Annotated in this window: 40 protein-coding genes, 1 pseudogene and 1 riboswitch (1 of these 42 running past the window's edge); of the genes and pseudogenes, 21 read left to right on the top strand and 20 right to left on the bottom strand. The window is 67.2% G+C overall.

What is annotated here, in order from left to right; all coding sequences use genetic code 11:
• The 3 genes in view from AB839_RS12295 to AB839_RS12285 are tightly spaced (at most 28 nt apart) and all read left to right on the top strand, a layout consistent with a single transcriptional unit that may run on beyond the window.
• A protein-coding gene (locus AB839_RS12295) for a sensor histidine kinase (protein ID WP_061479580.1) crosses the window boundary here: on the top strand, positions 1-789 show its 3' portion. The gene continues 603 nt to the left of window position 1, outside the view; the window shows 789 of its 1392 coding nt (coding positions 604-1392); its start codon lies beyond the left edge, outside the window; the stop codon is at positions 787-789.
• Positions 786-1841: an ABC transporter substrate-binding protein gene (locus AB839_RS12290; RefSeq protein ID WP_061479579.1), complete on the top strand. Its 1056-nt coding sequence runs from the start codon at positions 786-788 to the stop codon at positions 1839-1841. Before AB839_RS12295 ends, AB839_RS12290 begins: the two co-directional genes overlap by 4 nt.
• Before the next feature lie 28 nt (positions 1842-1869).
• Entirely contained in the window at positions 1870-2520 is a 651-nt protein-coding gene (locus AB839_RS12285) for a response regulator transcription factor (RefSeq protein WP_061479578.1), read from the top strand.
• Between the two features lie 329 nt (positions 2521-2849).
• Here the strand turns inward: AB839_RS12285 and AB839_RS12280 are convergent, their stop codons facing one another.
• Positions 2850-5492 carry a PAS-domain containing protein gene (locus AB839_RS12280; RefSeq protein ID WP_061479577.1) on the bottom strand — a complete coding sequence of 881 codons (2643 nt, stop codon included), beginning with the start codon at positions 5490-5492 and terminating at the stop codon, positions 2850-2852.
• A 66-nt stretch (positions 5493-5558) separates the two neighbouring features.
• Positions 5559-6728 (bottom strand): porin, encoded by a 1170-nt coding sequence (locus AB839_RS12275; RefSeq protein WP_061479576.1) that lies wholly within the window; start codon positions 6726-6728, stop codon positions 5559-5561.
• 332 nt (positions 6729-7060) lie between these two features.
• Here AB839_RS12275 and AB839_RS12270 point away from each other — a divergent pair, with 332 nt between their 5' ends.
• Together AB839_RS12270 and AB839_RS12265 are read left to right on the top strand one after the other, a co-directional pair.
• Positions 7061-8404: a dicarboxylate/amino acid:cation symporter gene (locus AB839_RS12270; protein WP_061479575.1), complete on the top strand. Its 1344-nt coding sequence runs from the start codon at positions 7061-7063 to the stop codon at positions 8402-8404.
• A gap of 230 nt (positions 8405-8634) precedes the next feature.
• A complete protein-coding gene (locus tag AB839_RS12265) occupies positions 8635-10926 on the top strand; it encodes an NADP-dependent malic enzyme (protein ID WP_061479574.1) in 2292 nt (763 codons plus the stop codon).
• Positions 10927-11311: 385 nt separating this feature from the next.
• On the opposite strand, the gene AB839_RS12260 is transcribed toward AB839_RS12265, so the two are convergent.
• Positions 11312-12055, bottom strand: coding sequence for a basic secretory protein-like protein (locus AB839_RS12260; RefSeq protein ID WP_032954509.1), 744 nt, complete (start codon positions 12053-12055; stop codon positions 11312-11314).
• Positions 12052-15396, bottom strand: a complete 3345-nt coding sequence (locus tag AB839_RS12255) for a GH92 family glycosyl hydrolase (RefSeq protein WP_061479573.1) — start codon at positions 15394-15396, stop codon at positions 12052-12054. The genes AB839_RS12260 and AB839_RS12255 overlap by 4 nt, the downstream gene beginning before the upstream one ends.
• Before the next feature lie 418 nt (positions 15397-15814).
• Here AB839_RS12255 and AB839_RS12250 point away from each other — a divergent pair, with 418 nt between their 5' ends.
• From AB839_RS12250 to AB839_RS12235, 4 genes and pseudogenes are all read left to right on the top strand, one after another.
• Positions 15815-16012, top strand: a complete 198-nt coding sequence (locus AB839_RS12250) for a zinc-finger domain-containing protein (RefSeq protein WP_061479572.1) — start codon at positions 15815-15817, stop codon at positions 16010-16012.
• A 15-nt stretch (positions 16013-16027) separates the two neighbouring features.
• The gene (locus AB839_RS12245) at positions 16028-17143 is read left to right on the top strand and encodes a glycosyltransferase (RefSeq protein WP_061479571.1); all 1116 of its coding nucleotides are present in this window, start codon (positions 16028-16030) and stop codon (positions 17141-17143) included.
• Positions 17124-18455, top strand: coding sequence for an O-antigen ligase (locus AB839_RS12240; protein WP_061479570.1), 1332 nt, complete (start codon positions 17124-17126; stop codon positions 18453-18455). The genes AB839_RS12245 and AB839_RS12240 overlap by 20 nt, the downstream gene beginning before the upstream one ends.
• 150 nt (positions 18456-18605) lie before the next feature.
• A pseudogene (locus AB839_RS12235) lies at positions 18606-19056 on the top strand (transposase).
• A 38-nt stretch (positions 19057-19094) separates the two neighbouring features.
• Here AB839_RS12235 and AB839_RS12230 read toward each other — a convergent pair.
• The gene (locus AB839_RS12230) at positions 19095-20012 is read right to left on the bottom strand and encodes an LpxL/LpxP family Kdo(2)-lipid IV(A) lauroyl/palmitoleoyl acyltransferase (RefSeq protein ID WP_061479569.1); all 918 of its coding nucleotides are present in this window, start codon (positions 20010-20012) and stop codon (positions 19095-19097) included.
• 60 nt (positions 20013-20072) lie between these two features.
• Between AB839_RS12230 and waaA the strand changes: the two genes are divergently transcribed.
• Together waaA and AB839_RS12220 are read left to right on the top strand one after the other, a co-directional pair.
• Positions 20073-21371 (top strand): lipid IV(A) 3-deoxy-D-manno-octulosonic acid transferase, encoded by a 1299-nt coding sequence (gene waaA / locus AB839_RS12225; RefSeq protein WP_061479568.1) that lies wholly within the window; start codon positions 20073-20075, stop codon positions 21369-21371.
• Between the two features lie 223 nt (positions 21372-21594).
• Positions 21595-22845 (top strand): hypothetical protein, encoded by a 1251-nt coding sequence (locus AB839_RS12220; RefSeq protein WP_061479567.1) that lies wholly within the window; start codon positions 21595-21597, stop codon positions 22843-22845.
• Between the two features lie 97 nt (positions 22846-22942).
• Here the strand turns inward: AB839_RS12220 and AB839_RS12215 are convergent, their stop codons facing one another.
• From AB839_RS12215 to AB839_RS12205, 3 genes are all read right to left on the bottom strand, one after another.
• Positions 22943-24301 carry a TolC family outer membrane protein gene (locus AB839_RS12215; RefSeq protein ID WP_061479566.1) on the bottom strand — a complete coding sequence of 453 codons (1359 nt, stop codon included), beginning with the start codon at positions 24299-24301 and terminating at the stop codon, positions 22943-22945.
• 16 nt (positions 24302-24317) lie between these two features.
• Positions 24318-24965: a protein-L-isoaspartate O-methyltransferase gene (locus AB839_RS12210; RefSeq protein WP_049416694.1), complete on the bottom strand. Its 648-nt coding sequence runs from the start codon at positions 24963-24965 to the stop codon at positions 24318-24320.
• A 135-nt stretch (positions 24966-25100) separates the two neighbouring features.
• Positions 25101-25781: a TetR/AcrR family transcriptional regulator gene (locus AB839_RS12205; protein ID WP_061479565.1), complete on the bottom strand. Its 681-nt coding sequence runs from the start codon at positions 25779-25781 to the stop codon at positions 25101-25103.
• Positions 25782-25899: 118 nt separating this feature from the next.
• Here AB839_RS12205 and AB839_RS12200 point away from each other — a divergent pair, with 118 nt between their 5' ends.
• Together AB839_RS12200 and AB839_RS12195 are read left to right on the top strand one after the other, a co-directional pair.
• On the top strand, positions 25900-27030 hold the full coding sequence (locus AB839_RS12200; RefSeq protein WP_061479564.1) for an efflux RND transporter periplasmic adaptor subunit: 1131 nt from the start codon (positions 25900-25902) through the stop codon (positions 27028-27030).
• Positions 27031-27034: 4 nt separating this feature from the next.
• The gene (locus AB839_RS12195) at positions 27035-30196 is read left to right on the top strand and encodes an efflux RND transporter permease subunit (protein WP_061479563.1); all 3162 of its coding nucleotides are present in this window, start codon (positions 27035-27037) and stop codon (positions 30194-30196) included.
• Positions 30197-30363: 167 nt separating this feature from the next.
• On the opposite strand, the gene AB839_RS12190 is transcribed toward AB839_RS12195, so the two are convergent.
• Positions 30364-31269, bottom strand: a complete 906-nt coding sequence (locus tag AB839_RS12190) for a LysR family transcriptional regulator (protein ID WP_061479562.1) — start codon at positions 31267-31269, stop codon at positions 30364-30366.
• A gap of 117 nt (positions 31270-31386) precedes the next feature.
• On the opposite strand from AB839_RS12190, the gene AB839_RS12185 reads away from it, so the two are divergent.
• On the top strand, positions 31387-32160 hold the full coding sequence (locus tag AB839_RS12185) for an SDR family oxidoreductase (protein ID WP_061479561.1): 774 nt from the start codon (positions 31387-31389) through the stop codon (positions 32158-32160).
• Between the two features lie 102 nt (positions 32161-32262).
• Here the strand turns inward: AB839_RS12185 and leuB are convergent, their stop codons facing one another.
• The 9 genes from leuB to ilvC all read right to left on the bottom strand — a co-directional run bounded on the left by leuB (position 32263) and on the right by ilvC (position 41911).
• Positions 32263-33324 (bottom strand): 3-isopropylmalate dehydrogenase, encoded by a 1062-nt coding sequence (gene leuB, locus AB839_RS12180; protein ID WP_061479560.1) that lies wholly within the window; start codon positions 33322-33324, stop codon positions 32263-32265.
• On the bottom strand, positions 33314-33892 hold the full coding sequence (gene leuD / locus AB839_RS12175) for a 3-isopropylmalate dehydratase small subunit (RefSeq protein WP_061479559.1): 579 nt from the start codon (positions 33890-33892) through the stop codon (positions 33314-33316). The genes leuB and leuD overlap by 11 nt, the downstream gene beginning before the upstream one ends.
• A complete protein-coding gene (gene leuC / locus AB839_RS12170) occupies positions 33892-35310 on the bottom strand; it encodes a 3-isopropylmalate dehydratase large subunit (protein ID WP_061479558.1) in 1419 nt (472 codons plus the stop codon). The genes leuD and leuC overlap by 1 nt, the downstream gene beginning before the upstream one ends.
• 60 nt (positions 35311-35370) lie before the next feature.
• Positions 35371-36144, bottom strand: coding sequence for a class I SAM-dependent methyltransferase (locus AB839_RS12165; RefSeq protein ID WP_061479557.1), 774 nt, complete (start codon positions 36142-36144; stop codon positions 35371-35373).
• Positions 36145-36154: 10 nt separating this feature from the next.
• A complete protein-coding gene (locus AB839_RS12160) occupies positions 36155-37741 on the bottom strand; it encodes a 2-isopropylmalate synthase (RefSeq protein WP_061479556.1) in 1587 nt (528 codons plus the stop codon).
• Positions 37738-38829: a threonine dehydratase gene (locus tag AB839_RS12155; RefSeq protein ID WP_053499063.1), complete on the bottom strand. Its 1092-nt coding sequence runs from the start codon at positions 38827-38829 to the stop codon at positions 37738-37740. The genes AB839_RS12160 and AB839_RS12155 overlap by 4 nt, the downstream gene beginning before the upstream one ends.
• Before the next feature lie 96 nt (positions 38830-38925).
• Positions 38926-39177, bottom strand: coding sequence for an ACT domain-containing protein (locus AB839_RS12150; RefSeq protein ID WP_005419108.1), 252 nt, complete (start codon positions 39175-39177; stop codon positions 38926-38928).
• Positions 39161-40897: an acetolactate synthase 2 catalytic subunit gene (ilvG, locus tag AB839_RS12145; protein ID WP_061479555.1), complete on the bottom strand. Its 1737-nt coding sequence runs from the start codon at positions 40895-40897 to the stop codon at positions 39161-39163. Before ilvG ends, AB839_RS12150 begins: the two co-directional genes overlap by 17 nt.
• Positions 40898-40936: 39 nt before the next feature.
• Positions 40937-41911 carry a ketol-acid reductoisomerase gene (gene ilvC / locus AB839_RS12140; protein ID WP_061479554.1) on the bottom strand — a complete coding sequence of 325 codons (975 nt, stop codon included), beginning with the start codon at positions 41909-41911 and terminating at the stop codon, positions 40937-40939.
• 619 nt (positions 41912-42530) lie between these two features.
• Between ilvC and ggt the strand changes: the two genes are divergently transcribed.
• Entirely contained in the window at positions 42531-44324 is a 1794-nt protein-coding gene (gene ggt, locus AB839_RS12135; protein ID WP_241776777.1) for a gamma-glutamyltransferase, read from the top strand.
• A gap of 498 nt (positions 44325-44822) precedes the next feature.
• On the opposite strand, the gene AB839_RS12130 is transcribed toward ggt, so the two are convergent.
• Entirely contained in the window at positions 44823-46400 is a 1578-nt protein-coding gene (locus AB839_RS12130; RefSeq protein WP_061479553.1) for a BCCT family transporter, read from the bottom strand.
• A gap of 224 nt (positions 46401-46624) precedes the next feature.
• A riboswitch (TPP riboswitch) is annotated at positions 46625-46726 on the top strand.
• 82 nt (positions 46727-46808) lie between these two features.
• Here AB839_RS12130 and thiC point away from each other — a divergent pair.
• The 6 genes from thiC to AB839_RS12100 all read left to right on the top strand — a co-directional run bounded on the left by thiC (position 46809) and on the right by AB839_RS12100 (position 56330).
• Positions 46809-48653 (top strand): phosphomethylpyrimidine synthase ThiC, encoded by a 1845-nt coding sequence (thiC, locus tag AB839_RS12125; RefSeq protein ID WP_061479552.1) that lies wholly within the window; start codon positions 46809-46811, stop codon positions 48651-48653.
• Between the two features lie 136 nt (positions 48654-48789).
• Positions 48790-49461: an ion channel gene (locus AB839_RS12120; RefSeq protein ID WP_061479551.1), complete on the top strand. Its 672-nt coding sequence runs from the start codon at positions 48790-48792 to the stop codon at positions 49459-49461.
• A 259-nt stretch (positions 49462-49720) separates the two neighbouring features.
• A complete protein-coding gene (locus AB839_RS12115; protein ID WP_061479550.1) occupies positions 49721-52039 on the top strand; it encodes a winged helix-turn-helix domain-containing protein in 2319 nt (772 codons plus the stop codon).
• Positions 52040-52154: 115 nt separating this feature from the next.
• Positions 52155-53054, top strand: a complete 900-nt coding sequence (locus AB839_RS12110; protein WP_061479549.1) for a helix-turn-helix transcriptional regulator — start codon at positions 52155-52157, stop codon at positions 53052-53054.
• Between the two features lie 49 nt (positions 53055-53103).
• Entirely contained in the window at positions 53104-55950 is a 2847-nt protein-coding gene (locus AB839_RS12105; RefSeq protein ID WP_061479548.1) for a TonB-dependent receptor, read from the top strand.
• A gap of 170 nt (positions 55951-56120) precedes the next feature.
• Complete coding sequence (locus AB839_RS12100; protein WP_061479547.1) at positions 56121-56330, top strand: hypothetical protein; 210 nt, start codon at positions 56121-56123, stop codon at positions 56328-56330.
• Between the two features lie 59 nt (positions 56331-56389).
• Here AB839_RS12100 and AB839_RS12095 read toward each other — a convergent pair whose 3' ends face one another.
• Complete coding sequence (locus tag AB839_RS12095) at positions 56390-57511, bottom strand: HDOD domain-containing protein (RefSeq protein ID WP_049413685.1); 1122 nt, start codon at positions 57509-57511, stop codon at positions 56390-56392.
• Positions 57512-57671: the final 160 nt, after the last annotated feature.

Genomic DNA, 57671 nt, shown 5'->3' with positions numbered 1-57671 from the left:
GAGCGCGAGCTGTCGCGACGGGAGCCGTCCGACCTGAAGCCGCTGGATGCCCGCGTTCCGCGCGAGATGGACCAGATGGTGGCGGCGCTGAACCGCTTCATGGAACGCCTGTCCAGCAGCAACGAGACACTGCGCGCGTTCATGGCCGAGGCTGCGCACCAGATGCGCACGCCGCTGGCTGCATTGCGCGCACAGGCACAGCTGGCGCTGGATGATGACGATCCGGAGGACATGCGGCGCAGCCTGCAGGCGATCGAGCGCAACGCCACCCATATGAGCCGGCTGCTGAACCAGCTGCTCAGCGATGCCAGCGTGATCCATCGTTCACATCTGCAGCGCTTTGCAGCGGTGGACCTGGCCGAGACCGTGCACCAGGCCTTGCATGAAGCGCTGCCGCAGGCCGGTCCGGCGCCGCGCGTGCAGTTGGCGATGACCGCCGAACCGGCACTGGTGCACGGCGATGCGCTGCTGCTGCGCGAGGCGATCAAGAACCTGGTCGACAACGCACTGAAGTACGGCGGTGACGGCGACTTGCAGATTGCCCTTACCGTGGAAGGCGAGCAGGCCGTGCTGACCATCGCCGACCACGGCGCAGGCATCGCCCCGGCCGATGCCGAGCGCGTATTCGAGCGTTTCGCCCGTGGCGAAGGCGCGCCATCCGGCGGTGCCGGGCTGGGCCTGGCCATCGTCAAGCGCGTGGTCGACAGCCATGGCGGCCGCATTGACCTGAGCAACCGCCCGCAGGGCGGGCTGGTCGCCACCATCCGCCTGCCCCGGAGCAGTCCATGATCCGCTTGTTCGCGACGAGTGTTGCGCTGCTGCTGGCCCTGCCGGTGTTGGCCGCGCCCGGCGATGTGCGCCGTTTTCCCGCACAGGGAGCGGCCACCGCGCAGCTGCGCATCCACGGCACCACCGACATCGAAGTGTTCGCGGTGGTCATCGCCGACTACCAGCGCCTTCACCCCGGCACCGAAGTGGTGTACGAGGACATCATCACCCAGGACCTGTACGCGCGTTATCTGCACGACCGTGGCGGGCCGGCATCACCGGACCTGCTGATCTCCAGCGGCATGGACCTGCAGACCAAGCTGGTCAACGATGGCCATGCGCTGCCGCACCGCTCGGCGCAGACCGCGGCGCTGCCGGCGTGGGCGCAATGGCGCAACGAGGCATTCGGCATCAGCTACGAGCCGGTGGTGATGGTCTACAACACCCGCGCACTGCCGGCAGCGAAGGTGCCGCACACGCGCCGCCAGCTGCTGGACCGGCTGCGTGCTGAAGGTGCACCGCTGCGCGGCAAGGTCGGCACCTATGACATCGAGCGCAGCAGTGTCGGCTACCTGCTGGCGACCCAGGACGCGCAGCGCGGCAGCATTGCCGGCGCGCTGCTGGGCGCGCTCGGCGACAACGACGTGGTGCGCGAGGAGCGTACTGGCGTGCTGCTGGACCAGGTGGCCAGTGGCCAGCTGTCGCTGGTCTACAACGTGCTCGGCTCCTACGCGCAGGCACGTGTCGATGCCGGCGCGCCGCTGGCCATCGTCGAGCCCGAGGACTACACGCTGGTGGTACTGCGTACCGCGGTGATCCCGCGCACCGGCCCGCATCCGGAAGAAGCGCGGCGCTTCCTCGATTACCTGCTGTCGCCGCGTGGCCAGCAGGTGCTGTCGCGCGAAGCGCGGCTGATGCCGATCGTGACCGGCAACGCACGGGGTGACGATGCGCCCGGCCGCAGCCGCCGTCCGATCCAGCTCGGCCCGGGCCTGCTGGTGTACCTGGACGCGCTCAAGCGTCGCCAGTTCCTCGATGCCTGGCGCAGCAGCGTCGAGCCGGCCGGGCGCTGAGGCGGCGACCTGCCCGTACAATGGCGGTATGAGCGAATACACCATCCTGATCGCCGATGACCACCCGCTGCTGCGTTCGGCGGTGGTGCAGTCCTTGCGGCAGAGCCTGCCGCTGGCACAGGTGCGCGAGGTTGCGAGCGCCGAGGCGCTGGCCGAGGCACTCGACGCGCATCCCGATGTGGACCTGGTGCTGCTCGACCTGACCATGCCCGGCGCACACGGTTTTTCCGCGCTGCTGCACGTGCGCGGCTCGCATCCGGACATTCCGGTGGTGATCCTCTCGTCCAACGACCATCCGCGGGTGATCCGCCGTGCCCAGCAGTTCGGCGCGGCTGGTTTCATCCCGAAGTCGGCCCCGGCCGAGACCATCGGCGAGGCCGTGCAGACGGTGCTCGACGGCGGCCTGTGGTTCCCGGCGATGGCCGCCGAGCGCTCGGAGGCCGATGCGCTGCTGGCCAGCCGCCTGGCCCAGCTGACCCCGCAGCAGTTCCGCGTGCTGCTCTGCCTGGCCGATGGCCTGCTCAACAAGCAGATCGCCTACACGCTGGGGCTGGCTGAGAACACGGTGAAGGTGCATGTCACCGCCATCCTGAAAAAACTCGAGTGCCATAGCCGCACCCAGGCCGCGGTGCTGGTGAAGGCGCTGGAGCCTGAAGGCGACGCCGGCATCGGGCTGTAGTTTCCAGCCAACGGCATAGCCCCTCGTGGGTGGACACGTAGAGCAGTTCATGGGGGAGGCCGGGCAGGTTCCGTGCGCGTCCACCCACGGAAGAGAAAAGAGGATCAAAAGCAAAGGCAGCCTGGCAGGCCGCTTTTTGTAGAGCCGAGCCCACGCTCGGCTGCTTTCTGGCCGGTCGGTGAAGCCGAGCATGGGCTCGGCTCTACACGAGCATCTACACGAGCAAGCGCAGCGCGCGACTCGCTTTTGAACTTATTTTCTTCTCCGCGGGTGGACGCGCACGGCACGTGTCCGTGGCCGGGTAGATGGGCTGCGCCGTTGGCTGGAAACTACCCGCGATGCCGGATCAACAACTGACTCATCAGCGCCCGCAGCGCAGGCGGCTTTACCGGCTTGGCCATCATTCCCCAGCCGCGCTCGGCGGCCATCTCACGCAATCCCGCATCGCGCTCTGCAGTGACCAGCACCACCGGCGGGCGTGCCTGCCACAACTCCGCCAGCGTCTCGTACAGCACCGGCCCGTGGTGATCACCCATGCGCACATCCAGCAGCACCAGCTCCGGAACCGTCTCGGCACTGGCCAACTGCAGCGCCGCCTGTGGCCCATCGGCCAGCGCCACCTCGCAGCCCCAGCGCTCCAGCAGCGCACGGCTGGCCGCACACACGTGCGGATCGTCGTCGATCACCCACACCCGACGCCCACGCAGCGGGTTGTCCGCGCCCGGTTCCTGCGCCAGTACCGGCGCAGGCGCGGTGGCCGGAATCGCGCTGGCTTCGCCGAACGGTACGCCTACCGCGAACACGCTGCCCCGGCCCAGCTGCGAGCGCAGCCGGATCGGATGGCCGAGGAGGCGGCCGATGCGGTCGACAATGGCCAGGCCAAGGCCGGCGCCGCGCTGCTGGCCGTCGTGCAGGCGACGGAACTCCTCGAAGATCTCGCCCTGCAACGCGTCGGGAATACCCGGGCCCTGGTCGTGCACTTCGATCCACAGCAGTCCTTCACGGCGGCGGCAGCCAAGCAGCACGCGGCCGCGCTCGCTGTAGCGCAGTGCATTGGACAGGAAATTCTGCAGGATGCGGCGCAGCAGCGCTTCATCGCTGACCACCACGGCATGGGTATCGACCCAGTCCACCACCAGCCCGCGTGACTGCGCGGCGATGCCGAACTCGCGCGCCAGCGTCTGCAGCAGGGGGCCCAGCCGGAACGCCTGTACGCGGGTGGGCAGGCTGCCTGATTCCAGCCGCGCGATATCCAGCAGGCTGTTGAGGATCGCGTCCTGCGCCGCCAGCGCGGCATCGATATGATCGGCAGTCTGCTGCTGCGCCGGGTCGCCCAGCTTGCCGCGCAGCACTGAGACGAACATGCGCGCAGCGTTGAGCGGCTGCAGCAGGTCGTGCACCGCCGAGGCGACGAAGCGGGTCTTGTAGCGGTTGGCCTGCTCGGCCTCGCGCCGCGCCTCGTCCAGGTCGCGGGTGCGTTCGGCGATGCGGTGTTCCAGCGCATCGGCCAGCGAGCGTAGTTCGCGCGCAGCGTTCTTGTAGCTGGTGATGTCCGCATAGCTGGTGACGAAGCCGCCGTCGGGCAGCGGATTGCCGCGGATCTCCAGCACCGTGCCGTCGTCCTTTTCGCTCTCGCGCATGTGCGGGCGGCCACTGCGCAGGTGGTTCAGGCGGCGCTCGATGGCCTCGTCCACCGGGCCGGGACCGAGCAGGCCACGACGGGCATTGAAACGGAACAGTTCCTCGATCGGCCGGCCCACGCGCACCAGGTCTGCCGGGAACCGGAACAGTTCCAGATAGCGCGAATTCCACGCGACCAGGCGCAGGTCGCGGTCGATCACCACCACACCCTGCGGCAGGTGTTCGAGGCTGCGGCTGAGACCACTGTCGGCGTCGGTGGCGGCCTGCAGCAGGCCATCCTGTGCGGTGCGCAGCTCCTGTGCGTGCTGCTTGAGCAGGGTTTCCAGTTCGCGGCGGCTGCGCAGGCGATGCTTGGCCAGGCGCCTGCGCTGCTGCACGAACAGCACCAGGAAGCCCAAGGCCAGCCACGCGGCACCGCCGGTCAGGGCGGCCGCGCGACCTGCTGCAGTAGCGGCGCCGGCGTCGTGCAGCAGGTGCAGGTTCCAGCCTTCGGCGGGCAGCGCCAGGCTTTGCCACAGCATCGGCTGCGGCAGCGCAGGATCCAGCAGCCGCACCATGCGGCCGCCATCGGACAGCACGTCTTCGGTACGTGCACGCAAGGGCTGCAGGGCACGGTCGGCGTACTGACGGGCATCGAGCATTTCGCGGCGCTCACCGGCACGCAGCGGACGCAGCAGCCGGTAGCGCCAGCTGTCCCGGTTGGCCAGGAACACGACGTCATGGTCGTCGCTGGCCAGCACCACGTCCGGGCTGCTCAACCATTCCTGTTCCAGCGCGGACAGCTCGACCTTGATCACCACCACGCCGAGCCGCTTGCCGTCATCCTCGATGGCCTGCGAAAGGTAATAGCCGGGCACGCCGGTGGTCATGCCGATGCCGTAGAAGCGACCACAGCCCTGCGCCAGCGCCTGGCGGTAGTAGGGGCGGTAGCTGTAGTTCTCGCCGACGTTGCTGGTCGGTTGGTCCCAGTTGCTGGCCGCCACCGCCACACCATCGTGGCCGACCAGGGTCAGGGTCGAGGCCCGGGTGACTTCATTGGCACGTTGCAGCTTGAGGTTCAGTCGCTGCCGTTCGCCGGGCGAGGGCGGCACACGCAGTGCGTGCAGCAGATCCGGATCCAGCGCCATGACCTGCGGCAAGGTGCCGAAGCGGTCGATGCGCTGTTGCAGGCCCTGGCCATACAGTTGCAGCTGGCGTTGCACCTGGCTGCTTTCGTCGCCGAGCGCGCGCCGCCAGGCGTAATGGCCAGCGGCGACCGCGCACAGCACGGTGCCACCGACCATCACCAGGATGGTCAGCAACAGCATCCGGTGGCGGCTGAGCCAATACATGGCGGCAGTCTACGCAGGGCCGGCGGGCATGGCGTGCACGCCCGCCGGGGTCTGACGTGGAAGGGGTCAGAAGTGCATCTGCGCGCGCAGTTCGAAGATCTCCGGCGTGCTGTGCACGCCACGACGGCTGGCGTCGACCTTCACGTAGTTGGCCTGGAACTTGAAGTGGCTGGTCAGGTACCAGTTCGCACCCAACGTCAGGTCGTGCTGGCGGCCACCCAGGATGTCACCATCGTCGAGGTCCAGGCGGCTGTAACGCGCCACCAGTTCGACCGCACCGTAGTTGTGCGCCGGCTTGATGTTGGCCACCGCGCCGGCGTTGTACGGCCGCGATTCGCCGGTCAGCACCCAGCTGGCCATCGCGTACTGGCCGCTGCCGGTGAAGTCGGGCTTGCCGTCATGGCGGGTGACCGTGGCACGCAGCGCTTCGGCCTGCAGCGAGAACGGGCCGCGGATCCAGATGCCTTCCAGGCCGGTGCGGCGGATCTGGTCGGCGGTGACCAGCGCGCCGGAATCGACGTAGCGGATGTCGGTCAGGCCGGCTTCCGGGCGCGCGCGCAGGCGGGCGCTGGCCTCGTGGTGCACGTCGCGGCCATCGCTGTAGCCGCGTGGGTTCTCCTGCGAGTAGGCCAGGCCCAGGTGGATCACGTCACCCGGTGCCTTCACCGGCGTCCACACCGCACGCACCGCCTGGGTGGTTCCGGGGTTGTCGCCCTGCAGGTCCTTGCCGCCATAGGCGCCTGCCTGCAGCAGGTACTGCGGGCGCTCCAGCACCCATTCCACACCCGTGCGGCGGCCGGCGTAGAAGGCCTGCACGGGCAGTGCGGTTTCCAGGAAGCTGCCGGCGCGCGAAGACGTGTTCGCGTCCAGGCCAACCGGGGTCTTCATGTAGCCGAAGCGGAAGCGGCCGATGTCGCGGCCGAAGAAGGCCTTGCTCTCGAAGCGCACGAACACGTCCAGCCAGGTGTCGGACTGGAAGTCGTAGTAGACCATCGCGTCGTAGACGCCCTTCTTCTTCAGCGTCGCGCCGAACTCCTTGCGGCGCACGGCGTCATCGTCCTCGAGGCCGCTGGCCGAGGAAAAATCGTTGTAGTCGTAGGCGATGTTGGCGGTAGCGGCCAACTCGGTGCCATCGCCGAAGGTGTACCTGGTCGGCCAGTTGTCGAAATCCGCAGCCGAAGCGAAGGCGGGAAGGGCGGCCAGCGACAGGGCCAGCAAGGTGGGATTCGGGCGCATGTAGGGTGCGGCTCTCTCAGATTGCGTGTGGACAGGACATCAACGGCCGCAGGGGCCGAAACTTTCGCAGGGACATGCCCAGCCGTTCAGCCCGGGCCACCGGCCTTCCCGTTTCCGGGCGGTGCGGCGCCAGTGTAGGCACCTGTGCCACCTGAACCGGGGGGCTAGTACCAATAGGTTATCTGCGCCGGCGTGCCTGGCGCGTACAAAGGCGTCCATTGGTCGCACCCCCTGTGCGTGCAGTACAGGGCCTGCGATCAGTTTCCACGGTAACGGCTCCCGTGCAGTCCCGGGGCCGTACGTGCCTGAAAACGCCCCTTCCGGAGTCCGCCATGCACATCCCGACCGCAGCACCGGTGCCTGCAAAGCCGTTGCCGATCTATCGCCAGCTGTACTTCCAGGTGATCGTGGCGATCGTCCTGGGTGCCATCCTCGGCCATTACGAGCCACTGGTCGGCGAGAAGATGAAGCCGCTCGGCGATGCCTTCATCAACCTGGTGAAGATGATCATCGCGCCGGTGATCTTCCTCACCATCGTCACCGGCATCGCCAGCATGACCCACCTGCGCACGGTGGGCCGGGTGTTCGCCAAGGCGATGGCGTACTTCCTGTTCTTCTCCACGCTGGCGCTGATTGTCGGCATGATCGTGGCGCACGTGGTACAGCCCGGCGCGGGCATGAACATCAACCCGGCCGAGCTGGACCAGACCGCAGTGCACAGCTACGTCGAGAAGTCGCATGACCTGACCCTGGTCGGCTTCCTGATGGACATCATCCCGAAGACACTGATCAGCGCGTTCGTCGATGGCAACATCCTGCAGGTGCTGTTCGTGGCCGTGCTGTTCGGCATCGCGCTGGCATCAGTGGGCGAGAAGGGCAAGCCGATCGTGAACTTCTTGGAGGCGCTGGTCGCCCCGGTGTTCAAGCTGGTGCACATCCTGATGAAGGCCGCCCCGATCGGTGCCTTCGGTGCGATCGCCTTCACCATCGGCAAGTACGGCGTCGGCTCGCTGATCAACCTGGCCTGGCTGGTGGGCTCGTTCTACCTCACCGCGTTCCTGTTCGTGGCGGTGATCCTCGGTGTGGTCTGCCGCCTGTGCGGCTTCTCGGTGTTCAAGCTGGCGCGCTACCTGAAGGCCGAACTGCTGCTGGTACTCGGCACCTCCTCGTCGGAGTCGGCGCTGCCGTCGCTGATGGAGAAGATGGAACGCGCCGGCTGCAGCAAGTCGGTGGTGGGCCTGGTGGTCCCGACCGGCTACTCGTTCAACCTGGACGGCACCAACATCTACATGACCCTGGCGGCACTGTTCATCGCCCAGGCCACCAACACCGAACTGACCCTGGGCCACCAGATCGCCCTGCTGCTGGTCGCCATGCTCAGCTCCAAGGGCGCGGCCGGTGTCACCGGCGCCGGTTTCATCACCCTGGCCGCCACCCTGGCCGTGGTGCCGGAGGTGCCGGTGGCTGGCATGGCGCTGATCCTGGGCGTGGACCGCTTCATGAGCGAATGCCGCTCGCTGACCAATTTCATCGGCAATGCGGTGGCCACCGTGGTGGTCTCGCGCTGGGAAGGCGCGCTGGACCGCAACCGCCTGCAGCTGGCGCTGGATGGCCGCGAGAGCGAACTGCCGCCGCCGGTCGATGCGCTGCCCGAGGCGCTGCCGGCCAAGGGCTGATCCAGGTGTGTGGTACCGCGGGGCCGATCACGTCAGTGGTACGGCCCCGCGGCGTTTCAGGGCGTCCCATGGCTGTCATGGGCAGCGCCGAAGCTGGTATCGCGGTACCGTCGCATACGGCACGGAATTGTGCGGTCGCAGCATGCTTGCGACAGGATAGCGACAGGTCCGGACGCTCCAACGGGGGTATCATCCCCTGTCCCTTCTGCCCATTCATGTAACCCACATCGATGTCCAACGAAGATTTCAAACAGGCCGCCCTCGATTACCACCGGATGTCCCCGCCGGGAAAGATCAAGGTTTCCGCTACCAAGCCCATGCTGACCCAGCGCGACCTGTCGCTGGCGTATTCGCCGGGCGTGGCGTACGCCTGTGAAGCGATCAAGGCCGACCCGCAGCAGGCCAGCGAGCTGACCGCCCGCGGCAACCTGGTGGCGGTGATCTCCAACGGCACCGCGGTGCTGGGCCTGGGCAACATCGGCGCGCTGGCCGGCAAGCCGGTGATGGAAGGCAAGGGCGTGCTGTTCCAGAAGTTCGCCGGCATCGATGTGTTCGACATCGAAGTGGATGAGACCGACCCGGACAAGCTGGTCGACATCATCGCCTCGCTGGAACCGACCTTCGGCGGCATCAACCTGGAGGACATCAAGGCGCCGGAATGCTTCGTGGTCGAGCGCAAGCTGCGCGAGCGCATGAAGATCCCGGTGTTCCATGACGACCAGCACGGCACGGCGATCATCGTCGGCGCGGCCGTGCTCAACGCGATGGCGATCACCGGCAAGAAGATCGAGGAAGTGAAGCTGGCGACCACGGGCATGGGCGCGGCCGGCATTTCCTGCGTGAACATGCTGGTGCAGCTGGGCCTGAAGCCGGAGAACATCCTGGCCTTCGATCGCGAGGGCGTGATCCATACCGGTCGTACCGACCTGGACCCGGAAAAGCAGCGCTATGCGCGTGACACCGACAAGCGCACCCTGGCCGAGATCGTCGACGGCGCGGACATCTTCCTGGGCCTGTCGGCACCGGGCATCCTGACCGCCGACATGGTCAAGACCATGGCGCCGGATCCGGTGATCTTCGCGCTGGCCAACCCGACCCCGGAAATCATGCCGGAGGTGGCGCGCGCTGCGCGTCCGGACGCGATCATCGGCACCGGCCGTTCGGACTACCCGAACCAGGTCAACAACGTGCTGTGCTTCCCGTATCTGTTCCGTGGTGCGCTGGACGTGGGTGCGACCGCGATCAACGAGGAAATGAAGATCGCCTGCGTGCGTGCCATCGCTGCACTGGCACGCCGTGCAGCCACCGACATGGGCTCGGCCTACGGCGGCGAGACCCCGAGCTTCGGCCGTGAATACCTGATCCCGCGTCCGTTCGACCGCCGCCTGCTGGTGGAACTGTCGGCCGCCGTGGCCCAGGCCGCGATGGATTCGGGCGTGGCCTCGCGCCCGATCGAGGACATGGGCGCCTACCGCGACAAGCTGGCCCAGTTCGTCTACCGCACCAGCCTGATGATGAAGCCGGTGTACGACCGCGCGCGCAGCGACAAGCAGCGCGTGGTGTACGCCGAGGGCGAAGAGGAAGTGGTGCTGCAGGCGGTGCAGAACGTGGTCGATGACGGCCTGGCGCATCCGATCCTGATCGGCCGCCCGGAAGTGATCGAGTCGCGCATCGAGCGCCTCGGCCTGCGCCTGAAGATCGGCGAGAACGTTGAAGTCACCAACATCAACGACGACCCGCGCTTCAACGAATACTGGCAGTACTACCACGGCCTGACCGGCCGTCGTGGCGTGACCGTGGCCGCGGCGAAGAACCTGATGCGTTCGCGCCCGACCCTGATCGCAGCGGTGATGGTCGCCCGTGGCGAAGCCGATGCGATGCTGACCGGCATCGTCGGCCGCTTCCACAAGAAGCTGGGCTACGTGCGCAGCGTGCTGCCGCTGGAGCCGAAGGTCACCTCGACCTCGGCGATGACCGGCGTGATCAACCAGCAGGGCGTGTTCTTCTTCGTCGATACCCACGTGCAGGAAGATCCGACCGCCGAGCAGCTGTGCGAGGCGACCCTGCAGGCGGCCTATCGCATGAAGCTGTTCGGCATCGAGCCGAAGGTGGCGCTGCTGTCGCACTCCAACTTCGGCAGCCATGATTCGAAGGATGCGCTGAAGATGCGCCAGGTGCGCGAGCTGCTGCTCAAGCGCAACCCGCGCCTGAACGTGGATGGCGAAATGCAGGGCGACACCGCATGGGATGAAGCGCTGCGCCAGAAGCTGCTGCCGGGCTCGACCCTGCAGGGCCGCGCCAACCTGTTCGTGCTGCCGAACCTGGAAGCGGCCAACATCGCCTACAACCTGGTGCGCGTGTTCACCGACGGCGTGGCGATCGGCCCGATCCTGATGGGCGTGAACAAGCCGGTGCACATCCTGACCACCAGCGCGACCTCGCGCCGGATCCTGAACATGACCGCCATTGCGGCGGTCGATGCGCAGATCCGCAAGCAGATCGAAGCGGAAAAGAAGGCGTAAGCCTTCGTTCCGCTGCGATCTGCAGAAACGCGCCCTTCGGGGCGCGTTTCGTTTCCGCCCAGCGGAAACCGGATCGGGTAGCGCCGGGCCATGCCCGGCGAGCGCGCAGCGCGGCGCTTCTCGCATTCCGCCGGGCATGGCCCGGCGCTACCCGATGAATTGCAGTCCGGCGGTCATTTCCCTGCAACGCCGCTGCGGCCCAATATGCCCACGCGGCCCGGCCGTGGGAAGGGACCGGACCGGCCTTCCCACCCTGGGCCCGACCAACTTTCCATGGGCGAGGGTGTCATGCGCAATCGAGTGACGCGGCGGTACTTCCAGCAGCTGTTCGCGCTGTACGCCGGTTTCGTGCAGTCGCGCTGAGGCGCCGGCGACAGCGTGGGCGTCAGCGCCGCTTGCCGCGGCGTGCAGGGGCCGGCGGCGGAGCGTCGGAACGCGGCTTGGCGTACTGCGCCCACAGCGCCGGCAGTGCCTTGCCGGTGTGCTTCTGCCACAGCGCCGGTGCATAGCGGCCGTCGCGCAGGGCCTTGTCCAGTGCCAGCACCAGGCCTGGATGTTCGGCGTCGGCCCATTTCAGGAACGCACCGGTGACACGGTAGCCGCTGTCGAAGTTCTGCCCCTTCTCGACCTTGCCCGGCAGTGCCCAGCCCGCAGCGGCATTGTCCATGCCGTAGCGGTCGCGTGCGTAGTCGGCGATGCCCTCCACCAGCCAACCCGGCACCCGTGCGTCGCCATAGCCCGGATAGCCCTGCACGATGTGCATGGCCTCATGGGTGACCAGGTCGATGTCGTTGGGGTGCTGCGCCAGCCAACCCGGATTGATGGTGATCGTTGCGGCCTGGTCCTTGTCACCGACGAAGGCGATCCCGGTGTAGGCCGGGTCGATCACGATGCGCACCATCGACGGCGCGGCCGGGTGGAAGTCCGCACGTTCGCGCAGGTAGGCGAAGTAGAACGTATCGATCACCCGCTTGCGCTGCGGCGCGGCCAGCGCGCCACGGGCGTCCTGGTAGTTCAGCGTCACGCCGTCGCGGGTCAGCTGCGCATCAAAGGCCTGGGTCTGGCCGAAGCTGGAGAAGGAAAGGGCAACAAGGGCCAGAGGCAGCAGACGGTAGCGCATGGGGCTCATTGTACGGCGCTGGGCGCCAACAGTTCGATCTCCGCCAGCGGCAGCCGGCCCGGTGCGGCCAGGCGCAGCCGATACTCGCTGTAACGACCGGGTTTGGCGATGCGGAACGGTCGGGTCTGGCGGGCAGACTCGAAGGCTTCGCCGCTGCGCTGGTCGAGCACGATCCAGCGGCCGTTGCCACTGCGCGCTTCCAGCGTCCATTCGCCGCCCTGGATGCGGCCGTCACCGCTGGTGAGCGTGTACATGGTCGGCACGCCGTCGCCCAGGCCGGTCAGTGCGATGGTTGCGCCGCCGCCCAGGCCGACGGTCGTGGCGGCATCGTCGTCGACCAGCGCTGGCAGGGCGCGACCATCGGCCAGCGTCGCCTTGGCGCCACTGCCGAGCAGGTCGTGCAGCAGCTGCGGGCGCTGGCCCCGCGCGGTCAGCGAGCGCGGCACATCGTCCACGCCGCTGCCCCAGCGCGACGGCTGCGGCCCCATCACGAAGTCCAGCGTCGCGCCCTTGGCGATCAGCTCGTGCGGCACCCAGGTCTTCGTCCACGGCTTGCCATTGATCTTCAGCGACTGCACGTAGACGTTCTCGCGTGAGTTGTTGGCCGCGTTCACGGTCAGCACCGCACCGCCCTGCAGTTCCACCCTCGCATGTTCGAACGCCGGTGAACCGATCACGTACTCCGGGGCGCCCATGCGCAGCGGATACAGGCCCAGCGAGGCCAGCACGTACCACGCGGAGGTCTCGCCGTTGTCCTCGTCGCCCGGATAGCCCTGGCCGATCTCGCTGCCCACATACAGCCGCGACAGGATCTCGCGCACGTGCTGCTGGGTCTTCCACGGCTGCCCGGCGTACAGGTACATCCATGGGATGTGGTGCGCCGGCTGGTTGCTGTGCGCGTACATGCCCATGCGCACATCGCGCGCTTCGGTCATCTCGTGGATGGTGCCGCCGTAGGATCCGGCAAACGCGGGGTCGGCGGTTTCCGGGGTGGAGAAGAAGGCATCCAGCTTCGCTGCCAGCTTGTCACGGCCACCATAGAGCGCGGCGAGTCCTTCGCCATCGTGGGCGGCGGTGAAGGCGAAGGTCCAGCCATTGGATTCGGTGTAGTCGTGGCCCCACACGCGCGGGTCGTAGGCCTTGGCGTCCACGCGCCACTGGCCATCGGCCTTGCGGCCCTGGAAGAAGCCGGCGGCCGGATCGAACATCGTCGCGTAGCTGGCGGCGCGATGGCGGAAGTAGTCGGCCTCGGTGCTGTAGCGGTCGCGTGCGGCCGGCGTGGTCGCGCGCTTGGCCAGGGCCTCGGCCATGTTGGCGATGCCGAAGTCATTCAGTGCGCCTTCCATCGTCCACGACATGCCTTCGTGCACGTCCGCGCTGGCGTAGCCACGGAAGGTCGAGCGGTCCATGCCCTTGCGGCCGACATGGCGGTCGGGGGGGACCACGGTCGCGTTCTTCAGCGCGGCCGCGTAGGCCTCTGCCGGATCGAAGCCACCGACGCCTTTCAGCCACGCATCTGCAAATGCCACGTCCGAGCTGGTACCGACCATCAGGTCGGCGTAGCCCGGCGACGACCAGCGTGCGATCCAGCCACCGGCACGGTACTGCTCGATGAAACCCTGCACCATCTGCCCGGCATCGTCGGGCGTGAACAGCGCATAGGCTGGCCAGGTAGTGCGGAAGGTGTCCCAGAAGCCGTTGTTGACGAATACCTTGCCATCGCGCACGCCGGTGAAGCTGCGGTTCGCGCTGCCCTCGGTGTTGTCGTCGCTGGCGCTGGCCTGGTTGGCGTAGCGCCAGTCAGGCGCGGCCGCGCTGCCGGCATTCTCGTGGCCGGAGTTGGGATACAGGTACAGCCGGTACAGGCTGGAATACAAGGTGGTCTTCTGGTCGTCACTGGCATTGCCGATGTCGAAGCGGGCCAGGCGCGCGTCCCATGCATCCTGCGCACGGCCGGCCACGCTTTCCAGCGTGTCGGCGGCGGCGATTTCCAGCGCCAGGTTGTGACGCGCCTGTTCCACCGAGATCAGCGAGGTGGCGATACGCATCGTCACCTGCCGGTCGCTGCCGGCATTGAACTTGATGTAACCGGTCGGGCGGCCGGTGTCGAGGCGGCCGCTGCTGCGCCACGGCTTGTCGAAGCTGGCCACCACGTACATGCGGCTGGCGCCGTTGGACAGGCCACTGCGCGTATCGGTGTAGCCGCTGAGGGTCTGCGTGGCCGTGTCCAGTGTCAGGCCGCCACGCGCATCGACATTGTCGAACAGCAGGTTGGCGTCGCCGCCCTCGGGGAACTCGAAGCGGAACAGCGCGGCATGGTCGGTCGGTGCGATGGCAGCAGCGATGCCATTGTCGAAGCGCACGTCGTAGCGGTAGGGGCGCGCGCTTTCATGACGGCGGTCGAACGACAGCGCGCGCTTGCGGCGGTCGGCGTCCGGCACGCCACGGCTGGCCGAGGGCATCACCTGGAAGGTCTGGCGGTCGCCCATCCACGGGCTGGGCTGGTGGCTCAGTGCCAGCGCCTGCAGCTGCGGGCGGTTCTGCGCATCGTTCTGTTCGTTCCAGCGGTACAGCCAGTTCAGTGCGCCGGCGTCGGTCACCGGGGTCCAGAAGTTGAACCCGTGCGGCACCGCCGTGGCCGGGAAATTGTTGCCGCGCGAGAAGGTGCCGTTGGCCTGGGTGCCGCGGGTGGTCAGCACCCAGTCGGAGACGCGCTGCGGCCGCTGCCGCGGTTGGGCATCCAGGCGCACGTCATCAATCCAGCCAGAGACCGGCGCGCCCTCGGCGCTGGCCACCTCCAGCTCGATCGCCACCACGCGGCGGCCCTTCAGCGTGGGCACGTCGCCCAGCCGCACCGCCTTGCGGGCCCACTGTTGCGGGTACAGCGTCTTCGATTCGCCCTGCGCGCGCGCGCCGATCGCCACGCCATGCTGGTCGCGTGCCGCACCGGCCGAAACGCGGCTGCCATCGTCCAGCAGCAGGTCCAGCGATACATAGGTCGAGGCGACGGTGTCCTTGCCGACGATTTCCGGCAGCACCAGCCACGACAGCGTGGTATCGGCCTCGATGGGCAGGTCGGCCTTGAACAGTTCGCGCCGCGCGCTGCCGCCTTCGCTGCTGTAGCGCAGCGCATGCAGGCCGCTGTAGCCGGCATTGCGCTTGGCGGCGTAGGGCGCGGCCGGTCCATTGCCGATCGTGACCTGAAGCGCACCGGTGGCCTGCGCCGGGACAGGTTCGCCCGGTTCGAACGAGGTCTGCAGCCCCTGCGCCAGCACCGGCATCGCAGGGGTCGCACAGGCCAGGGCCAGGGCGAGCGGAAGCAGGGCGCGGCGCGGATCGGACAGGGTCATGCAAGGGTCTCCCGGAAGGGCTGGCGGCGGGCGAACCCGCATCGGCGGACACCACGGACAGCATCGCTCCGCCCGCCAGGCTGGCAGTGGAAGAGGCGATGCCGGTCCGGTGGGGGCGGGCCATGCGATCGGGTTGGATTGGGTGGGTCGGGGTGCGACCTGGCCCGATCCTGCAACAGCCGCCGCGCGCTGGCAAGTGCCATTTAGTTCGATCCAAATGCGGGAAATATCGCTGGAGTCGATTCTGGCGAGCGAACCTGCCGGAACGACCGCGAAATCCCCGGAATCACCGCCGCCCGGCGTGCGGCGGGGAGATGCGAGGCATCGGCGGCGGCGTGCAAAGGCCCGTTGCGGGGCAATGTCGTTGCGGCCCAGATGCTAGAATCACAGGCCTCGCAACCCGTTCACCGAATCCGCCATGAGCCATACCGCCACCGCGCCCGCCAACGCCGAGAAGCGCTACACCGTGCACCGCAGCGATCTGCCGTTGAGCTGCCCGACCCCGGAAATGGCGCTGTGGAACTCGCATCCGCGCGTGTACCTGCCGATCGAGGACGAGCCCAACGGCGAAGCGCAGTGCCCGTACTGCGGGTCCATGTTCGTGCTGGCCGACTAAACGGCGGCCCCTTCGATGCGCCGATTGACCGTGGTGCAGTTGCTGCCGGCGCTGCACTCCGGTGGTGTCGAGCGCTCGACCCTGGAAATCGCTGCGGCCCTGGTTGCCGCCGGCCATCGCGCGCTGGTGGTGTCTGCCGGCGGCCGCCTGGTGCAGCCGCTGCTGGACAGCGGTGCCGAGCACCTCACCCTGGATATCGGCCGCAAGTCGCTGCTGACCCTGCGCCATCTGCCGACCCTGCGCCGGCTGTTTGCCGAAGTTGGTGCGGACATCGTGCATGCCCGTTCGCGGCTGCCGGCCTGGTTGGGCCTGTACGCGATCCGCGCCATGCCCGCCGCACAGCGCCCGCATTGGGTGACCACCGTGCACGGGTTGAACTCGCCCAGCCGCTACAGCGCGGTGATGACCAGTGGCGAACGCGTGATCTGCGTGTCCAACACCGTGCGTGCCTACGTGCAACGCCATTACCCGACGGTGCCGGAAGAAAAACTGCGGGTCGTACCGAGAGGTGTCGACGTCAACCAGTTCCCGCGCGTGGCGCGCGCCGACCGCCGTCCGCGGCTGGCCCTGGCGGCCGACTACCCGTGGCTGGCGCAGGTTGAGGGCCCGCTGCTGCTGCTGCCGGGGCGCGGCACCCGACTGAAGGGCCACGCCCACGCGCTGCAGCTGCTGGCCGACGTGCGTGCCGCCGGCGTGCCTGCCCAGCTGTGGATGCTGGGCACCGACGAACCCGGGCGCGAGGCCTATGTGGCTGGCCTGCGCCGCCAGGCCGCGGCGCTGGGCGTGGCCGAGGCCGTACAGATCAGCACGCCTACCGTCCGCATCGCCCAGGCCTACGCCGCCAGCGATCTGGTGCTGCAGCTGTCGGACAAGCCGGAAGCCTTTGGCCGCACCGTGCTCGAGGCGCTGTCGGTCGGCCGCCCGGTGCTGGGCTGGGACCACGGTGGCGTCGGCGAACTGCTGCAGCAGCTGCAGCCCAGCGGTGCGGTGCCGCTGGGCGACGCGCACGCGCTGGGTGAACGTGCGCTGGCCCTGCTGGCGCAGCCGCCGTCCCTGCCGACCCGCATCCCGTTTACCCTGCAGGCCATGCAGCGCGACACCCTCCGCCTCTATGCCGATCTCGCCGGCTGACCCCGCTGCCATCGTGCGCGACGACCGTGCCGGGCGCTGGGCGCCCTGGTGGGTGCTGGCGTACGTGGCGATGTGGCCGCTGCCGGGCATTGCCGAAACCGTGCTGGGCCTTGGCGCGGTCTATGCTGCCGCGCGCATGGTGATGCGCCGGCTGCAGCGCCGCCCGCACCTGTTGAGCACGGCGGCGTGGGCGCTGACCTCGATCCTGTTCCTCGGCTACTGGCTGCCGCAGGCGTTTTCGGCCATCGATGCGATCGACCCTTCGGCCTCGTGGACCAAGGCGGCCGCCGGACTGCGCTACCTGCCCTTCATGTGGCTGGTGGCGATCGCGGTGGCCACGCCGGAACGGCGGCGCTTGACCTTCGGTGGCCTGGCGCTGATCACCGGCGTGTGGACGCTGGACGCGCTGGTGCAGGCGCTGGCTGGCACCAGCCCGTGGTTCTGGTCGCTGGAACACCTGAAGCTGGCCGTGAGTGGCCAGGCGCTGTGCCCGGCCGACGAAGCCGCACTGGCCGACCGCCTCAGTGGCGCGCTTGGGCCCTGCAATCTGAAATTCGGCCAGGTGCTCGCCAGCCTGTCACCGTTCCTGCTGCTGCCGATGGCGCGGCGTTTCGGCAATGCAGGGTGGTTGCTCGCCGCTGCGACACTGGGGTGCGTGCTGCTGCTGGCAGGTTCGCGCGCCTCGTGGATCACCTTTGTGCTGGTGCTGGCCTACAGCGGCGTGCGCCAGTTCGGCTGGAAGCGGCTGTTCCTGCTGGCCCTGGTGGCAACGCTGGGCACGGCTGGACTGGCAGCGGGCGTGCCGCAGCTGCGCGAGCGTGTCGCGCGCACGGCGCAGGCATGGAACGAAGACGGGCAGGGCGTTGACGAGGCGCTTTCGGGGCGCGCGCGCATCTGGACCGCGGCGGTGTGCATGATCGAGGAGCATCCGGTCAACGGTGTCGGTGCGCGCGGCTTCCGCGATGCGTATCCGGCCTGCGTGTCAGATGAGGGCCCCGCCGTGTGGGGCAACCAACCGGCGTTGCACGCCCACCAGATCGTGCTGGAAATCCTTGCCGAGACCGGCGTTCTGGGCCTGCTGCTGTGGTTGGCGGCGGTGGCGCAGGCCTGGCGGGCCTGGCGCTATGCCCCGGCGGCTGCACGTGATCGCGCCCGGCCGGCGATGCTGGCGCTGGCGGTCACGGTGTTCCCGCTCAATACGCACCTGGCGTTCTATTCCGCTTTCTGGGGTGGCCTGACGGTGCTGCTGGCTGCGTTGTTCGCCGGCAGCCTGCTGGCGCGGGACGCGGGCGACACGCCGACGGTGGTCTGATCGTCCATCCACCCATGGCGCGGCTCTACTGCATGTACCGAACGGAGCGTGCTTTGGTAGATCCACGCCATGCGTGGATGGAGCATTCCCGACGCAAATACCGGTCAACCACCACTACCGGTGTTTCCATGCGTATCGCACGCTGGAGGCATGGCCAGTCCCAGACTTCGCTACGGTCGGTATTCCCGATCCGGCAACGTGTACTCATTGACCACAGCAACCTTCGGCCGCGAACCGTTGTTCGCCGCTGCGGCAAACGTGGCGATCCTTATCGACACACTGCGCTTCGTAGAGCGCAAGGGCTTCAGCCATAGCCTCGCCTGGGTGGTTCATGCCCGACCATCTGCACTGGCTGATGGAGCTGCGCGGAGGAACCCTGGCCGAGTGCGTGGCCCTGCTCAAATCACGCAGCAGCCGACTGCTGAACCGACGATTGGAGCGACAAGGGCCGCTGTGGCAGCGCGGTTACCACGATCACGCCGTACGCAGCGATGAATCCCTTCATGAGAAGGCGATGTACATCATGGCCAACCCGGTCCGTGCGGGCCTGGCCAGCACGTTGGGTGAGTGCCCGCACGCATGGTGCCGTTGGCCGTTGTAGGTGCCGCCATGCGTGGATGAAACCCTCCCGCCGCACCGCTATTTGTAGAAATCACTCCGGCCGCCGGGCTGGCGCTTGAAGCGGCGGTGGATCCACAGGTACTGGTCGGGAGCCTCTCGCACCATCGCTTCGATGGCCTGGTTGACCCGGGTGGTATCGGCTTCCACATCCTCGCTGGGGAAGTTCTCCAGCGGCGCGCCGATCTTCAGGAAGTACTTTCCGCCTTCGCGCCGGTGGAAGTACGGAATCACCGCACAGCCGGTCATGCGCGCCAGCTGATGGGTGGCGGTGATGGTCGAAGCGGTGTGGCCGAAGAACGGCACGAATACGGTGTCTTTGCCCCGCATGTCCTGGTCTGGCGCGTACCAGAGGAAGCCGCCCTTCTTCAGGTGGCGCACGGTCGCGCGGATGTCCTCGTTGGCGAACATCGCCTTGGCATAGCGCAGGCGGCCGAACTTGACCGCCCACTCGTACACCGGGTTCTTGTGCTTGCGGTACATGCCGGAAAGATCGACGTAGTCGCACAGCAGGCGGCCGCACATCTCCAGGGTCATGAAGTGGCCGGAGACCAGCAGGACGCCGCGGCCTTCGGCCTGCATCTGCCGCAGGTGTTCCAGGCCTTCGACCCGTACCTGCGGGCGGATGCTGTCGATGCTGCCCCACCAGGCGCGGATGCACTCGAACACGCCGACGCCCAGCGCATCGAAACTGTCGCGCACCAAGCGCTGCCGCCACGCTTCGTCCTTCTCGGGGAAGCACAGCTGCAGGTTGACCTCGGCGGCGCGGCGGCGGCTGCCGAGCAGGCGCCAGGTGATCCAGCCGACGCCCCGGCCCAGCGCGCGCTGCAGCATCCACGGCAGGCGGGCGATGGCGAAGGCGCCGAACATGGCGGCGAACATCGGCCAGTTGCGCGGATCGCGCAGCGACGGGCGGACGGCGGTGGAGGCATCTGACATGGGGCCATTCTACCAAGGCGGCCGCGTGTCTTTCCCGGGGGGCTCCCGTATCCTTGCCGCATGCGTAAAGACCCTGTCGAATGGATCCTGCGCGGCCTGTACTCGGTCGTGCTCTATATCCTGCTGCCGATCACCGTGTACCACCTGGTCTGGCGCGGTTTCCGGGTCCGTGAGTACTTCCGGCGCTGGGACGAACGCTACGCCTCCTATCCGCAGCCGACCGGCCAGCCACGGGTGTGGCTGCACGCGGTCTCGGTGGGCGAGGTCAATGCCGCCGCGCCGCTGGTCAATGCCCTGCGCCAGCAGCGCCCGGACATCCGCTGGGTCATCACCACCATCACTCCGACCGGCTCCGAGCGCGTGCGTGCGCTCTGGGGCGACGCGCTGGACCATGTCTACCTGCCGTACGACGTGCCGGGCAGCGTCAACCGCTTCCTCGGCCATTTCCAGCCCAGCCTGGCGCTGATCCTGGAAACCGAGTTGTGGCCGAACATGCTGTTCGGCTGCCGTGACCGTGGTGTTCCGGTCTACATCCTCAATGCCCGGTTGTCGGCGCGTTCGCTGCGCGGCTACCGGCTGCTGGCCGCATTGATCCGCCGCGCCCTGCGCACCGTCACCTGCGTGGCCGCGCAGTCGCAGGACGATGCCGAGCGCTTCGTGCAGCTGGGGGCGGAGCCCGGCCAGGTGCAGGCACTGGGCAACCTGAAGTTCGACATCACCACGCCGGACGTGCAGGGCTTCGTCGAACAGTTCCATGCACGGGTGCCGGGCGCGCGCCCGGTATGGATCGCCGCCAGTACCCATGACGGCGAAGAGCAGACGGTGATCGACCTGCACCGCCGCCTGCGCCAGCAGCATCCGGATCTGCTGCTGCTGTGGGCACCGCGCCATCCCGAACGTTTCCCCAAGGTGGAAGCGCTGGCGCGCGAACAGGGCTGGAGCGTGGCGACCCGCCGCGTGGACCAGTGGCCGCACGCCGCCACAGACGTGTTCGTCATCGATACCCTCGGCGAGCTGATGCCGTTCTACGCCTGCGCCCAGGTCGCCTTCGTCGGCGGCAGCCTGCAGGCCATCGGTGGCCACAACCTGCTGGAGCCCGCTGCGATGGGAACCGCGGCGGTGACCGGCCCGCACCTGCACAACTTCGCGGAAATCTCCCGGCGCATGCGCGAGGCCGGTGCGCTGCTGATCGGCGAAGATGCGCAGGCGGTGGGCGACCTGCTGCAGCATCTGCTTGAAGATGCGCAGGCCCGCGAGGACATGGCGCGTGCGGGCTGCACGTTGGTCAGCAATGGCCGTGGCGCGCTGCAGCGCACGCTTGCGCTGGTCGCACCGCACCTGCCACCGGCACGCGATTGATCCCGGCAGCGCGGCGTCGGCGGCGCTGCGCTGCGTTGTCGTGATCAACTTCATCAATTCTGCTTAGCGACGATTTTTCTGTCGTTGCTGGACCGACCCTGCCGATGGCAGCGTGCCTGCCATCACATCGTGGCGCACGCAGCACCGATTCTGATTCCGCAGGACGACGCAGGCTGCCAGCCTGCTGTCGACCGCGCTTGGGCGGATATCAAGGGAACTTGCGATGGACGGCGACAGGGGCAGGGACGGCACCGGTGGGGCGCGCTTGGGGATGGACCACCTGGCTGTGGTGGCACTGACGTTGCTGGTGGGCGGCAGCGTGATCGCGCTGGTGGGCCAGCACACGGCGGCACAGGCTGGCCCCGCCATCGTACTGAGCCTGTTGCTGGCCGCACTGGGGGCTGGCCTGGTGCTGTGCTGCCTGCAGGATCTGGTGCTGCGACTGCCGGCGGCCGATGGCCTGTACGGGCTGCTGGCCGCCAGCTGGGGGCCACGGGTGGCCGTCGTTCTGGGCACGATCCTGTTGCTTGAGCTGACGGCGACCACGGCGGGCGCGGCACAGTCCATGGCCCGCCATGTACATGCGGTGCTGGCTACCGGAGGCCTCCATGCCAATGACTGGCTGCCCGTGCAGATAGCGGCGGCCGTGGGCCTGCTGACGTTGAGCGCGCTCGCGTTGCTGCCGCCGCGGGGTGTGGCCCTTGCGGCCTGTGCGCTGCTGACGGTGAAGATCGGTGTGGGGGTGTTGCTGCTGGCGCTGGCGGCACGTCACGTGCACTACGGGCATTGGATTCCCTGGCTGCCTCCGGCGACCGCGCCGTATCGCTTCGGGCTGGGGGGCGTGCTGGCGGCTGCGGTGCCGCTGCTGGGCATATTTGCCAGCGTGGGCCTGGCACTGGGCTTTCCTGCGCTGCGCCGCCAGGGTGCGATGTGGCAGCCGGCGGTGCTGGCGCTGGTCTCGTTGCTGGCGATGCTGCTGCTGATCGTGCTGGCAGCATTGCAGGCCGGGCTGGTCGAGTTTTCCGCGCTCGCCAGTACCCGGCCACTGGCCGTGGCGCTGCAGGTGCACCCCCAGCTGCAGTGGATGCTGCCATTGTTGCCCCTGGCCGGGGCAGCGGGCCTGGCCGCCCTGCAGTTGGTGCTGCTGATGCTGGCCGTCCGGTTGGCCACATCGTTGTGGCTCCGCGCAGCTGACGCGGCGGGACGATCCCGCACGCGCCTGAGCGCAATGGTGGTTGCGCTGCCGGCGGTGATGCTGGTGTTGTGGCTGCCGCAGGGCACCTTGCCGGCGCTGCCGGGTCCGGCAACGCTGGTGGTGATGGCGGCGCTGTGCCTGGGGGTGCTGCGGCGGCGTCGGGATGACACCCGGCAAGGCGCAGCCGGCTGCGGGCTGATGATGTCGATGCTGGCCCCCTTGGCAGCCGCGCTGTGCGTGCTTGCGGCGTTGGAACGCCTGCGCGCATGGCCGGGCTGACGGTTCGTGGGGCCACGCCGGGGGGGCGCGCGTGTGGATGCAGCACCTGCAAAAAAGCCACCCTCGCGGGTGGCTTTTTCGTTGCAGGGGCGGCGACTCAGTGCGTGGTCGTGGCCGGGTTGCCCGCGTCCTGGGTCAGCAGTCGATTGACGTCCTGCAGTTCGGCCACGTCCAGCGCACCCAGCGACTGGCTCAGCAGCAGGCGGTTCTGCAGGAAGGTGTAACGGGCCTGGGCATAGTCCAGCTGCGCCGAGAACAGGATGCGCTGGTTCTGGATCACATCCAGCACGGTACGGGTACCGACTTCCAGGCCCACCTGCGAGGCGTCGTACGCGCTCTGTGCCGAAACCACCGCCAGGCGGCGGGCTTCCACTTCGCTGATGCCCTGCACCAGGGTCTGGTAGGCATTGCGGGTATTGCGATCCAGGGCACGCTTCTGCTGCTCGTAGCCGTCCTGGGCGATGTCACGCTGCGCCAGAGCCTGGCGCACGCCGGACTGGGTGGCGCCACCGGAGAAGATCGGCACGCTCAGGGTCAGGCCGATGCTGTTGGTGCGCGCATCCGGCGACAGCGAACCGGCACCGGTGCTGTCGCCCCAGGTGGCGCTCTTGCCCCAGCTGCCGCCCAGCGACAGGGTCGGGTAATGGCCACCACGGGCAGCCTGCACGCCGGCTTCAGCGGCACTGACCTTCAGCTCCTGCGCCTTCAGCGCCGGATTCTGGGTGGTAGCCTGCTGCACCAGCTCGTCGATGTTGCCGCGGTTGGCCGGCACTTCCGGCCGGAAGTCCGCCGGCAGGCCACGCAGGTTGGTCACCGGCTGGCCGGTCAGTTCGGTCAGGGCCTGGTAGTTATCGGCCAGGGTGTTCTGCGCAATGATGGTGTTGGCGCGCGCCTGGTCGTACTGGGCGCGTGCTTCGTGCACGTCGGTGATCGGCGCCAGACCCACTTCCAGGCGCTTGTCGGCGAAGTCGAACTGCTTCTTCGCGGCCGCTTCATTGGTCTGTGCGGCGTTCAGCGATTCGATCGCCACCAGCACATTGAAGTAGGCCGCCGAGGTGCGCACGATCAGGCTGTCGTTGGCCGACTCGAGGGTGAAGTCCGCTGCCTTGCTCAGCTCACGCTGCGAACGCAGATTGTTGATCTGGGTCCAGTTGAACAGCGTCTGGCTGCCGTCGATCGCGTAGGTGCGGCGCTTGTTGGTGAACGAGCCGGAATTGGCGTCGGCGTTCGGCTCGCTGCGCGTGCGGTTCAGCGTGGCCTGGCCGTTGATCTGCGGCAGCAGGGCGGCACGCGCCTGCACGGCGCCTTCCTTGTCGTACAGCCGGGTCGATTCGGCGGCCGACAGCTGCGGATCGCCGTTGCGGGCCATTTCGTAGACCTGCAGCAGGTCGGCGGCATGGGCGGACAACGGCAGCAGGGCAGTGGCCAGCGCAACAGCGAGGGATCGGCGGATCATTGCGGCTTCCTTGGACTCAGAGGTGGAACTGGGGGGCCGGGGCGGCACCACGCAGGTAATCGATATCGGTCTCGAACAGGGACTCGGAGCTGCCGTCGGCCTTGACCAGCAGGGCCTCCATCGCCGGCGAGCGGCCGTGGATCACGAACAGGCGGCCACCCGGACGCAGCCACGAGGCGAACTGTGACGGCACCACGTCGACCGCACCAGTGACACAGATCACGTCAAAGCGGCGTTCGGTCTGCCAGGACAGGGCATCGGCCACTTCCACGCGGACGTTGCTGCCCAGGCCGGAGGCGTCCAGGCGGGCACGCGCAGCGGCGGCCAGCTCCGGGTCGATTTCCAGGCTCAGCACATCGCGCGCCAGCGCGCCGATGCAGGCCGACAGGAAGCCGCTGCCCGTGCCGATTTCCAGTACTTCGTCACCCGGCTGCAGGTCCAGTGCCTGCAGGGTACGGCCCTCGATGACCGGCTTCATCATCTTCTGGCCGTGGCCGATCGGCAGTTCGACATCGGCGTAGGCCAGTGCCCGGTGCGCGTCGGCGACAAAGGCCTCGCGCGGCAGGCGGGCCAGGACGTCGAGCACCTTGATGTCCAGCACGTCCCAGGGACGGATCTGCTGTTCCACCATCAGTTCGCGGGCGTGGGCGTAATCAATCGTCATGAGGTTCAAATCCAGCGCAGTGGGCCGGCCATTTTACCGGTGCCGGAGGCCGGCGGCGCGCCCAGAGCATCAGCTGCCGGGGGCCGGGGTCGCAGTGCCGGAAGTCATCGCGACCTCCGGTTCGTTCAGTTTTGGTTATTCAGCCGGTCCGGCCCCTCGCGGCGCGTAGGCGCGCAGGAAGAAGTCGATGCTGGCGGTCACGTGGGCAACAGGGTCGCATTCCACGGGTGACAGTGGCATGCCGCACATCATATGCATGTGCACTTCGCCCTTGACGAGGGTCAGGAACTGCTCGCCGGCCAGAGCACAGTCGGTGATCTCCAGTTCGCCACGTTCGGCGCGGGCGCGCAGGAAATCGGCCAGCGCCTCGCAGGTACGCTCGGGGCCGGCTTTCCAGAACAGCGCGCGCAGGCGTTCGTCGGTCTCCGGCGCCATCATCATGCGCTGGATCGAGATCGCCGCGTCGGAGGTGATCAGCTCGAAGAAGGCCAGGCCAATACCTATCAGCTGGTCGCGCAGCGGGCCGTCCGCGTCGGCTACGAACAACGCGTCGGGCAGCATTTCAATGCACTTTGACTGCACCGCCTCGGAGAACAGCGTCTCCTTGTCGCCAAAGTGGCTGTACACAGTCAGCTTCGAGACGCCGGCCTGAGCGGCGATGGTGTCCATGCTCACGCCGGTATACCCCTGTTCGATGAACAGTGCCTTGGCTGCTTCAAGGATCGCCGCGCGCTTGCCGAGGTCCTTGGGGCGCCCGGGTCCGGCGGCCTTGGCAGCGGGCTTGGCCGACGGCTTGCGGGAAATGTGGGAACTCATCGCGACAATACTAGACCAAGCGGTTCGATATTTATACTATACCGGCCGGTTTATTAAATTGGGCCGGCAGTCGCGGCTCCCTCCTTAGTTGCAACCCTGCGTTTCAGGACGTTGACCGATGAAGATCGTGCGCTGGATGGGCGGTATGGTGTGGATGGCTGCGCTGGCAGCCTGTTCGGGGCAGGAACAGGCGCCACCGGCGGCCGTACCGGTGCTGGTGGTTCACCCCGGCGAGCAGGCCGGGCAGGCGCCGGCGGCGTTCCCGGGCACGGTGCGTGCCCGGCAGGAAAGCCCGCTGTCGTTCCGCGTTGGCGGCAATCTGGTCAAGCGCCACGTCGATGCCGGGCAACGGGTGAAGAAGGGCGACGTGCTGGCCGAGCTGGACGTGGCTGACTTCGCGCTGCAGGCCCGCGCCTCGCAGGCGCAGCTGGCGGCAGCCGAAGCCGATCTGGTGCGCGCCCGCGATGACCTCAAGCGTTACCAGGTGCTGGCCGACCAGCAGCTGGTCAGCCGCTCGCAGCTGGACCAGCAGTCCGCCGCGTTCAAGGCCGCGCAGGGCCAGGCCAACGCCGCCCGCGCCAACCTCGATGTGTTGCGCAACCAGGCCGGCTACGCACAGCTGCGCGCGCCGGCTGACGGTGTGATCGCCAGCCGCGAGGCCGAGGCCGGGCAGGTAGTGTCCGCCGGGCAGACCATCTTCAACCTGGCCGCCGACGGTGGCCGCGAAGTGCTGATCGACCTGCCCGAGGCCACCATCCGCGACTATGCGGTGGGCCAGCCGGTTGAGGTGGAGTTGTGGAACCGCCCCGGCCAGCGCCTGCCGGGCACGATCCGGGAGATCGCCGCCGCTGCCGATCCGCAGGCACGTACCTATGCGACCCGGGTCAGTCTGCCCGCCGATGCGCTGGCCGACGTCGAACTGGGCCAGAGTGCCCGCGTCTACAGCAGCGCCGGTCGCCACGGCACCCTGCAGCTGCCGCTGGGCGCGCTGCAGCGCGGTGCCAACGGTGCCGCCAGCGTATGGGTGGTCGATCCGGCCAACAGCACGCTGAGGGCCGCAACGGTTACCACCGGTGCGTTTGGCAGCGAGACGGTACCGGTGCTGTCCGGCGTGAACGCGGGTGACTGGGTGGTTGCTGCGGGTGGCCACCTGCTGCGGGCCGGTCAACCGGTGATCGCCGTGGACCGGCAGAACCGTCCCGTGCTGAAGCCGGCTACGCCGGCCGCTGCCGCCAAGGCCAGGGAGTAAGCCGGTGCGCCGCTTCAATCTTTCCGAGTGGGCGTTGTCCAACCGCCCGCTGGTGCTGTTTGCGATGCTGGCCTTCGCGCTGATCGGCGCATGGTCGTACAAGCATCTGGGCCAGTCCGAGGACCCGCCGTTCACCTTCAAGGCGATGGTGGTGCGCACGTTGTGGCCCGGGGCCACTGCCGAGCAGGTCTCGCGGCAGGTGACCGAGCCGCTCGAGAAGGCGCTGATGAATACCGGCGAGTACGAGTTCATCCGCTCGTACTCGCGTCCGGGCGAATCGCAGATCATCTTCATGGCGCGCGACAGCCTGCGCTCCAGGCAGATCCCGGACCTGTGGTACCAGGTGCGCAAGCGCGTGGGCGACATCCGCCCGACGCTGCCACGCGAGATCGTCGGTCCGTTCTTCAACGATGAGTTCGGCGACACCTACGGCAACATCTATGCGTTGACCGGCAAGGGCTTCGACTATGCGGTGATGCGCGACTACGCCGACCGCATCCAGCTGGAACTGCAGCGGGTGCCCGACGTCGGCAAGATCGACCTGGTCGGCCTGCAGGACGAGAAGGTGTGGATCGAACTGTCCAACACTCGGCTGGCCACGCTGGGCGTGTCGATGCAGCAGGTGCAGCAGGCGCTGGCCGACCAGAATGCAGTGACCGGCACCAGCTTCTTCGAGACCGCCACCGATCGCGTGCAGCTGCGGGTGACCGGCCAGTTCAACGACATCGAAGCGATCCGCCAGTTCCCGATCCGCGCCGGTGACCGCACCGTGCACCTGGGCGACATCGCCGAGGTCAAGCGTGGCTTCGCCGATCCGGCGTCGCCGAAGATGCGCTTCATGGGTGAAGAGGCGATTGGGCTGGCGGTGGCGATGAAGGATGGCGGTGACATCCTCAAGCTCGGCGCCAACCTCGATGCCGAGTTCGAACGCCTGCAGAAGACCCTGCCGGCCGGTATGCAGCTGCGCAAAGTGTCCGACCAGCCGCAGTCGGTGGAAGAGTCGGTCGGCGAGTTCGTGCAGGTACTGACCGAGGCGGTGGTGATCGTGCTGCTGGTCAGCTTCTTCTCGCTGGGCCTGCGCACCGGTCTGGTGGTGGGCGTGACCATCCCGCTGGTGCTGGCGATGACCTTCTTCGTCATGCACTACTTCGACATCGGCCTGCACAAGATCTCGCTGGGTGCATTGGTGCTGGCGCTGGGCCTGCTGGTGGACGATGCGATCATCGCGGTGGAGATGATGGCCACCAAGATGGAGCAGGGCTATGACCGCCTGCGCGCCGCCAGTTTCGCCTGGGAGTCGACCGCGTTCCCGATGCTGACCGGCACCCTGATCACCGCGGCCGGCTTCCTGCCCATTGCCACTGCGGCATCGAGTACCGGTGAATACACCCGCTCGCTGTTCCAGGTGGTGACCATCGCGCTGGTGGTGTCGTGGATCGCAGCGGTGCTGTTCATCCCTTACCTGGGCGACAAGATGCTGCCGGACCTGTTCAATCCGCAGCCGCCCAAGCCGGGCAGCCTGTCCGCGCGCTGGCACGCCAAGCGCCAGCAGTGGGCCGACCGCTATCCGGCGCTGGCCAACCTGATCGCGCCGCCGCAGCACGGGCACGACCACGATCCGTACCAGCGCCCGTTCTATCGTAGTTTCCGTCGCTTCCTCGATACCTGCCTGCGGCATCGCTGGTGGGTGATCGCGGCGACCATCGGCCTGTTCGTGTTCTCGCTGATGATGTTCCGCTTCGTGCCGCAGCAGTTCTTCCCGGACTCGACCCGGCCCGAACTGATGGTGGACATCGAGCTGGCCGAGGGCGCCTCGCTGCGCTCGACCCAGGCCCAGGCCGAGAAGCTGGAGAAGCTGCTGTCCAGCCGCGAGGGCATTGCCAACTACGTGTCCTATGTGGGCACCGGTTCGCCGCGCTTCTACCTGCCGCTGGACCAGCAGCTGCCGGCGACCAACTTCGCCCAGTTCGTGGTGCTGGCCAAGGACATCAGGTCACGCGAAAGCACCCGCGACTGGCTGCTGCACGAGGTGATCCCGAAGTTCCCGGACGTGCAGATGCGCGTGACCCGCCTGGAGAACGGCCCGCCGGTCGGCTATCCGGTGCAGATGCGCATCTCCGGCGAGCACATCGAGAAGGTGCAGGCGATCGCGCGCCAGGTCGAGGCCAAGGTGCGGGAGAACCCGCACGTGATGAACGTCAACCTGGACTGGAGCGAGCCGAGCAAGGTGGTGCGCCTGGTAGTCGACCAGGAGCGCGCCCGCGCGCTGGGCGTGAGCAGCGCCCAGGTCAGCCAGTTCCTGTCCAGTTCGTTGGCCGGGCAATCGGTCAGCGTGTATCGCGAGGGCAATCGCCAGATCGAGATGCTGCTGCGCGGGCCGGCCGATGAGCGCAACCAGCTGGAGCTGCTGTCCAGCCTGTCGATGCCCACCGCCAACGGTGGCAGCATCACGCTGTCGCAGGTGGCGACGATGGAGTACGGCTTCGAGGACGGCATCATCTGGCACCGTAACCGGTTGCCGACGGTGACTGTGCGCGCTGACATCAGTGATGGCATGCAGGCGCTGGACGTGGTGCATCAGATCCTGCCCACACTGGACGGCATCCGTGCCGAGCTGCCAAGTGGTTACCTGCTGGAAACCGGCGGTACCGTGGAGGATTCGGCGCGTGGCCAGAACTCGATCAAGGCCGGCATGCCGCTGTTCCTGGTGGTGGTGGCCACGCTGCTGATGCTGCAGCTGCGCAGCTTCTCGCGTGCAGCGATGGTGCTGGTGACCGCGCCGCTGGGCATCATCGGCGCGACCCTGTTCCTGCTGCTGTTCCGGGCGCCGTTCGGCTTCGTGGCGCTGCTGGGCACGATCGCACTGGCCGGCATGATCATGCGCAACTCGGTGATCCTGATCGACCAGATCCAGCAGGACATCGATGCCGGGCATGACCGTTGGCATTCGATCATCGACGCCACGGTGCGCCGCTTCCGCCCGATCGTGCTGACCGCACTGGCAGCCGTGTTGGCGATGATTCCGCTGTCGCGCAGCGCGTTCTACGGATCGATGGCGATCTCGATCATGGGCGGCCTGATCGTCGGTACGGTGCTGACCCTGGTGTTCCTGCCGGCGTTGTACGCGGCGTGGTTCCGGGTGAAGCCCGATGAATCCGGGGCGTGATGCCCCGGCGTCCACGGCCAGCGCCTCTGGCAGGTGCCAACCTTGGTTGGCACTGCTCGCGGTACCTGCTTTCTGTAGAGCCGAGCCACGCTCGGCTGCTCTTCGCGCGTTGATGGGATGAGTCGAGCATGGCTCGACTCTACACAAGCATCACGCAGGGCATGGATCTACCGCAGCTGCAGGCCGGTCCGTAGCACCGGCAGCAGCCATTCGATGAACACCTGCACGCGCAGCGCACGGTGCTGCCGATGCGGCTGCAGCAGGGTGACCGGCAATGGCTGTGCGACGTGCTGTGGCATCACTTCCACCAGCGCGCCGGATTGCAGCTCGGCCTGTACGTCGTAGCGCGGAATCTGTAAAAGACCCAACCCCGCCACACAGCACGCAATCGATGCCTCGGCGCTGTTCACACGCACCCAGCCAGGCATCGGCAGCGTGCGCAGTTGGCCGCCGTCCTGCCACTCCCACGGTTCCACCCGTGCCGTGGTCGGCGACGCGTAGTTCACCGCGCGATGCTGCGGCAGGTCGGCAGGATGCTGCGGCACGCCGTGTTCGCGCAGGTAGGCCGGCGCCGCAACGTTGACAAAATCCAGTTGGCCCAGCGTGCGCGCCACCAGGCTGGAATCGCCCAGTTGGCCGACCCGCAGCACCGCATCGCAACCGTCTTCGATCAGGTTCACCGCGCGGTCGGTCATGCCCAGGTCCACTTCCACCAGCGGATACTGCGCGAAGAACCCGGGCAGCGCCGGTGCGATGATGCGGCGGCCGATGCGGCTGGGTACGTCGATCTTCAGCAGGCCCGACGGCTGGGCGTCGACCTGGAGGAACAGCGATTCGGCGTCTTCGACCTCGGCGATCAGGCGCAGGCAGCGGGCATGGAACACGTCGCCGTCGTGGGTGGTGGACACCCGGCGGGTCGAGCGCTGCAGCAGGCGGGTGCCGAGCCGCTGCTCCAGCTCCGCAATGGCTGCCGAGACAGTGGAGCGGGGCAGGCCGAGCTGGTCGGCGGCGCGGGTGAAGCTCGCGCACTCCACGACCCGGGTGAAGATGCGGAAGCGATCGATCCGGTCCATTGTTCGCTGGCTCTGGAAAGTTAAGTCAATGTGGCGGGCTTTATCCGCTTTTTCTGCACGATATCGTCGTCAGGGCAGGGTTGCCACCCCGGGCAGCCCCCTCTCGAGACCGAAGCCATGACCGAGCATTCCCTCAAGGGCAAGACCGTGCTGATCGCCGGTGGCGCCAAGAACCTGGGCGGCCTGATCGCCCGCGACTTCGCCGCACAGGGCGCCAAAGCCATCGTCATCCACTACAACAGTGCCGCTACCCAGGCCGATGCAGAAGCGACGGTAGCCGCGGTGCAGGCCGCCGGCAGCAAGGCGGTGGCCCTGCAGGGCGACCTGACGTCGGCGGCAGCGATGGAGCGCTTGTTCGCCGATGCCGTGGCCGCAGTCGGCCGTCCTGACATCGCCATCAACACGGTGGGAAAGGTACTCAAGAAGCCGCTGCTGGACATCAGCGAGGCGGAGTACGACGAGATGAGCGCGGTCAATGCCAAGGCCGCGTTCTTCTTCCTGAAGGAGGCAGGTCGCCACGTCAATGACGGTGGCCGCATCTGCACCCTGGTCACCTCGCTGCTGGGTGCGTTCACGCCGTTCTATTCCAGCTACGCCGGCACCAAGGCGCCGGTCGAGCATTTCACCCGTGCGGCGTCGAAGGAATTTGGTGAGCGCGGCATTTCGGTGACCGCGATCGGTCCCGGTCCGATGGACACGCCGTTCTTCTATCCGGCCGAGAGCGCCGATGCGCAGGCGTATCACAAGACTGCGGCGGCATTGTCGGCGTTCACCCGCACCGGGCTGACCGACATCGTCGATATCGTGCCGTGGATCCGCTTCCTGGTGACGGATGGCTGGTGGATGACCGGGCAGACGATTCTGGTCAATGGTGGGTACACCACCAAGTAACGCAGCCACGCACGGCGTGGGTCTACCAGTAGAGCCACCCCATGGGTGGCTGCGCACGATATCCGACGGGAAGCGCGCCACGCATGGCGTGGCGCTACCGGATCAGCCCAGCTTCGCCAGCACCGCGTCGGTCGCTGCCGCGGTGCTCACCACCTTGCCCTTCGCAGCCAGATCAGCAGTGAACACGCCGTCATCCAGCACCGCATGCACGGCGGCTTCCACCGCGGCCGCTTCGGCTTCCAGCCCCAGCGAATGGCGCAGCAGCATCGCGGCGCTGAAGATTGTCGCGTACGGATTGGCGATGCCCTTGCCGGCGATGTCCGGGGCCGAACCGTGGATGGGCTCGTAAATGCCCACCGCACCCGGCTCGCCCAGCGAAGCCGACGGCAGCAGGCCCAGCGAACCGGCCAGCATCGAGGCCTCATCGGTGAGGATGTCGCCGAACATGTTCTCGGTGACGATCACGTCGTACTCGCGTGGCTTGGCCAGCAGGTGCATGGCCATCGAATCGACCAACTGGTGCTCCAGCGCCACGTCCGGGAACTCCTCGCGGCCGATGCGTGCGGCCACGTCGCGCCACAGGCGCGAGGTTTCCAGCACATTGGCCTTGTCCACCGAAGTGACCTTGCCGCGACGCTGCTGGGCCAGGCGGAAGGCACTGCGCAGCACGCGTTCGATCTCGACCACAGTGTAGCGGCACAGGTCGCTGGCGCTGTCGGCGTCGCGGGTCTTGTCGCCGAAGTAGATGCCGCCGGTCAGTTCACGCACCACCACGAAGTCCACGCCCTGCAGCAGCTCGGCCTTGATCGGTGATGCGTGCAGCGCGGCTTCGTGGGTACGTACCGGGCGCAGATTCGCGTACAGGCCCAGCGCCTTGCGGATCGCCAGCAGGCCCTGCTCGGGACGCACCTTGGCGTTCGGGTCGGACCACTTCGGGCCACCGACCGCGCCCAGCAGTACCGCATTGGCGGCCTGGCAGGCGGCGAGGGTCGACGCCGGCAGCGGTTCACCGTGGCGGTCGATGGCGATGCCACCGATGTCGTGCTCGCTGAAGGTGAAGGTGTGGTTGAAGCGTCCGGCGACCGCCTTCAGGACGGCAACTGCCGCGGCGGCCACTTCCGGGCCGATGCCATCACCGGGCAGGACAACAATCTCAGCGTGCATGCTCACTCTCGTAACGTTCGATTTCAGGGACACGGCCCAACAGATACCCCAACTGGTCGACGCCTTCCAGCAGGCAGGTCTGCGAGAAGCCATCCAGCGGGAAGGAATAGACGCGGCCAGCGGGGGTGCGCAGTTCGCGCGCAGCCACGTCGATGGTCAGCGTATCGTCCGGGCGCTGCATCAGCGTCTGCACGTCGGCCTCGTCCAGCACGATCGGCAGCAGGCCGTTCTTCAGCGCGTTGCCGCGGAAGATGTCCGCGATCTCGCTGCTGACGATGGCACGCAGGCCCAGGTCGGTCAGCGCCCACGGTGCATGCTCGCGCGAAGAACCGCAGCCGAAGTTGCGGCCCGCCAGCAGGATGCTGCGGCCGGCGTTGTGCGGCTGGTTGAAGGCGAAGTCGGCCACCGGCGAACCATCAGCTTGCCAGCGCCAGTCGTTGAACGCGTTGCGACCCAGCCCGGCACGCTCGGTGGTGGACAGGAACCGCGCCGGGATGATCTGGTCGGTGTCGATGTTGGTCTGGCGCAGCACCACGCTGGCCGAGGTCAGGGTACGGAAACCGGCCATCACGCCACCTCCTGTGCGAACAGTTCGCGGGTGTCGGCCACATGCCCGTTCACCGCGGCCCACGCGGCGCTCATCGGCGAGGCCAGCAGCGTGCGCGAACCGGGCCCCTGCCGGCCTTCAAAATTGCGGTTGCTGGTGCTCACGGCCAGCTGGCCGGGGGCGACCAGATCGCCGTTCATCGCGATGCACATCGAGCAGCCCGGCTCGCGCCATTCGGCACCGGCCGCGCGCACGATCTCGTGGATGCCCTCGGCTTCGGCCTCGCGCTTGACGATCTCCGAGCCCGGCACCACCAGCATGCGCACCCGGTCGGCGACGCGACGACCGCGCAGCACCTGCGCCACTTCGCGCATATCACTCAGGCGGCCGTTGGTGCACGAACCAACGAACACTACGTCCACCGGTGTGCCCGCCAGCGCCTTGCCGGCCTGGAAGTGCATGTAGTCCAGGCCCTTCTGCGCGGCGGCATCGTTGGCGGCGGGAATCGGCGCATCCACGGCGATCGCGGTACCCGGATGCGTACCCCAGGTCAGGGTCGGGCGGATGTCGGCGGCGTCGATGTGCACTTCGCTGTCGAAGCGCGCGCCGTCATCGCTGCGCAGCTGTTGCCAGCGCGCCACGGCAGCGTCGAAGTCGGCGCCCTTGGGGCCGCGCGGCGTAGCGGCGACGAAGTCGAAGGTGACCTGGTCGGGCGCGACCATGCCGGCGCGTGCACCTGCTTCGATCGACATGTTGCACAGGGTCATGCGCTGTTCCATGTCCATCGCTTCGATGGTGCTGCCACGGAACTCGATCACATGGCCGGTGCCGCCGTTGACGCCGATCACGCCGATGATGTGCAGGACCACATCCTTGGCGCCGACGCCGGGTGCCAGCGCACCGTCAACGGTGATCGCGAAGGTCTTGGCCTTGCGCTGCAGCAGGCACTGCGTGGCCAGCACGTGGCCGACCTCGCTGGTGCCGATGCCGAAGGCCAGCGAGCCGAATGCACCGTGGGTGGAGGTGTGGCTGTCGCCGCAGACGATGGTCATGCCGGGCTGGGTGAAGCCCTGTTCCGGCGCAATGACATGGACGATGCCGCGGTTGTCCGAGGCCATGTCGAACAGTTCGATGCCGTGCTCGGCGCAATTTCGCGCCAGGGTGGCGACCTGTGCCTCGGAAGCGGCGCTGGCGTAGGGCAACGTGCCGTCCGCGGCGGCCGGCAGGGTCGGCGTGGAATGGTCCATCGTCGCCTTGGTGCGGTCCGGCCGGCGCGGCGACAGGCCGCGCTCGCGCAGTTCGGTGAATGCCTGCGGTGAGGTCACCTCGTGGATCAGGTGCAGGTCGATGTACAGCACGGCGGGCGCGCTGTCGGATTCGGGAACCACCACGTGGGCGTCCCACAGTTTGTCGTACAGGGTGCGGGGTGCAGAAGTCATGCGTATGCCTGGCAGAAGTACGAAATAGCGAACATCAGTAAAGAAAGCGGAACGGTCAAGTCAACGACGGCGGGCGAGCACCCGCAGTCGCACGTAGTCGGCCAGCGGCTGGCCGGCGGCATTGCGTGGCAGGTCGGCCAGCAACGCGGTGGCAGCCTCGCGCACGGTGGCGCGGGCCTCGGCGGGCAGGTCATCCAGCAGCGGCGCGGCGAATACCCGCAGCCAGCCGGCCACGCCGGTCGGCAGTGGGGTCGGGCGCGGCGTGCATTCGATCAGCTGCACCTGGAAGCCATGCTGGCGCAGGCGGTCGGCATAGGCATCGGCGCTCGGGAAGTACCACTGGAAGGTGCTGGCGCCATGGCCGTGCGCCACGCGTGCGGCCTGCACGGCCGCGATGATCGTGGCCACGTTGCCATGGCCGCCGAACTCGGCGACGAAGCGGCCACCGGGGCGCAGCGCGCGGCGTACGCCTTCCAGCACGCGGTCCGGGGTGCCCATCCAATGCAGTGCCGCGTTGCTGAACACTGCATCGAACTCGCTGTCGAACGACAGTGCGTGGCCGTCCATCACCTGGGCATCGACACCGCGCGCGCGGGCGGCGATCACCAGTTCCGGCGAGGCATCCACGCCGTGGATGCGTGCGCCGCTCAGGGCCAGTTCGGTGCTGAGCACGCCATCGCCACAGCCCAGGTCGAGGATGCGCTCACCGGCGCGCGGATCGAGCAGGCGCGCGACCGCGCCACCGAGCAACGGTACGAAACCGGCATCGATCGCATAGTCCTGGGCGTTCCACTGCTGGCCAGCGGCTGCGGTAGGAGTGTCGAAGGCGCTCATCTCGGGTTCCTCAGGCGGTTGCGGGGGTGGGAACGTCGGTGCTGCTTTGGGCGGCGGCGTGGCGCTGGCGCAGCAGGCGGTTGGCCACGTCCAGCCAGGCCAGCGCGGAGGCTTCGATGATGTCCTTGCTCGTACCGGTGCCGTCGTACTCCACGCCGTCGTGGCGCACACTCAGATTGGCCTCGCCGCGGGCATCGGCGCCGATGCCCACGCTGTGCACGTGGTAGCTGTCCAGCATCAGCTGTACGCCGGTGGCGGCCGACAGCGCGCCGAACAGGGCATCGACCGGGCCGTCGCCCTGCGCGGTCTCGGCCACGCGGTTGCCGTCCGGGTCGGACAGTTCGACCAGCGCGTTGGCACGGCTGCCGACATCGCTGATGGTCATCGACGCCAGGCGGTAGCCCTGCGCGTTGGAGCCGCCCTGCATCAACGTCTGCAGGTCGGCATCGGTGACCACGCGCTGCTGTTCGCACAGGCCCTTGAACTGCTCGAACACCAGTTTCAGTTCGTCTTCGTCCAGCCAGAAGCCCAGCGCACGCAGGCGCGCTTCAACAGCGGCGCGGCCACTGTGGCGGCCCAGCACCATCTGCGAATCCTCCCAGCCCACGTCTTCCGGGCGCATGATTTCGTAGGTGCCGCGATGACGCAGCATGCCGTGCTGGTGGATGCCCGATTCGTGGGCGAAGGCATTGGCGCCGACGATGGCCTTGTTGCGCTGCACCGGCATGCCGACCAGGCGCTGCAGCAGCTGCGAGGTGCCGACGATGCGCGGGGTGTTGATCGAACTGTCCTGCTCGTAGAAGGCCTGGCGGACTTTCAGCACCATCGCGATCTCTTCCAGTGAACAGTTGCCGGCGCGCTCGCCGATGCCGTTGACGGTGCACTCGACCTGGCGTGCACCGCCCTCGATGGCGGCCAGCGAGTTGGCCACGGCCAGGCCCAGGTCATTGTGGCAGTGCGCGCTGAAGATCACGTTGGCGGCATTCGGCACATCGGCGACGCCGGCGATGACCTGCTGGAACATCGCGCGGATTTCTTCCGGCGTGGTGAAGCCGACGGTGTCGGGCAGGTTGATGGTGGTGGCGCCGGCGGCAATGGCTACGCGCGAGACTTCGATCAGGTAGTCCAGCTCGGTGCGGGTGGCATCCTCGGCCGAGAATTCGACATCGTCGATGTACGAGCGTGCCAGCGATACATGCTTGCGTACCGATTCCAGCACCTGCTCGCGGGTCATCCGCAGCTTGTGTTCGCGGTGCAGCGGGCTGGTGGACAGGAACACGTGCAGGCGCGGGTTGGCCGCAGCTTCCAGGGCACGCGCCGAGGTTTCGATATCGGCCTGCAGGCAGCGCGACAGCACGGCCAGGCTCAGGCTCGGGCGGCGCAGCTCACGGCCGATCAGGGCCATCGCCTCGCGGTCGGACTGCGAGCTGGCCGGGAAGCCGGTCTCGATGATGTCCACACCCAGTTCGTCCAGCGCACGCGCCATCACCAGCTTCTGCGGCGGGCTCATGCTGCAGCCGGGGGACTGCTCGCCGTCACGCAGGGTGGTGTCGAAGATGCGGATGCGCGGGGTGGTAATTCGTTCGATGGTGGTCACAGGGAAATCTCCTCGACAGCGGGTGCGGCGGCTTGCAGGGGGGAAGGGGAAGAGGTGGGGGACGCGAGGGCGCTGGCCTTGCCGGGCGAGCGTGGGGTTTCACTACGCCGTCGCCGTGGTTTGCGCGGCGGGCGCGGCCGGATGTCGGTGAGCAGGCCGGCCAGGACACCCGCATCGATATTCCCGCCGGACACCACCGCGCACTTGCGGCGGCCAGCGACACGGCGGCCTGCTGCCAGCGCCAGCGCACCGGCGCCCTCGGCGATGATGTGTTCTTCCAGTGCCAGCCGGACCAGGGTTTCACGCAGTTCGGCTTCGCGCACGATCACCACGTCGTCCAGCAGCGAGGTGCACAGGCGTCGGGTCAGGAATCCAGGGATCTTCACCCGCACGCCGTCGGCCAGCGAGGCGACGGGGGCGATCTCGCGCACGTCGCCGCGGATGGCGCGCGCCATTGAGTCAACGCCTTCCACCTGGGCGCCGATCACGCGCACGCCCTGTGATTTCAGCGCCAGTGCAACGCCGGAGGCCAGTCCGCCACCACCAATCGGCACGATCACCACGTCCGGTGCATGCGCGGCCAGCTCGATGCCGACCGTACCCTGGCCGGCAATCACATCGGCGTCGTCGAACGCGGACAGGAAGCGGTAGCCATGGCGCTGTGCCAGTTCGACGGCGAAGGCGTAGGCCTCGTCATAGCTGGTGCCATGCTGGCGCACGGTGGCGCCCCAGTGAGCGACCCCGGCGATCTTGGTGGCCGGTGCGCCATGCGGCATCACGGTGATGGCCGGGACGTCCAGGCGGTAGGCTGCCCACGCCACGCCCTGGGCATGGTTGCCGGCCGAGGCGCAGATCACCGGCCGGGTATCGCCGCGCTCGCGGCCGGCCAGCAGCGCGTTCAACGCGCCGCGCACCTTGTAGGACCCGGTGCGCTGCAGGTTCTCCAGCTTCAGCCAGGTGCCGAAGCGCTCGGCATGGTGCAGCGGGGTAGGCGGCAGGAAGCGGCGCAGCCGGGCCTGCGCCGCCAGTACGTCGGCGACGCTTACGTCGCCGACATCGCTTTCCTGGCTGGCATCAGCGGCCGGCATGGGCCACCAGCGGGGTGCAGGCGACCGCCGCATGCGGGCACGGGCGGCGAAGAAGACGCCTCCGTACCGGCACCGTGGTCACTACGGTACGGGTGTTCATACGGATGCTCCTTCCACGGCGGTGACCTGCACGGACACGCAGTCGTAGATCTTCTCGATCTGCCGGCACAGCGTTTCCGCCGGGCGCTGGCCATCCACCACCAGCTGCAGGTGCCAGCGGCCATCGTCGGCGGCCACCGGCGCACCGCTGATCGCACGCGGCGCGAAGCCACGGCGCTCGGCCATGCCGATCACGCGCAACAGCGCGCCTTCGGCCGGGTGCAGCACCAGGTCAAGCCGGTAGTGCATTTGGGATCTCCTGGCGGGCATGGGCGGGGTTGCTTTCCAGCATCGTGCTGTTGGCGGTGTTCGGTGGCACCAGCGGCCATACGTTGGCGCGTGCATCGATGGCCACGTGCAGCAGTGCCGGGCCGGGTTCGGCCAGCAGCGCGGCCAGGCCACCCTCGACGTCATCCCGCGCGTCGATGCGGGTGGCGGCAATGCCGAATACCTGCGCCAGCGCCACGAAGTCCGGGTTGTCGGACAGGTCGATCTCGCTGTAGCGCTCGGCGAAGAACAGCTCCTGCCACTGCCGCACCATGCCCAGCGAACTGTTGTCCAGCAGCACGATCTTCACCGGCAGGCGGCAGCGGGCAATGGTGGCCAGCTCCTGCACGTTCATCATGAAGCTGCCGTCGCCGGACACCAGCACCACGGTGCGATCGGGGCAGGCGAACTGCGCACCCATCGCGGCCGGCAGGCCGAAGCCCATGGTGCCCAGCGCGCCACTGGTCAGGTGGTTGCGCGGGTGGTTGAAGCGGCAGTGCTGGGCCACCCACATCTGGTGCTGGCCAACGTCGCAGGCGATCACCGCATCGGCCGGGGCCAGCTCGCTCAGGCGCTTCAGCAGCGCCGGGGCGTAGATGTGCTGACCCGGTGCGTCGTAGCGCGCGGCGAAACGATCGCGGTGCTGTGCACAGCGCTTGCGCCACGCCTCCTGGTGGGCCTTGGGGGAGGGGAAGGCCGCACGCAGGGCGCGGATGGCATGACCGACATTGCCGGGCACGGCGACATCGGCGCTGCGCAGCTTGGAAATCTCATATGCGTCCGCATCGATGTGAACGACGCGGGCGAACGGTGCAAACTCCGCCAGCTTGCCGGTGGCACGGTCGTCGAAGCGTGCGCCCAGCACCAGCAGCAGGTCGCTTTCCTGCACCGCCATGTTGGCCGCGCGGGTGCCGTGCATGCCCAGCATGCCCAGCGACTGCGGATGGCTGGCCGGCAGTGCGCCGAGGCCGCGCAGGGTCATCACGGTGGGGATGGCACTGGCCTCGACGAAGTCGCGCAGGTCCTGCACGGCATCGCCCAGCGCGATGCCGCCACCGGCGTAGACCACCGGCTTCTCGGCCGCCGCCAGCGCGGCGATGGCCTCGGCAATGGCGGCCTCGGCTGGCGCCGGCGGTGGTTCGACGCTGCTGGGCACATGCGCCGGCAGATGGCTGGCATCGGCCAGCTGCACGTCCTTGGGCAGGTCGATCAGCACCGGGCCGGGACGGCCCTCGCGGGCGATCCGGAACGCATCGGCCACCACGCGCGGCAGGTCATCGACGCTGCGCACCAGCCAGCTGTGCTTGACGATCGGCATCGTCAGGCCGAACACATCCAGTTCCTGGAAGGCGTCGGTGCCCAGCAGCGGCGTGCCGACCTGGCCGGTGATGCAGACCATCGGTACCGAGTCCAGCATCGCATCGGCGATGCCGGTGACCAGGTTCGACGCGCCCGGGCCGGAGGTGGCCACGCAGACGCCCACCTGGTTGCTGGCGCGGGCGAAACCGTTGGCGGCCAGCGCCGCGCCCTGCTCATGGCGTACCAGGATGTGCTTCAGCGACGAATCCACCAGCGCGTCGTAGAACGGCATGATGGTGCCGCCGGGATAGCCGAACAGCGTGCGGACGCCTTCGGCCTCCAGCGCCTGGGTCAGCCAGCGCGCGCCGTTGGGCGGCGCGCTGCGGTGTGTGGAAGAGTTCATGGGGGAACCTTGCAAAGCGGGTGGGGGAGGGCCGCGCGGTTACGCGGCCTGTCCTTGCAACCAGACCATCTTGGCGCGCAGTTCCTTGCCCACCTTTTCGATCGGGTGCTCCAGGTCGGCCTGCTTGAACCTGTTGTAGTTCGGCAGGCCCGCTTCGTACTCGGCCACCCAGTTCTTGGTGAAGGTGCCGTCCTGGATGTCCTTCAGCACTTCCTTCATGCGTGCCTTGGTGCTGGCGTCGATCACGCGCGGGCCGCTGACGTAGTCGCCGTACTGCGCGGTCTCGGAGATGAATTCCAGCATGCGCGAGATGCCGCCTTCGTAGAACAGGTCGACGATCAGCTTCAGCTCGTGCAGTACCTCGTAGTAGGCAATCTCCGGCTGGTAGCCGGCTTCCACCAGGGTCTCGAAACCGGCCTGCACCAGCGCCGACGCACCACCACACAGCACCGCCTGCTCGCCGAACAGATCGGTCTCGGTCTCTTCCTTGAAGGTGGTCTGGATCAGGTTGGCGCGGGCACCGCCGAGGCCGGCCGCATAGGCCTGGGCATGCTGCGCGGCCTTGCCGCTGACGTCCTGGTAGACCGCCCAGATGCACGGCACGCCACGGCCGATCTCGTACTCACGGCGCACCAGCGCACCCGGACCCTTCGGCGCGACCAGCACGACGTCCAGATCGGCGCGCGGCTCGATCATGCCGTAGTGCACGTTCAGGCCGTGCGCGAACAGCAGGCACGCCCCCTGCTTCATGTTCGGCGCCAGCACATCGTTGTAGAGCTTCTTCTGCACCATGTCCGGGGTCAGCACGGCGACCAGGTCGGCGTCCTTCACCGCATCGGCGGGCGCCACCACGGTGAATCCATCGGCCTGGGCCTTGGCTTCGGTCGGGCCGCCCGGACGCAGGCCTACCACCACGTCGAAGCCGGATTCGCGCAGGTTCAGTGCGTGGGCGCGGCCCTGGCTGCCGTAGCCGATGACGGCGATCTTGGTCTGGGGCAGGTCGTTGGTGCTCATGGGGGAGGTTCCTTGCGGTGGGAAGAAAAAAGAACGGCCGGTCGTCGAGGTGACGTGCCGGCCGGTCAGGGGAAAGCGGTGGAGGGGGCGCCGCGCATCGCACAGGCACAGCCACAGCCACCACGAGGCGTGGTGCTGCAGGTCCGGGTTGTGCGATGAGCGTTGGTCATGGTGGTTGCGTCTGAAACCAGGTCCTGAAATGAAAAAACCCGCACCGGGGCGGGTGCGGGTTTTTGAAGAGTTCCGGTGTGTCTGTTGCTTACACGCTGGCTCGTCCCGCACCTGTCGGTTGGGTAATAAGTACGAGCACAAGAATCGAACGCAGCGAGGCGGCGCCGGTGTCGGCGGCTTCGATGTGGGTTCGCGGTGGCGTGTTGTGATGCAGCATGTAATCGAGAGAAACACAGCCATTTCGGCGGTGTCAACCCTCGCGACAGATTTTCTTATCGGTTTCCGCGGCATCCAGCGGAATGGCTTGTGGCGCAAGGATGGTTGCCGTTGAAATTGTTTCGGTGAACCGGAATTCACTCCTTTCAGCGCGGTTTTTGCGCGGATTCCGGGCCGTTTTCGCCCTGGTGAGTGCGGCCCAAGGGCCGCGCCCACCGAAAGGCCACGGCCCATGACCTCTGCCCGATACCGCATGAAGGCCGCAGCGGCGAAGATCGAGGGACCACCCTTCCACCGGAACCCGACCGTGTCCCGACGCCTTGCCCGCTCCCTGCTCGCCGCCGCCGTGCTGGCTGCCGTGCCTGCACTGTCCATCGCCGCCGACCGCATCACCGGCCACACCTTCGCCACCCGTTCGGAGGTGATCGCCCCGCATGCGATGGCGGCTACCTCGCAGCCGCTGGCCACCCAGATCGCGCTGGACGTGATGAAGGGCGGAGGCTCGGCAGTCGACGCGGCGATCGCGGCCAATGCCGCGCTCGGCCTGATGGAGCCGACCGGCAACGGCATCGGTGGCGACCTGTTCGCCATCGTCTGGGACCCAAAGACGCAGAAGCTCTACGGCTACAACGGCTCGGGCCGCTCGCCGAAGTCGCTCACCCTGGCCGAGTTCCAGCGTCGTGGCCTGAAGGACATCCCGGCCACCGGCCCGTTGCCGGTGTCGGTGCCCGGTGCGGTCGACGGCTGGTTCGCCCTGCACGACCGTTTCGGTCGCAAGCCGATGGCCGACAACCTGGCGCCGGCCATCCGTTACGCCCGCGAAGGGCACCCGGTGGCCGAGGTAATCGCCTACTACTGGGACCGTTCGGTGCCCAAGCTGTCGCAGTACCCGGGCTTCAAGGAGCAGTTCACGATCAACGGCCACGCCCCGCGCAAGGGCGAGATGTGGAAGAACCCGAACCTGGCCAGCACCCTGCAGAAGATCGCCGACGGCGGGCGCGACGCCTTCTACAAGGGAGACATCGCGCGCACCATCGGTGACTACTTCAAGGCCAACGGTGGCTACCTGAGCTACCAGGACATGGCCGACCACCACGGTGAATGGGTCGAGCCGGTCAGCAGCAACTACCGGGGCTACGACGTCTGGGAGCTGCCACCCAACAGCCAGGGCATCGCTGCGCTTCAGATCCTCAACGTGCTGGAAGGCTACGATTTCTCGAAGATCCCGTTCGGCTCACCCGAGCACGTGCACCTGTTCGTCGAAGCGAAGAAGCTGGCCTTCGCCGACCGTGCGCGCTTCTACGCCGACATGGCATTCCAGCCGGCGCCGGTGCAGAAGCTGATCTCCAAGGAGTACGCCGCGCAGCGCCGGGCGCTGATCTCGATGGACAAGGCCTTGAAGGAAGTGCAGCCAGGCACACCGAAGCAGCTGGAGGAAGGCGACACGATCTACATGACCGTGGCCGACGCCGACGGCATGATGGTCTCGTTGATCCAGTCCAATTACCGCGGCATGGGCAGCGGCATGGCGCCGCCGGGATTGGGCTTCATCCTGCAGGACCGCGGCGAGATGTTCGTGCTGCAGAAGAACCATCCCAACGGATACGCACCGGGCAAGCGCCCCTTCCAGACGATCATTCCGGGGTTCATCACCAAGGGTGGCAAGCCGTATGCCAGCTTCGGCGTGATGGGCGGCGCGATGCAGCCGCAGGGCCATGCGCAGATCGTGATGAACCTGGTGGACTTCGGCATGAACCTGCAGGAAGCGGGCGACGCACCGCGAATCCAGCACGAAGGCTCGACTGAACCGACGGGTCAGGCCACGGCGATGACCGACGGTGGTGAAGTGAATCTGGAAACCGGCTTCCCGTATGAAACAGTGCGTGCGCTGATGCGCAAGGGGCATCGCATCGTGTTCGCCGACGGCCCGTATGGCGGCTATCAGGCAATCATGCGCGACCCGGAGACTGGCGTGTATTACGGCGCGTCGGAGAGCCGCAAGGATGGGCAGGCGGCGGGGTATTGAGGTTTCCCGGCCACCGGGCTGAGCCCCCTCTGCGGTGATGGCAGTGATACGGGGCTTAGCCGGGCGGGTGGATCGTCTGGGGGCCGCTGCAAGTACGTCCATGTAAGCTCGGTCGCCGCATCCATGCGGCTCACGCCCCCAGCCAACCCACCCGCCCGGCCACGGACAGTTTCCGTGGCCGTCACCGCAGGAAAAGAAAAAAGAAGAGCAAGAGCAAAGGCAATGGCAACAGCCGCGCGCTGTGTGGCGGGGTCAGATCCGTTTTCCGAAGGAAAACGGATCTGACCCCTTCTTGTTTTCCGATACACATCTTCCACGCAAAGCGTGGAAAACCAACCGTTACCGGGAAACTGTCGGGGGTCACTTCATGGATGGGTTCACGGCGTGTCCTGCCCACCCACACCGCCCCACCCAACCAGCAGCAACCCAGAGCCGCCTTTGAATTTGACCTTGGCCCTTGCCTGAAAAAGCGGTGCAGCCGCAGGCTGCAAAACACCCTCAATCCTGATCGTGCGCGCGTGCGGCCTCGGCCTGTGTCTCCTCCTGCGCCGCCATCTCGCGTGCGATCCACGCATCGATCATGTGCCGCTGGCGCTGCGCCTGCCGCCGCTCGCGCGTGTATTCCTGGTCCAGCACCCGATACAGCGACACCATCACCAGCACCATCAACAGTGCGAATGGCAATGCCGCAATCGTGATCATGCCCTGCAGTGCCTCCAGGCCACCTGCGAGCAGCAACGCGCCCGCGATCAGCGCGATGCCCACGCCCCACGCGATCTTGTGCCTGCGCGGTGGTTCGCCCGCATCGTCGGTGGACATCGTGGCCAGTACCAGCACTGCCGAATCGGCCGACGTCACGAAGAAGATCATCAGCAGCACCAGCGCGATGCTCGACAGCAGCAACGGCAGGGGAAGGCTGTCGAAGAGGGTGAACAGCACCGTCTCGTAGCCGTTGCCCAGTGCCTGCACCAGGTCTGCGTGACCGAAGATCTGCGACCAGATTGCGGTGCCCCCGAAGACCGAGAACCAGAAGAAGCCCAACAGAGTTGGCGCAAGCACCACGCCTACCACGAACTCGCGAACACTGCGGCCGCGCGAGATGCGCGCGATGAACGAACCGACGAACGGTGCCCAGGAAATCCACCAGGCCCAGTAGAAGATCGTCCAGTCGGCCACCCAGGTACTGGACGAGAACGGCGACATGCGCAGGCTCATGGTCACCAGTTGGTTGAGATAGGAGCCCAGTGTGGTGGTGAAGGTATTGAAGATGGCGCCGGTCGGACCGAGCACCAGTACCAGTGCGAGCAGCAATGCCGCCAGCGCCAGGTTGACGTTGGATAGCCACTTCATGCCACGCCCGACGCCACTGAGCGTGGACGCCATGTACAGCACGAATGCCACTGCGATGATGGTCAACTGCAGCGGTACCCCCGCCTGAACACCGAAAACGCGCTCCACGCCGGCCGCGATCTGCACCGTGCCGAAGCCGAGTGCGGTTGCCACGCCGACTGCGGTGGCCACCACCGCAGAGATGTTGACCACCTTTCCGGCCCAGCCGCGATGGTGGCGACCGATGATTGGCTGCAGCATGTCGCTTATCTGACCACCGCCTTGGCGATTGAACTGGAACCAGGCCATCGCCAGGCCGATCAGCGCGTAGATCGCCCACGGGTGCAGGCCCCAATGGAAGAACGCATAGCGCATGGCGGCGCGCGCGGCGTCCATGCTTTCGGGCGCCAGCCCCTCCGGTGGCTTGCTGAAGTGCGAAATGGGCTCGGCGGCGCCCCAGAACACCAGGCCGATGCCCATGCCGGCAGCGAACAGCATCGACATCCAGCTGGCACGCGAGAACTCCGGCTCGGCATCTTCGCCACCGATGCGCAGGTTGCCGAAGCGGCCGAAGGCCAGGTACATCAGGAACACCAGCGCCAGGAACACGACCAGCAGGTACAGCCAGCCGACACTGCGGATGACCTCGGCCAGCATCGACTGGACCACGGTGTTGAAGGGACCGGGTGCAATACCGGCAAGCAGCACCAGCAGCAGAACCAGTGCGATGGAAACGCGAAACACCATGAAGGAGCTTCTCCGATCAAGGGATTGAGGGGAGCGAGCAGAGCTTGCAGCGAAGGGCCGGCGGCATGCAGCGCGAACCGGGCAGGGGCCGCGTCGGCGGCGAAGGAAGCATCGGTCGCTGGAGCGCGACGGACGTGCACGTTACTGAACGCGACGTCATGGTTCTGTTAACGAATATCGATTGGGGGCAACTCCGGAGGCGGGCGGTCTATGCTCTAATGCACGCCAAGAAGCGGGGGTACCGCGGCCAAGTGGCCACGGTTGAGACAGTCCCTTGGAACCTGATCCGGCTCATACCGGCGTAGGGAAGCTTTGCAATGCAGCCATTCCCGGACTCCGCCCAAGGAGCGTCCGGGCGCGGTCGCAGTGCGCCGCCGCTTCGTCCCTGACCTTCCTGGACGATGCCCGATGAACGCACAGCTCTCCGCCCTGCAGCAACAGGCCCAGCAACTCTCCGAATCCGTGACCCGGCCCATTCCCGGCTCGCGCAAGATCCACGTGCCCGGTTCGCGCCCGGATCTGCAGGTGCCGATGCGGGAGATTGCGTTGACCCGCACCCCGACGCTGTTCGGCGGCGAAGAGAATGCGCCGGTCACGGTCTACGACACGTCCGGCCCCTACACCGATCCGGGCGTGCGTATCGATCTGTCCGCCGGTCTGCCGGCACTGCGTCGCGGCTGGGTGGAGGAACGTGGCGATACCGAGCAGCTCGAAGGCCTGAGTTCGTCGTTCGGGCGTGATCGCGAGCACGACCCCAAGCTCGCTGCCGTGCGCTTCCCCGCACGCAGCCTGCCGCGCCGTGCACGGGCAGGCGCGAACGTCACCCAGATGCACTACGCGCGCCGCGGCATCATCACCCCGGAAATGGAATTCGTTGCCATCCGCGAGAACCAGCGGCTGGAAGCGATCCGCGATGCGGGCCTGCTGCAGCAGCACCCGGGCGAGGCGTTCGGCGCCTCGATCCAGAAGATCATCACGCCGGAGTTCGTGCGGGATGAAATCGCGCGCGGCCGCGCGGTGCTGCCCAACAACATCAACCATCCGGAAAGCGAGCCGATGATCATCGGCCGCAACTTCCTGACCAAGATCAATGCCAACATCGGCAACAGCGCCGTTTCCTCGGGAATCGCCGAGGAGGTAGAGAAACTGGTGTGGGCGATCCGCTGGGGCGGTGACACCGTGATGGACCTGTCCACCGGCAAGCACATCCATGAAACCCGCGAGTGGATCATCCGCAACTCGCCGGTGGCGATCGGTACGGTGCCGATCTACCAGGCGCTGGAGAAGGTCGATGGCCGTGCCGAAGCACTGACCTGGGAGATCTTCCGCGACACGCTGGTCGAGCAGGCCGAGCAGGGCGTGGACTACTTCACCATCCACGCCGGCGTGCTGCTGCGCTACGTGCCACTCACCGCCAAGCGGGTGACCGGCATCGTCAGCCGCGGGGGCTCGATCATGGCCAAGTGGTGCCTGGCGCACCACAGGGAGAATTTCCTGTTCACGCATTTCGAAGAGATCTGCGAAATCATGAAGGCCTATGACGTGACCTTTTCGCTGGGTGACGGCCTGCGCCCGGGCTGCATCGCCGACGCCAACGACGCCGCGCAGTTCGGTGAGCTGGAAACACTGGGCGAACTGACGAAGATCGCTTGGAAGCATGATGTGCAGACCATGATCGAGGGCCCCGGCCACGTGCCGATGCAGCTGATCAAGGAGAACATGGACAAGCAGCTGCGTGAGTGCGGCGAGGCGCCTTTCTATACGCTGGGGCCGTTGACCACCGATATCGCACCGGGCTACGACCACATCACCAGCGCGATCGGCGCGGCGATGATCGGGTGGTTCGGCACGGCCATGCTCTGTTACGTGACGCCGAAGGAGCATCTCGGCCTGCCCAATCGCCAGGACGTGCGCGACGGCATCATGGCCTATCGCATTGCCGCGCATGCGGCCGACCTGGCCAAGGGCCATCCGGGCGCGCAGGTTCGCGACAACGCGTTGAGCAAGGCGCGCTTCGAGTTCCGCTGGGAAGACCAGTTCCACCTTGGCCTGGATCCGGAGAAGGCCAAGGAGTTCCATGACGAGACGCTGCCGAAGGATGCGCACAAGCTGGCCCACTTCTGCTCGATGTGCGGCCCGCACTTCTGTTCGATGAAGATCACCCAGGATGTGCGTGACTACGCCGAGGCCGGCATGAAGGAGAAGTCGGAGGAGTTCCGCGCGGCTGGCGCAGAGGTCTACCAGCAGGGATGACGAGTAGCCGGGTGCCGGCCGCTGGCCGGCAGCCGGTTGTGCGGGGGCCGGGAAGCGTGCTGGCCAGCGGCCGGCACCACCGCTCATCACGCCGCTCCCCGCTATGCTCCGCGCATCACCCTGGGGGAAGGACACCATGCCTGTTGCCATGACCACCCGTTGGCTGGCCATCGCCCGCCGTCATCCTTCGGCCTGGCTGCTGGGTGCCCAGTTGATCGCGGTGCTGCTGTACCCCGCGCTGGACGACACCGCTGCCGGCCGCGCGGCGCTGGGCATGTTCGGCATGGCGGTACTGGGCCTGGCGCTGTGGGTGGTGCAGCGCAGCCCGCTGGGCACCTGGCTGGCACTGGTGCTGGCCATCCCGTCGGTGGTGTTCTCGCTGGCCGGTGCATTGCTCGACCGCAGCGCATTGCTGACCACCGCGCAGTTGCTGGAGAGCCTGCTGTACTTCTACACGGCCGGCGCGCTGATCGCCTACATGCTCCAGGACCACAAGGTCACCCGCGACGAACTGTTCGCCGCAGGCGCGACATTCACCTTGCTTGCATGGGCATTCGCGTTCGCATTCGCGGTATGCCAGCAGTGGTACCCGGGCAGCTTCCACGGCACCGGCGGAGGCGCGCAGCGCAGTTGGATGGAGCTGCTTTATCTCAGCTTCAGCTTGCTGTCTGGAGTCGGCTTGAGTGACGTCGTGCCGTTGCATCCACAGGCACGCGCACTGGTCATGCTGGAGCAGTTTTCCGGCGTGATGTACGTGGCTTTGGTGGTTTCGCGGCTGGTCGGATTGACCATGTTGCGGCGCATGTGAAAATGAACGCCAGATAAAAATTTCGCGCCCGAAAGGGCGCGAATGATGTCGCAAATTATGTGAATGCGTCGGCGAGAGAGAGCCTGATGTCGACCACGCGATAGGCGAGGTAACTTGCATAGGCTAGTATTCGCGCGCTCGATTGTTTTTGCGGTATGCGCCGATGCTTTGTGCGGAGTCTGGCTTTTCGCTGTTCCCAGGAAGGGGCGGTATCGAAGGCAAACACTGCCCGGGACCTGTCTCTACTGTGTAGCAGAAAATGAACAGCAGCGAAATCCAGCCCCCGGTATCCGATCGGATACGGATAGGAGAGTGCACCGTCACTCTGTCCTCGCGCGAAGTCGAGGTCGTCGGCGCGCGTCGCCCGCGCCGGCTGACGCCGAAGGCGCTGGGCGTGCTGCGCGTGCTGCTGCGGCAGCCGGGCCGCGTTGTCACCCGCGACGAGTTGTTCGCCGAGGTATGGCCGGACACGCTGCCGACCAACGATGTGCTGACCCAGGCCGTCACCCAGCTGCGCAAGGCGTTCAGCAACGACGACGACAACGGCCAGGCCTACATCGAAACCATCGCCAAGACAGGCTATCGGCTTCTGGTTCCGGTGCAGGTGCTGGACGATGCCGAGCCCGTGGCCGCAGGCGTCCCTGACGACGAAGGCATGGCCGCGCAGCCGGTGACCACTGCTGCGTTGCCTGCGCATCCACAGGCAGCGCGCCGCCGCTGGCGCCATATCCGTCGGCGCGTGCTGCTGGCGTTGGGCGTGTTGATGCTGGCCACGCTGCTGGTGTTGACCACGCTGCTGCTGCGTCGTGCACCGGCCGGCAGTTCGCCGGTGGAGGCTGCCGTGGAGAACGGTACGCGGGTGATCGGCAGCCCGCAGCGGCCGTATCGGTTGATCACCGCGACCAGCGGCTTTGAAACCTATCCCACGCTGTCACCGGATGGTTCGCTGGTGGCCTATGAGGGCGCCAACGAGGATGGCAACGGCGGTGGCGCGATCAAGCTGCAGACCTCCGGCAACGCGCCGGCGCGCCAGTTGCTGGCGCCACCGGCCGGTGCCGTCGATCGCTTCCCGAACTGGTCGCCAGATGGCCGCGAAATCGCCTTCGCGCGGTTCTCCGCCGACGGCGGCTGCCAGGTACTGATCGCCAGCGCCACCGGTGGCGCACTGCGCCAGGCCACACGCTGCGATGGCACGGAGCTGCTCAGTTTCGACTGGACGCCAGATGGGCGTGGCCTGGTGTTCGGCAGCATGGTCGGTCGCTACGCGCACCGTGGCATCCGTGTGCTGGACCTGGCCAGTGGCCAGTGGCGCGCGCTGGCCTACAGCGTCGATGAGGATGACTTCGACTACGCACCGCGGTATTCGCCCGATGGGCAATGGCTGGTGTTCGTGCGCAACCCGCAGCTGGGTGATCTGTGGCGGGTGCCGGCCGCGGGCGGTACGCCCGAGCAGTTGACCGATGAAGCGGCAGAGCTGCGCGGCTGGGCCTGGCTGGACGATGGCCGAACCATCGTCTTCGGTCGTCGTGTCGATAGCGAGGCGCGGCTCTATTACCTGGATGTCGAGCGGCACACGTTGCGCGATGCCGGCCTGGATGATGCGCAGTGGCCAGCGGTGTCGCGACGCGGTGGCATGCTGGCGTTCGTCCACCGGCGCGCGCAGTTCGGTGTGTTCAAGGTGCCGATGCAGGGCAGCGGCACGCCCGAGCGCCTGTTCGCCTCCAGTGGCCGCGATGGACAGCCGATGGCAGCGCCTGATGGCCGCCAGCTGGTCTTCACCTCCGATCGTTCCGGCAGCTTCGCCCTGTGGTGGGCGGACATGCAGCGGCCGGATTCGCTGCGTCCCATCGAAGGGCTGCGGCCGGAAGCGCGGCAGGCACCGGACTGGTCGGCCGACAGCCGGCAATTGCTCGTGGTTGGCCGCGATGCGCATGGCCGCACGGTGGTCTATGAAATCGCGCCACGCGATGAACGCCTGCAACCCTTGCCGGTTCCGGCCGAACAGCCGTTGCAGGCACTGTATGGCGCCTCGCCGCAGCAGCTGTTTGTGGTCGAGCGCGATGCCGACCAGCGCACGCGGTTGAGCCTGTTCGATCGCAGCGTCCAGCCCTGGCGCCGCTTGGCCAGCATCGATGGGGTGTCGCAGGCGCGCTTTGACCGGAGCAGTGGCCGCGTGTTGTTCACCCGCTTGGCCGCCGGTGGCCTGTGGTCGGCGGATGCCGCGTTGTCCCCGACCAGCGTGCAGCAGATCAGCGATGACCGGCCCAGCCGCTGGCGATACCGGGCCTGGACCGTGACCGGCAACAGCGGCATCGGCTACCTTGGTACCTCGACCACGTGTGGCACCACCTTCGTGCGCATCCAGCCCGGCCGCGAGGAGGCGGAACGCTGCCTGGACGCAGAACGGCTCAGCGCCGGCAACGGGCTCAGTGCCAGCGCCGACGGAAAGGACCTGTTCGTGGCGATGGCGGTCAGCGATGGCGCTGACATCGGCGTGATGCGGTTGCCCGAACGCCCGCCTGCACTGTTTCCCGCATTCTCCAAGTTGTTGTTGTTCAAGGGAAACGGGCCTTCGTAATTTCTTCGTCGGGATCTCGTAGCGAATTCGTGGCGATCTCGTCGGACCTTCCTGACGCGGTGCCGCCTGATTTGGCAAAACGGAGTCCTGTACTAGGCAAATCCGTGGTGCCCCCATGCGTCAACTCTCGCTGGCCGATCGCGGCCAAACTGTTTCCCTGGACCGGTCGCTCGACGAAGTCGCACCGACCTGCCTGGGCGTGGCCCGGCTGGGCAGCCTGCAGACCGCCGGCTCCAGCTTCACTGTCTGGATGCAGGTGCGTGGCAGCTCGTGGGTCGAGGCCAAGGAAGGGCGCTTCCGCCTGCGCCAGGGCGAGTGGATCGCCTTCGAGAAGGAATCGCGGCCGCTGGTGCAGGCCGGTCGCAACGGGTTGTGCGTCGGCCTGAACCTGAACATCGAAGCGCTTCGCGTGCTGACCGAGATGGCCGACTGCGGCCTGTATGCAGGTCGTGGCCGGATGAACCGTACTGATGCCCGCGTGGCGCTGCGCCTGTGGCGCGATGCGCTGGCCAGCGGCCAGCCGGCGCAGGCCCTGCGCCCGCTGCTGCTGCACCTCGCGGGCCTGCAGCGTGGCCTGGCCGACAACGTGCAGCGCTGCCCGGGCCGCTCGCGCAGCCGCAAGCGCCAGGTGTTCGGCCGCATGCAGCGCGCGCGCCTCTATCTGGAAGGCAACAGCCACCGGGTGGTGCGCATCGTCGAACTGGCCGAGCTGACCAACTTCTCCAGCTGGTACCTGTCCAAGACCTTCCAGAGCCTGTACGAGGAAAGCCCGCAGTCGCTTTCGGCACGACTGCGCCTCGAACGCGCCGCTGATCTGCTGCGCGACACCGACATGATGGTGGGCGAGGTCGCTGCCGCCAGCGGTTTCGACAACTGCTGCAGCTTCGCGCGTGCGTTCCGCGCCCGCTACGGCCAGTCCGCATCGCGCTTCAGGGAGAACGGCGGCTTGCTCCCGCCACAATCCGCAAAGTCTCCGGTTGGTTCGCGCAAATACAGCGCTGCAACGCAATCGTAACGTGCTGGGGTGTTTTAACACGCTGCTAACACGTACCTTGGAGAGATTGATGAACGTTCGTAATCCCGCAGTGCGGTTCGGCTTGCTGCCGGCCGGCATTGCGCTGGCGCTGGCGCCGGCCTTTGCTTCCGCCCAGGAAGCAAAGGGCACCACCGATCTGGACCGCATTTCGGTCACCGGCTCGCGCATCCGCGGCGCCTCGGTGGAAACCCAGCAGCCGATCCTGACGATGACCCGCGAATCCCTGGAAAAGCAGGGCTTCTCGAGCGTCGCCGACGTGCTGAACAACCTGACCTCGGCCGGCTCCCCGGCCATCTCGCGTTCGGAGTCGCTGGCTTCGGGCGAGAACGTGGGCGGCTACTACGTCGACATCCGCAACCTGGGCGCCCAGCGCACCCTGGTGCTGATGAACGGCAAGCGTCTGGGCGCAACCACTGCGGGCTACCAGGATCTGAGCCAGATCCCGATGTCGGCCGTTGAGCGCATCGAAATCCTGAAGGACGGCGCCTCGTCGATCTACGGCTCTGACGCCATCGCCGGCGTGGTCAACGTGATCACCCGCAAGAACTTCGACGGCGGCGAAGCCAACGTCTACGTCGGCCAGTACGGCAAGGGCGACGGCGACACCGAAACCTATTCGATGACCCTCGGTGCCCGCGGCGAACGCGGCAGCCTGACCCTGTCGGCCGAGTACTCGAAGCAGGATCCGGTGTGGGCGAAGGACCGCTGGTACAGCCGCGACGGCTCGCTGGGTCCGAACTCGACCTCGGCCACCTGGAGCCCGATCAGCCAGAACGGCAGCTGGTGCAACCCGACCCAGGTCAACTGCGGCGACTCCAAGCAGGCTGTCTGGAAGACCCTGAACGCCGGCGGCAACCCGAAGAACCCGAATGACTACCATGTCATTACGCCGGACGAATTCGCCAACTCCAACGAGCAGATGACCCTGCTGACCGGTGTGAAGCGCAAGTCGGTCTACATCAACGGCACGTACGACTTCACCGATTCGATCAGCCTGAACACCGACGTGCTCTACAACGAGCGCCAGACGTTCCAGCAGATCGCCGGCTACCCGTTCCAGTCCAACTCCTTCGGCACCCCGCTGGAGGGTTCGAGCGCCTTCAACCCGGTCGGCCAGGACGTCAGCTTCCGTCGCCGCCTGTGGGAAGTGCCGCGTACCACTGACAGCCAGCTGAAGACCCTGCGCTTCGCTCCGACCCTGACCGGCTTCTTCGAGCTGGGCGGCAAGACCTTCGACTGGGACGTCGGCGCGCTGTGGAACCGCAACGAGTCGATCAAGAGCAACCGCGGCGACATGAGCCTGATCGCTGCAGGCCAGGCCCTGGGCCCGTCGTTCATCGATGCCGGCGGCGTTGCACGCTGCGGCACCTCGGCCAAGCCGATCCTGGGCGACTGCCGCCCGTGGAACCCGCTGCTGCCGTACGGTGTTGATGGCCAGGGTTCGCTGGCGAACCAGGAGCTGCAGGACTTCCTGTTCCCGACCTTCACCACCCGCGGCGTCACCAAGACCACCAGCTTCACCGCCAACCTGTCCGGTTCCATCGTGACCCTGCCGGCCGGCGACCTGGGCTTCGCGCTGGGTGTCGAGCACCGCAAGGAAGAAGGCAATTACGTGCCGGACGCCTTCGCGCAGTCGGGCCAGTCCACCGGCCTGGGCCAGAAGCCGACCCGCGGCCAGTACGATCTGAACGAGGTCTACCTCGAACTGAACGTGCCGCTGCTGGCCGACATGGCCTTCGCCAAGGAACTGACCCTGAACGTTGCCAGCCGTTACTCGGACTACAGCAACTTCGGTGGCACCACCAACAGCAAGTTCGGTCTGACCTGGCGTCCGCTGGATGAACTGCTGGTCCGCGGCACCTACGCCGAGGGCTTCCGCGCTCCGACCATCAGCGACCTGTACGGTGGCCTGAGCTCGAGCTTCGAGTCCTACATCGATCCGTGCGGCGTGAACGCCCCGGGCAGCGTTGCCGGCAATGCCGCGTGCACCGCCGCTGGCGCTCCGGCCAACTATGTGCAGCTGGGCCAGGGCAACCTGCCGTGCTCGACCCTGCCGTGCCAGTCGGGTGACCAGTTCGTCTCGGGTGCCAACCCGAACCTGAAGCCGGAAACCTCCAAGAGCACCACTTTCGGCCTGGTGTGGAGCCCGCGCTGGGTGCAGGGCCTGGACGTCTCGCTGGATTGGTACAAGTACGAAATCAGCGACATGATCATCGCTGACAGCGTCGACCGCATCCTGCGTGACTGCTACGTGCTGGGCAACTCCGAGCGTTGCTCGAGCGTGACCCGTGCGGCTGACGGCCACGTCAGTGCGATCACCTACGGCACCGCCAACCTCGGCAAGATGGAAACCGAAGGTTACGACCTGGGCATCAAGTACCGCCTGCCGGAACTGGCCATCGGTCAGTTCAGCATCGACTGGACCACCAGCTACACCGCCAAGTACGACGAGCAGGGCCAGAACAGCGCGGGTGACAACATCATGATCGGCCGCGTCGGCGAGCCGGGCCTGTTCCGCGTGCGTTCGAACCTGGGCGTCAACTGGCAGTACGGCGATTTCGGTGTGAACTACACCGCGCGCTACTACTCCGGCATGAAGGAAAGCTGCATCTCGCTGGCTGATGGCTGGTGCGATGCGCCGAACCACATGGCCAATGGCGAAACCGATCCGCTGCGTCACACCGGCTCCAACACCTTCCACGACCTGCAGGTCAGCTGGAAGGCGCCGTGGGATGCGACGATCGCCCTGGGTGCGAACAACGTGTTCGACCACAAGGGTCCGCTGCAGTACTCGGCTCCGAACTCGGCGTTCGCCTACTACGGCGGCTTCGATGTGGGTCGCTTCCTGTACATGAAGTACACCCAGCGCTTCTGATCCATCGAAGTGCGGTAGCAACACGGGGAGGGCGGGCCGCAAGGTCCGCCCTCTTTTTTTGTAGGGGAATTCCGGAAACTGTTGGAAGGTGAGCGCAGTCACGGTCCTGTCGTGTCGCAATCGACACAGTCAGGAGGTCCAATACCGGACGCTTGCATGTGGAGGGGGATATGAAGAACACGTTGCTGCGCCAGGCATCAGCCGCTGTACTGATCTATGCGACGCTGGTGGGCGCGGTGTTCGCGCAGGGCCTCGGGGTCTGTGGTGGCGGGCTTTATTGCGAAGAGTTCCGCCAGCAGTGCCTGGCCAGTGGCAAGTCACCGGTCATCTGCGAGTCGCAGTACCGGCGTTGCGTGCAGGATGCCTGCGGTACCCGCTGACATGGAAAGGGCGCACCGTGTGGGTGCGCCCTCTGTCATCAGGACATCATCCAGCACGCTCAGGCGTCGCTGGGCACCAGTCCCATCAGTGCATTGGCGTGCTCGCGCCATTGCGGCAGTTTGTTCAGCACGCCTGCGCGCTGCAGGTAGTCCTCGTCCACCGGATCGCCATTGACCAGCGCCAGGGCCACGTGCACCGCGCCGGTCACCCAGAAGCTGCGGGTGTTGGCGCGCTGCGGCTGCAGGTGGAATGCCACCGCTTCGATGATCGGCATCGGCAGGCCCCACAGGCCCAGCAGGTAGGCGCCGGCCTCGGCATGGCCTGGGCGGGTATCGCCGGCCAGCGCGGGCTCGCTGCGCTCGTTGCGCACGCCGGGCAGCAGCAGGCCGATGTCGGCCAGCAGTGCGGCAGTCGCCCCCAGTTCGGCGCTGGACTCGGGCAGCAGGCGTGCGGCCAGCCGGGAGGCGAGCAGGGCGCGCTGCTGCAGTGAGTTGCGCTCGGCAGCCGACAGCGTCGGCGCGGAGAACACTTCGCTGGCCAGCACCAGGTCACGCAGCGTGGCCAGGCCCAGTCGGGTGACCGCGGTGCGCAGGTCGGCAATGGTGCGGCCCTGGCTGAAGAACGCCGAGTTCGACAGTTGCAGCACCTTGGCCGCGATGGCCGGATCGGCGGCGACCAGCTTGGCCACATCGGCACTGTCGGTATCGTCGTCATGTTCCAGGGCCTGGGTCAGGCTCAGGTACAGGTGCGGTGGCGATGGCAGTTTCTCGATACGGCCGATGGCATCGCGCAGGCGCGGGCTGTCCAGCACTTCGCGCAGTTCTTCCAGGCTGGTCAATGCCTCCAGCAGCACTTCCGGCGCCAGCGGCAGCGGCAGGAAGCGGTGGGCGACACCGATCAGGCGCGCCGGCGGCGGGCGGTTGCCATGGTGTGCATCGACCAGCGCGATGCGGATGGTTTCCGGGCGCAGTGTCCGGATCTGGCCCAGCAGCGTGGTGGCATTGAGATCGGGCAACTGCGGGCAGACGATCACCGCGTCCACGCCCTGCGTGGCCACCGCGGTCATCGCGGTCTGGCCATCGGCGGCGGTCAGCGGCTGCCAGTCTTCCCCAAGATCGGCAATGAATTCGGTCAGCTCAGCCGGCAGGCTGGCTGCATCCCCAACAAGCAGAATACGCACGACACATTCCCCTGGCTGTCTCGACGATGGATGTCGATGACGTGTGAAGTGACGCAATTTACCTAATACGGCAGCAAGAGTGATGTGCCGTCATCATGAAACGTGACCCGCATCGCTCCGGCGGGGTATCGCCGGAGCGATCCGGTTCAGGCTCAGGCCT

Origin of the sequence: Stenotrophomonas sp. DDT-1, from assembly GCF_001580555.1 — a bacterium.
Taxonomy (GTDB): Bacteria; Pseudomonadota; Gammaproteobacteria; order Xanthomonadales; family Xanthomonadaceae; genus Stenotrophomonas; species Stenotrophomonas sepilia.
This window is presented reverse-complemented; position numbering and strand designations above follow the sequence as displayed.

Excerpts from the sequence above, each read along its gene's own strand:
- AB839_RS12115 (WP_061479550.1), top strand. The coding sequence starts at position 49,721 with ATGAACAGCAGCGAAATCCAGCCCCCGGTATCCGATCGGATACGGATA.
- AB839_RS12120 (WP_061479551.1), top strand. The coding sequence starts at position 48,790 with ATGCCTGTTGCCATGACCACCCGTTGGCTGGCCATCGCCCGCCGTCAT.
- AB839_RS12185 (WP_061479561.1), top strand. The coding sequence starts at position 31,387 with ATGACCGAGCATTCCCTCAAGGGCAAGACCGTGCTGATCGCCGGTGGC.
- AB839_RS12245 (WP_061479571.1), top strand. The coding sequence starts at position 16,028 with ATGCGCCGATTGACCGTGGTGCAGTTGCTGCCGGCGCTGCACTCCGGT.
- thiC (WP_061479552.1), top strand. The coding sequence starts at position 46,809 with ATGAACGCACAGCTCTCCGCCCTGCAGCAACAGGCCCAGCAACTCTCC.
- AB839_RS12210 (WP_049416694.1), bottom strand. The coding sequence starts at position 24,965 with ATGACGATTGATTACGCCCACGCCCGCGAACTGATGGTGGAACAGCAG.
- AB839_RS12155 (WP_053499063.1), bottom strand. The coding sequence starts at position 38,829 with ATGCCGGCCGCTGATGCCAGCCAGGAAAGCGATGTCGGCGACGTAAGC.
- leuC (WP_061479558.1), bottom strand. The coding sequence starts at position 35,310 with ATGACTTCTGCACCCCGCACCCTGTACGACAAACTGTGGGACGCCCAC.
- leuB (WP_061479560.1), bottom strand. The coding sequence starts at position 33,324 with ATGCACGCTGAGATTGTTGTCCTGCCCGGTGATGGCATCGGCCCGGAA.
- AB839_RS12190 (WP_061479562.1), bottom strand. The coding sequence starts at position 31,269 with ATGGACCGGATCGATCGCTTCCGCATCTTCACCCGGGTCGTGGAGTGC.
- AB839_RS12215 (WP_061479566.1), bottom strand. The coding sequence starts at position 24,301 with ATGATCCGCCGATCCCTCGCTGTTGCGCTGGCCACTGCCCTGCTGCCG.
- AB839_RS12275 (WP_061479576.1), bottom strand. The coding sequence starts at position 6,728 with ATGCGCCCGAATCCCACCTTGCTGGCCCTGTCGCTGGCCGCCCTTCCC.
- ilvC (WP_061479554.1), bottom strand. The coding sequence starts at position 41,911 with ATGAGCACCAACGACCTGCCCCAGACCAAGATCGCCGTCATCGGCTAC.
- AB839_RS12110 (WP_061479549.1), top strand. The coding sequence starts at position 52,155 with ATGCGTCAACTCTCGCTGGCCGATCGCGGCCAAACTGTTTCCCTGGAC.
- AB839_RS12220 (WP_061479567.1), top strand. The coding sequence starts at position 21,595 with ATGGACGGCGACAGGGGCAGGGACGGCACCGGTGGGGCGCGCTTGGGG.
- leuD (WP_061479559.1), bottom strand. The coding sequence starts at position 33,892 with ATGGCCGGTTTCCGTACCCTGACCTCGGCCAGCGTGGTGCTGCGCCAG.
- AB839_RS12150 (WP_005419108.1), bottom strand. The coding sequence starts at position 39,177 with ATGCACTACCGGCTTGACCTGGTGCTGCACCCGGCCGAAGGCGCGCTG.
- AB839_RS12270 (WP_061479575.1), top strand. The coding sequence starts at position 7,061 with ATGCACATCCCGACCGCAGCACCGGTGCCTGCAAAGCCGTTGCCGATC.
- ggt (WP_241776777.1), top strand. The coding sequence starts at position 42,531 with ATGACCTCTGCCCGATACCGCATGAAGGCCGCAGCGGCGAAGATCGAG.
- AB839_RS12255 (WP_061479573.1), bottom strand. The coding sequence starts at position 15,396 with ATGACCCTGTCCGATCCGCGCCGCGCCCTGCTTCCGCTCGCCCTGGCC.
- AB839_RS12290 (WP_061479579.1), top strand. The coding sequence starts at position 786 with ATGATCCGCTTGTTCGCGACGAGTGTTGCGCTGCTGCTGGCCCTGCCG.
- AB839_RS12260 (WP_032954509.1), bottom strand. The coding sequence starts at position 12,055 with ATGAGCCCCATGCGCTACCGTCTGCTGCCTCTGGCCCTTGTTGCCCTT.
- AB839_RS12200 (WP_061479564.1), top strand. The coding sequence starts at position 25,900 with ATGAAGATCGTGCGCTGGATGGGCGGTATGGTGTGGATGGCTGCGCTG.
- ilvG (WP_061479555.1), bottom strand. The coding sequence starts at position 40,897 with ATGAACTCTTCCACACACCGCAGCGCGCCGCCCAACGGCGCGCGCTGG.
- AB839_RS12165 (WP_061479557.1), bottom strand. The coding sequence starts at position 36,144 with ATGAGCGCCTTCGACACTCCTACCGCAGCCGCTGGCCAGCAGTGGAAC.
- AB839_RS12265 (WP_061479574.1), top strand. The coding sequence starts at position 8,635 with ATGTCCAACGAAGATTTCAAACAGGCCGCCCTCGATTACCACCGGATG.
- AB839_RS12130 (WP_061479553.1), bottom strand. The coding sequence starts at position 46,400 with ATGGTGTTTCGCGTTTCCATCGCACTGGTTCTGCTGCTGGTGCTGCTT.
- AB839_RS12105 (WP_061479548.1), top strand. The coding sequence starts at position 53,104 with ATGAACGTTCGTAATCCCGCAGTGCGGTTCGGCTTGCTGCCGGCCGGC.
- AB839_RS12205 (WP_061479565.1), bottom strand. The coding sequence starts at position 25,781 with ATGAGTTCCCACATTTCCCGCAAGCCGTCGGCCAAGCCCGCTGCCAAG.
- AB839_RS12230 (WP_061479569.1), bottom strand. The coding sequence starts at position 20,012 with ATGTCAGATGCCTCCACCGCCGTCCGCCCGTCGCTGCGCGATCCGCGC.
- AB839_RS12240 (WP_061479570.1), top strand. The coding sequence starts at position 17,124 with ATGCCGATCTCGCCGGCTGACCCCGCTGCCATCGTGCGCGACGACCGT.
- AB839_RS12250 (WP_061479572.1), top strand. The coding sequence starts at position 15,815 with ATGAGCCATACCGCCACCGCGCCCGCCAACGCCGAGAAGCGCTACACC.
- AB839_RS12100 (WP_061479547.1), top strand. The coding sequence starts at position 56,121 with ATGAAGAACACGTTGCTGCGCCAGGCATCAGCCGCTGTACTGATCTAT.
- waaA (WP_061479568.1), top strand. The coding sequence starts at position 20,073 with ATGCGTAAAGACCCTGTCGAATGGATCCTGCGCGGCCTGTACTCGGTC.
- AB839_RS12285 (WP_061479578.1), top strand. The coding sequence starts at position 1,870 with ATGAGCGAATACACCATCCTGATCGCCGATGACCACCCGCTGCTGCGT.
- AB839_RS12280 (WP_061479577.1), bottom strand. The coding sequence starts at position 5,492 with ATGTATTGGCTCAGCCGCCACCGGATGCTGTTGCTGACCATCCTGGTG.